Annotated in this window: 46 protein-coding genes and 1 tRNA gene; 36 read left to right on the top strand and 11 right to left on the bottom strand. The window is 70.3% G+C overall.

Annotated elements, in window-relative coordinates:
- A partial coding sequence (locus tag CCN35_RS07275) for a hypothetical protein (RefSeq protein WP_086791904.1) occupies window positions 1-1237 on the bottom strand: 1237 nt, incomplete at its 3' end.
- Between the two features lie 178 nt (window positions 1238-1415).
- Here CCN35_RS07275 and CCN35_RS07280 point away from each other — a divergent pair.
- A complete protein-coding gene (locus CCN35_RS07280; protein ID WP_086791906.1) occupies window positions 1416-2684 on the top strand; it encodes an NAD(P)/FAD-dependent oxidoreductase in 1269 nt (422 codons plus the stop codon).
- Between the two features lie 302 nt (window positions 2685-2986).
- Window positions 2987-3283, top strand: coding sequence for a GYD domain-containing protein (locus CCN35_RS07285; RefSeq protein WP_067391362.1), 297 nt, complete (start codon window positions 2987-2989; stop codon window positions 3281-3283).
- A 151-nt stretch (window positions 3284-3434) separates the two neighbouring features.
- Here the strand turns inward: CCN35_RS07285 and CCN35_RS07290 are convergent, their stop codons facing one another.
- The 4 genes from CCN35_RS07290 to CCN35_RS07305 form a co-directional block, all read right to left on the bottom strand.
- Complete coding sequence (locus CCN35_RS07290; protein WP_067391359.1) at window positions 3435-4580, bottom strand: amidinotransferase; 1146 nt, start codon at window positions 4578-4580, stop codon at window positions 3435-3437.
- Window positions 4581-5049: 469 nt separating this feature from the next.
- A complete protein-coding gene (locus CCN35_RS07295; protein WP_079129623.1) occupies window positions 5050-6159 on the bottom strand; it encodes a TerC family protein in 1110 nt (369 codons plus the stop codon).
- Window positions 6160-6534: 375 nt separating this feature from the next.
- Complete coding sequence (locus tag CCN35_RS07300; RefSeq protein WP_236560573.1) at window positions 6535-7005, bottom strand: GNAT family N-acetyltransferase; 471 nt, start codon at window positions 7003-7005, stop codon at window positions 6535-6537.
- A gap of 398 nt (window positions 7006-7403) precedes the next feature.
- Entirely contained in the window at window positions 7404-7829 is a 426-nt protein-coding gene (locus CCN35_RS07305; RefSeq protein ID WP_201450833.1) for a hypothetical protein, read from the bottom strand.
- 445 nt (window positions 7830-8274) lie between these two features.
- Here CCN35_RS07305 and CCN35_RS07310 point away from each other — a divergent pair, with 445 nt between their 5' ends.
- The 3 genes from CCN35_RS07310 (at window position 8275) to CCN35_RS07320 (ending at window position 12135) form a co-directional block, all read left to right on the top strand.
- Window positions 8275-9807: an endonuclease/exonuclease/phosphatase family protein gene (locus tag CCN35_RS07310; protein ID WP_158100380.1), complete on the top strand. Its 1533-nt coding sequence runs from the start codon at window positions 8275-8277 to the stop codon at window positions 9805-9807.
- Window positions 9808-10348: 541 nt separating this feature from the next.
- Window positions 10349-11383, top strand: a complete 1035-nt coding sequence (locus CCN35_RS07315; RefSeq protein WP_067391347.1) for a permease — start codon at window positions 10349-10351, stop codon at window positions 11381-11383.
- Window positions 11380-12135 (top strand): TIGR03943 family putative permease subunit, encoded by a 756-nt coding sequence (locus tag CCN35_RS07320; RefSeq protein WP_067391344.1) that lies wholly within the window; start codon window positions 11380-11382, stop codon window positions 12133-12135. Before CCN35_RS07315 ends, CCN35_RS07320 begins: the two co-directional genes overlap by 4 nt.
- Window positions 12136-12400: 265 nt before the next feature.
- On the opposite strand, the gene rpsN is transcribed toward CCN35_RS07320, so the two are convergent.
- Both rpsN and rpmB read right to left on the bottom strand, forming a co-directional pair.
- The gene (gene rpsN, locus CCN35_RS07325; protein ID WP_067391340.1) at window positions 12401-12706 is read right to left on the bottom strand and encodes a 30S ribosomal protein S14; all 306 of its coding nucleotides are present in this window, start codon (window positions 12704-12706) and stop codon (window positions 12401-12403) included.
- Window positions 12706-12942, bottom strand: a complete 237-nt coding sequence (gene rpmB / locus CCN35_RS07330; RefSeq protein WP_067391337.1) for a 50S ribosomal protein L28 — start codon at window positions 12940-12942, stop codon at window positions 12706-12708. Before rpmB ends, rpsN begins: the two co-directional genes overlap by 1 nt.
- A 143-nt stretch (window positions 12943-13085) precedes the next feature.
- Here rpmB and rpmG point away from each other — a divergent pair, with 143 nt between their 5' ends.
- The 5 genes from rpmG (at window position 13086) to CCN35_RS07355 (ending at window position 16046) form a co-directional block, all read left to right on the top strand.
- Window positions 13086-13250 carry a 50S ribosomal protein L33 gene (rpmG, locus tag CCN35_RS07335; RefSeq protein ID WP_026252351.1) on the top strand — a complete coding sequence of 55 codons (165 nt, stop codon included), beginning with the start codon at window positions 13086-13088 and terminating at the stop codon, window positions 13248-13250.
- A 5-nt stretch (window positions 13251-13255) separates the two neighbouring features.
- A complete protein-coding gene (locus CCN35_RS07340; RefSeq protein ID WP_067391334.1) occupies window positions 13256-13513 on the top strand; it encodes a type B 50S ribosomal protein L31 in 258 nt (85 codons plus the stop codon).
- Window positions 13510-14685 (top strand): CobW family GTP-binding protein, encoded by a 1176-nt coding sequence (locus tag CCN35_RS07345; RefSeq protein WP_086791910.1) that lies wholly within the window; start codon window positions 13510-13512, stop codon window positions 14683-14685. The genes CCN35_RS07340 and CCN35_RS07345 overlap by 4 nt, the downstream gene beginning before the upstream one ends.
- A gap of 192 nt (window positions 14686-14877) precedes the next feature.
- The gene (rpsR, locus tag CCN35_RS07350; RefSeq protein WP_067391329.1) at window positions 14878-15120 is read left to right on the top strand and encodes a 30S ribosomal protein S18; all 243 of its coding nucleotides are present in this window, start codon (window positions 14878-14880) and stop codon (window positions 15118-15120) included.
- 539 nt (window positions 15121-15659) lie between these two features.
- A complete protein-coding gene (locus CCN35_RS07355) occupies window positions 15660-16046 on the top strand; it encodes a hypothetical protein (RefSeq protein ID WP_086791913.1) in 387 nt (128 codons plus the stop codon).
- A 124-nt stretch (window positions 16047-16170) separates the two neighbouring features.
- Here CCN35_RS07355 and CCN35_RS07360 read toward each other — a convergent pair.
- A tRNA-Arg gene (locus CCN35_RS07360) sits at window positions 16171-16242 on the bottom strand.
- 124 nt (window positions 16243-16366) lie between these two features.
- Here CCN35_RS07360 and CCN35_RS07365 point away from each other — a divergent pair.
- The 25 genes from CCN35_RS07365 to CCN35_RS07485 all read left to right on the top strand — a co-directional run bounded on the left by CCN35_RS07365 (window position 16367) and on the right by CCN35_RS07485 (window position 43550).
- Window positions 16367-16855, top strand: a complete 489-nt coding sequence (locus CCN35_RS07365; RefSeq protein ID WP_079129608.1) for a response regulator — start codon at window positions 16367-16369, stop codon at window positions 16853-16855.
- Between the two features lie 259 nt (window positions 16856-17114).
- Window positions 17115-18185: an ArgS-related anticodon-binding protein NrtL gene (nrtL, locus tag CCN35_RS07370; RefSeq protein ID WP_086791915.1), complete on the top strand. Its 1071-nt coding sequence runs from the start codon at window positions 17115-17117 to the stop codon at window positions 18183-18185.
- Between the two features lie 35 nt (window positions 18186-18220).
- Window positions 18221-19612 carry a diaminopimelate decarboxylase gene (lysA, locus tag CCN35_RS07375; protein WP_067391316.1) on the top strand — a complete coding sequence of 464 codons (1392 nt, stop codon included), beginning with the start codon at window positions 18221-18223 and terminating at the stop codon, window positions 19610-19612.
- A 231-nt stretch (window positions 19613-19843) separates the two neighbouring features.
- Window positions 19844-21136: a homoserine dehydrogenase gene (locus tag CCN35_RS07380; protein ID WP_067391314.1), complete on the top strand. Its 1293-nt coding sequence runs from the start codon at window positions 19844-19846 to the stop codon at window positions 21134-21136.
- A 6-nt stretch (window positions 21137-21142) separates the two neighbouring features.
- Complete coding sequence (gene thrC, locus CCN35_RS07385) at window positions 21143-22201, top strand: threonine synthase (RefSeq protein WP_086791917.1); 1059 nt, start codon at window positions 21143-21145, stop codon at window positions 22199-22201.
- Between the two features lie 623 nt (window positions 22202-22824).
- A complete protein-coding gene (gene thrB / locus CCN35_RS07390; protein WP_067391308.1) occupies window positions 22825-23754 on the top strand; it encodes a homoserine kinase in 930 nt (309 codons plus the stop codon).
- A gap of 417 nt (window positions 23755-24171) precedes the next feature.
- Window positions 24172-26205 carry a transcription termination factor Rho gene (gene rho / locus CCN35_RS07395; protein WP_086791919.1) on the top strand — a complete coding sequence of 678 codons (2034 nt, stop codon included), beginning with the start codon at window positions 24172-24174 and terminating at the stop codon, window positions 26203-26205.
- A gap of 371 nt (window positions 26206-26576) precedes the next feature.
- Window positions 26577-27713, top strand: coding sequence for an LCP family protein (locus tag CCN35_RS07400; protein WP_067391301.1), 1137 nt, complete (start codon window positions 26577-26579; stop codon window positions 27711-27713).
- 363 nt (window positions 27714-28076) lie between these two features.
- Window positions 28077-28307 carry a 50S ribosomal protein L31 gene (gene rpmE, locus CCN35_RS07405; RefSeq protein ID WP_067391298.1) on the top strand — a complete coding sequence of 77 codons (231 nt, stop codon included), beginning with the start codon at window positions 28077-28079 and terminating at the stop codon, window positions 28305-28307.
- 126 nt (window positions 28308-28433) lie between these two features.
- The gene (gene prfA / locus CCN35_RS07410) at window positions 28434-29501 is read left to right on the top strand and encodes a peptide chain release factor 1 (protein ID WP_067391295.1); all 1068 of its coding nucleotides are present in this window, start codon (window positions 28434-28436) and stop codon (window positions 29499-29501) included.
- A 155-nt stretch (window positions 29502-29656) separates the two neighbouring features.
- Window positions 29657-30496 carry a peptide chain release factor N(5)-glutamine methyltransferase gene (prmC, locus tag CCN35_RS07415; RefSeq protein ID WP_067391292.1) on the top strand — a complete coding sequence of 280 codons (840 nt, stop codon included), beginning with the start codon at window positions 29657-29659 and terminating at the stop codon, window positions 30494-30496.
- Window positions 30497-30586: 90 nt separating this feature from the next.
- Window positions 30587-31234: an L-threonylcarbamoyladenylate synthase gene (locus tag CCN35_RS07420; protein WP_086791921.1), complete on the top strand. Its 648-nt coding sequence runs from the start codon at window positions 30587-30589 to the stop codon at window positions 31232-31234.
- Between the two features lie 70 nt (window positions 31235-31304).
- On the top strand, window positions 31305-31919 hold the full coding sequence (locus tag CCN35_RS07425) for an arsenate reductase/protein-tyrosine-phosphatase family protein (protein WP_067391286.1): 615 nt from the start codon (window positions 31305-31307) through the stop codon (window positions 31917-31919).
- A gap of 165 nt (window positions 31920-32084) precedes the next feature.
- Window positions 32085-33341, top strand: coding sequence for a serine hydroxymethyltransferase (locus CCN35_RS07430; RefSeq protein ID WP_067391283.1), 1257 nt, complete (start codon window positions 32085-32087; stop codon window positions 33339-33341).
- A gap of 148 nt (window positions 33342-33489) precedes the next feature.
- The gene (locus CCN35_RS07435) at window positions 33490-34881 is read left to right on the top strand and encodes an MraY family glycosyltransferase (protein ID WP_067391280.1); all 1392 of its coding nucleotides are present in this window, start codon (window positions 33490-33492) and stop codon (window positions 34879-34881) included.
- Between the two features lie 309 nt (window positions 34882-35190).
- A complete protein-coding gene (locus CCN35_RS07440; protein ID WP_067391277.1) occupies window positions 35191-35628 on the top strand; it encodes a Cg1360 family ATP-synthase-associated protein in 438 nt (145 codons plus the stop codon).
- A gap of 225 nt (window positions 35629-35853) precedes the next feature.
- Entirely contained in the window at window positions 35854-36675 is an 822-nt protein-coding gene (gene atpB, locus CCN35_RS07445; protein ID WP_067391274.1) for a F0F1 ATP synthase subunit A, read from the top strand.
- A gap of 71 nt (window positions 36676-36746) precedes the next feature.
- Window positions 36747-36977 carry an ATP synthase F0 subunit C gene (atpE, locus tag CCN35_RS07450; protein WP_067391271.1) on the top strand — a complete coding sequence of 77 codons (231 nt, stop codon included), beginning with the start codon at window positions 36747-36749 and terminating at the stop codon, window positions 36975-36977.
- 44 nt (window positions 36978-37021) lie between these two features.
- Window positions 37022-37567, top strand: a complete 546-nt coding sequence (locus tag CCN35_RS07455) for a F0F1 ATP synthase subunit B (RefSeq protein ID WP_067391268.1) — start codon at window positions 37022-37024, stop codon at window positions 37565-37567.
- 2 nt (window positions 37568-37569) lie between these two features.
- A complete protein-coding gene (locus CCN35_RS07460; RefSeq protein ID WP_067391266.1) occupies window positions 37570-38385 on the top strand; it encodes a F0F1 ATP synthase subunit delta in 816 nt (271 codons plus the stop codon).
- Between the two features lie 138 nt (window positions 38386-38523).
- Window positions 38524-40113 (top strand): F0F1 ATP synthase subunit alpha, encoded by a 1590-nt coding sequence (atpA, locus tag CCN35_RS07465; protein WP_067391263.1) that lies wholly within the window; start codon window positions 38524-38526, stop codon window positions 40111-40113.
- 21 nt (window positions 40114-40134) lie between these two features.
- Window positions 40135-41049 carry a F0F1 ATP synthase subunit gamma gene (locus tag CCN35_RS07470; RefSeq protein WP_067391260.1) on the top strand — a complete coding sequence of 305 codons (915 nt, stop codon included), beginning with the start codon at window positions 40135-40137 and terminating at the stop codon, window positions 41047-41049.
- Between the two features lie 3 nt (window positions 41050-41052).
- On the top strand, window positions 41053-42489 hold the full coding sequence (gene atpD, locus CCN35_RS07475) for a F0F1 ATP synthase subunit beta (RefSeq protein ID WP_067391257.1): 1437 nt from the start codon (window positions 41053-41055) through the stop codon (window positions 42487-42489).
- Window positions 42490-42598: 109 nt separating this feature from the next.
- On the top strand, window positions 42599-42973 hold the full coding sequence (locus CCN35_RS07480) for a F0F1 ATP synthase subunit epsilon (RefSeq protein ID WP_067391254.1): 375 nt from the start codon (window positions 42599-42601) through the stop codon (window positions 42971-42973).
- A gap of 130 nt (window positions 42974-43103) precedes the next feature.
- Complete coding sequence (locus tag CCN35_RS07485) at window positions 43104-43550, top strand: DUF2550 domain-containing protein (protein WP_067391252.1); 447 nt, start codon at window positions 43104-43106, stop codon at window positions 43548-43550.
- Window positions 43551-43741: 191 nt separating this feature from the next.
- Here the strand turns inward: CCN35_RS07485 and CCN35_RS07490 are convergent, their stop codons facing one another.
- The 3 genes from CCN35_RS07490 to CCN35_RS07500 all read right to left on the bottom strand — a co-directional run bounded on the left by CCN35_RS07490 (window position 43742) and on the right by CCN35_RS07500 (window position 47624).
- Window positions 43742-45565, bottom strand: a complete 1824-nt coding sequence (locus CCN35_RS07490) for a glycoside hydrolase family 18 chitinase (protein WP_086791923.1) — start codon at window positions 45563-45565, stop codon at window positions 43742-43744.
- 200 nt (window positions 45566-45765) lie between these two features.
- On the bottom strand, window positions 45766-46422 hold the full coding sequence (locus tag CCN35_RS07495; protein WP_067397866.1) for a response regulator: 657 nt from the start codon (window positions 46420-46422) through the stop codon (window positions 45766-45768).
- On the bottom strand, window positions 46419-47624 hold the full coding sequence (locus CCN35_RS07500; RefSeq protein ID WP_245863060.1) for a sensor histidine kinase: 1206 nt from the start codon (window positions 47622-47624) through the stop codon (window positions 46419-46421). The genes CCN35_RS07495 and CCN35_RS07500 overlap by 4 nt, the downstream gene beginning before the upstream one ends.
- Before the next feature lie 152 nt (window positions 47625-47776).
- Here CCN35_RS07500 and CCN35_RS07505 point away from each other — a divergent pair, with 152 nt between their 5' ends.
- On the top strand, window positions 47777-48397 hold the full coding sequence (locus CCN35_RS07505) for a hypothetical protein (protein ID WP_067397864.1): 621 nt from the start codon (window positions 47777-47779) through the stop codon (window positions 48395-48397).
- The last annotated feature ends 166 nt before the right edge of the window (window positions 48398-48563 follow it).

Consider the following 48563-nt stretch of genomic DNA (forward strand, 5'->3'; position numbering starts at 1 on the left):
CCACCGCGGCGTACAGGCCGGGATCGTGCGACCGTATGTCGGCGAGCACCCGCCGGAGCCAGCCGAGGGTGCCCGCACCGGCGTCGGCCGGGATACCGGGCGTGGTCCGCTGCGAGCCCGGGGACCGCTCGGTGACCAGGGCGAACAGCAGCCCGTCGAGGTCGGCGAGCAGAGGCTGGTGCCAGCCGAACCGGCGTGCGACCGACTCCCACAGGTCCAGCTGCCGGCGTACGTCCTCGGCCGCACCGGCCCCGTCGATCCCGTCGGCCGCACCGGTCCCACCGGCCGCACCGGCCCCACGGACCGATCCGAGGGCCACCACCCGCCAGGGCCCGGCAGGCAGTGCGGCAGCCGCTCCCGGCCCCCGGACCGGGACCGTGCCCTCGCGCAGCGCCGTCCGCAGCTGTCCGGCCGACACCCGCCGTGCGATGTCGGCCTCGGCGCGCAGCCGCAGCAGATGCAGGGCCAGGACGGAGGCCACCTCGCCGAGCTCACGGACGCGTTCCGGGGGGACCGGCGACTTGACCACGGCCCAGATCGAGCCGAGCCACTCGCCCCCGGCCCGTATGGGAACGATCAGCCGGGGCAGGATGCCGCCGGGCCCGGCAGGGGTCCAGACGGGGTCGCTGGAGCGCGCGAGCCGGCGGAAGACGCCGCTGGCCCGGAAGTGCGTCAGGGTCTCCGGAGGAACGCGCCGGCCCACGATGGTGGAGACCCGCGCCGGATCGGTGGTGTCCTGCCGTGCGGAGTAGGCGAGGACACGGGACTGCGCGTCCTCGATCGTCACGGGGGCGTCGATGATCTCGGCCGCCTTGTCGGCCAGGGCGAACAGGTCGCTGTGCGGACCGGGTGTGCCGAGGATGCCGGTGTCGGGCGCGAAGGCCCGGTCGATGACGCCGCGCAGCAGCCAGACGACATGTGCCCACGAGGTGTGCGGCTGCAGCTCGACCAGCGCGGGGCCCTCCAGCCCCTGGACGGCACGGACCACCTGCGGGTCGTGCGCGACGTCTCCTTTGAGCACGACACCCGCGGCCGCCTCCCGGGCGGCCTGCTCCAGCAGGGCGAGGGCCGCCGTCCGGTCCGTCACGCCCACCCCGAGGACGAGTTCCCCCGGCTGGCTCCCGGTGTCGCCGGGTTCGGCCAGGGCGACGTCGTGCACCGCGCGGTCGCCGGCCGGAACGACCGTGCGGAGAAAACCGGTCCCCAGGGACTCCACCAGGTCGGTGACGGTGATCATGACCGGCGTCCTGCGCCGCGATACGGAGAGCTGCTCATGCCCACGCGTCCCATTGTGGCCCCGGGCATGGTGCTCCGCGCATCATCGGCCCCCGCTCTCTTGTCCTTCCGGCACAAAGACAACGGAGGCGACCGGCCTCACCATCGGAGGCATCACCGCCCTGAAGGAGAGGTTTCGCATGACCCGCCCTTCCTCACCCGCACACCCCGGCCCCAGCCGTGTCGCCGTCGTCGGCGCGGGCATGGTCGGACTGTCCACCGCCTGGTTCCTGCAGGAGCGGGACGTCGAGGTCACCGTGTACGACCGCGAGGGGGTTGCCGCGGGTTCGTCGTGGGGCAACGCCGGATGGCTGACCCCCGGCCTGGCGACGCCGCTGCCCGAGCCCGCCGTCCTCGCCTACGGGGTGCGGGCCGTGCTCAGCCCGTCCTCTCCCGTCTACGTCCCGCCGAGCGCGAACCCGAACCTGCTCAGGTTCCTGGCCGGGTTCACCCGCAACAGCACCGCGTCCCGGTGGCTGCGGGCGATGCGTGCGCTCGTCCCCATCAACAGCCTGGCGCTGCCGAGCTTCGACCTTTTGGCCCAGGGCGGTGTCGAGGCACGGACACTCGAGGCCAAGTCCTTCATCGCGGCCTACCGCACCGCCGAGGAGCGCCGGGTCCTGCTGGAGGAGCTCGAGCAGATCCACGCCGCCGGCCAGACCATGGAGTTCGACGTCCTCGACGGCGACGAGGCCAGGGGGATCGAGCCGTCCCTGTCGGACGAGGTCGGCGCGGCGCTCCGGCTGCACGGCCAGCGCTACATCGACCCGGGGCACTTCGTGCACGCCCTGGCCGACGCGGTCCGTGCCCGGGGCGGGGTGGTCCGGGAAGGCGTGGAGGTCGCCGGCGTACGGGAGGCGGGGACCGGTGTCGCCGTCCTCACCGGCGGCGGTGAGAGCGACCGCTTCGACGCGGTGGTCCTGGCCACCGGGGCCTGGCTCGGCCGCCACGCCAGGAAGTTCGGCGTGCGCTCCGTCGTCCAGGCCGGCCGCGGGTACAGCTTCAGCGTCCCCGTGGAGCACGTACCGTCCGGTCCGGTCTACTTCCCCGCGCAGCGCGTCGCCTGCACTCCTCTCGGCGGGCGTCTGCGCGTCGCCGGGATGATGGAGTTCCGCAGGCCGGAGGCACCCCTGGACGCCCGCAGGATCCGCGCCATCGCCGAGGCCGCACGCCCGCTGCTGCGCGGCGCCGACCTGGAGGCCCGCCAGGACGAGTGGGTGGGCTCCCGCCCGTGCACGCCCGACGGCCTGCCCCTGATCGGGGCCACACGCTCCCCCCGGGTCTTCGTCGCGGGCGGGCACGGCATGTGGGGCATCACCCTCGGCCCGGCCACCGGACGGCTTCTCGCCGAGACGATCGTCACCGGTGAGCGGCCCGCGCAGCTGGCGCCGTTCGACCCGCTGCGCTGACCGGGCCGGAGCTTCTTCCCCGGCCCGCCGCACCACCCGCACCGTCCGGGCCGGCCGGCGCCGATCGCCGGCCCGGACCGGAGCGGCCCGGAGCCGTGTCGGCGTTGTCGTGACGGCGTCGTGCCGGCGTCGTGTCGGCGCGCGGCCGGTCACCGAGCGGTGCCGGGCGCGTCTCACCGGTCCCCGCCGCGAGCACTCCCGTGGGCGCTCCCGTCACCCGTCCGGGTGCGGCACTCCGGGCGTGTTCCGACCGCTGCGTCCACAGTTGGTCTTGGATGTGTCCCCTCACGAAGGCGAAGGCCATGCCGACGTACGTCGCGCTGCTGAACTGGACCGACCAAGGGATCCGGAACTACAAGGACACCACGGAGCGTGCCGAGGCCTTTGCCGCGGCAGCACAGCGGCTCGGGGCGAACCTCCTGAACCTCTACTGGACCGTCGGCCCGTACGACCTCGTGGCCGTTGTCGAGGCGCCCGACGAGGAGACCGCCACCGCGGTGCTCCTGCAGCTCGGCGGGGTGGGCAACGTCCGTACCACGACCCTGCGGGCCTTCGGCCGGGAGGAGATGAACCGCATCGTCGCCAAGGCCGCCGGCTGAGGGCGTGCCGGGCCCCGACGGGCCTGTTCCCTCTTCTCGTTCTCGCGACCGCGGCGGGGCGGCGCGGGTCCCCCTCACCGGCGGCCCCGCTCGCGGCCGGCCGAAGGATCGATCAAAGGGGCGGTCGAAGGATCGGCCGGGACAGGACTCCTCAGTCGAAGTAGGACTCCAGCGTGCCGCGACGACGGACGTCGAGCGTCGCGCAGTGGAACGAGCCGCCGAACGGCGCGTAGTGCAGCAGGTCGCAGGGGATCGGCTCGAAGCCCCACTTCTCGAGCGCGCGCAAGGTGTCGGTGTGGTGCCGCTCCGCGATGACCCGCTTGCCGTCGATCACGAGGACATTCATGTTGAGCCACTTGCCGCACATGGAAGTGATCTTGAGCAGGCGGTCGTTGATGGGGTTGGGCTCGGGGGCGATCAGGATGTCCCACGACTTCAGGACGTCGGGCAGACGGTCGACGTCGATGTATTCGGGGTTGACCAGCACCTTGCCGGGACAGAGCGGAATGAACGTCGTGTCGATGTGCATGGGCGTGCGGCAGCGGCTCTCGATCTCGTGGATGCGATAGCCGGGACCGAGATGGCGGCGCAGCCACTCGATGCCCATCCGGTTGGTGACATTGCTTCGTGTGACGAACAAGTCGCGGCCCGCCCGTACGAAATCCGCCGCATCGAACACCGGCTCGAATTCGGTGAGGATGTAGCGCATGGGCTCGCCCGGTTCGGGGATACGGAAATCATCCTCGAACAGTTCGTCGGTGAGCTGAGGTTTCGGTGCCGACGTCCAGCGCGCCCCGCGACGGAAGTAATCCTTGAGAACCGTGCGATAGGAGTGAGTCTCGAAGTACCGGCACGGCCATGCCATCGGTGTCTCGATGATCTCGTCACCGATCACCAGCATGCTGTCCCGCGGACAGGTGTTGCAGAAACCGCGCGACGACCAGTCGGGGGTTTTGAAGCGCTTCCTGTGGTCCACCGCGTCCGGGCGCCTGACCGTGACCCCGAGGGCCTGCAGAAGGGTGACGAACTGATCGAGCTCCTGCTGCGCCTGCTCGACCAGCAGGCGCGGATACCTGAAGCCGGCCGCAAGCCCCTGCAGCCGCGCCGCCCACGGGGGAATGTTGCAGGCCACGACCGGATGGTCGGAGGGAACCGTCGCACCGTCGAGACGCCCGACGATGATCTCCTCCAGCGGATCCCACTCGTTGTGGGAATTGACCGGTGAAACAAGAGGTTCCGCAGCGTCGGCAGCCGTGACCGATGGCGCCGGAATTTCTGGTTCCTGTACTACCGCCATCACACCCGCTTTCGGTCCGTGGAAGTCAACGACTCACCATATCTGATGCGGAGTCAGGCAGGAAGGCACGAAGAAGCGGCGCGTGGTGGCGAGGTCGGCACCCTTTACCCGTCCGGGGCCCGGTCCACGCGATGCCGGGCCGGTGTCGGTTCAGTGTTTCCGGGAGTCGGTGTGCTCCGAGTGCTCCGGCTCCTTCAGATATTCGGAGCAGTCGGGGTTGTGACAGGGACCGGGATCCCACACGGGTACGAAGATCCCGAAAGTCTTGTGCCGTTTCTTGGCGACCGTGTCCACGGGGTGTTTGCAGACCGGGCACACAAGCCTCCCCTGCGGGCCGGTCTCATGCGCGGTTTTGCTCATTCTTCGACGATAGGCCGTTGGTGCGAAAAAGGGGACAGCATGTTTGCGCGGCCGCCGTCGCGGTCCCAAGCGGTGCGGTCGCCCTGCGGTGGGTCGTCCCGTGGTGCGATCACCCGGTGGTGCGGTCGTCGCACTCGCCGGGAGGATCGTCCCCCTGGTCCGCCTCCGTGTGCGTGTCGCCGGCGGACCCCGGATTCCCGGCCATCGCACCCGGACGCGGTGCCTCCCCCTGGGCGGTGCGGGGCGGCTCCTCCTGGGCGGTGCGAGGCGGCGAGGACGGGGTAGACGGGGCGGGCTGCCGCAGGCTGAGAACGACGGATGCCGCCAGGACGACGACGATGACCGCGAGGCTGACCGGTGAGGGGATCTCCGGGATGCTGGGGCTGATCATCTCGTGGGACGCCTGAAGGATGAGCTTGACGCCGATGAAGGCGAGGATGACCGAAAGACCCTTGTCCAGGCGGTGGAAGCGGTCCAGCAGACCGGCGAGCAGGAAGTACAGGGCGCGCAGGCCCAGGATGGCGAACGCGTTGCTGGTGTAGACGACGAAGGCGTCGTCGCTGACGGCGAGGACGGCGGGGACGCTGTCGACGGCGAAGGCCAGGTCGGCGGTCTCGATCGCGGCCACCACCGCGAGAAGCGGGGTGGCCACATGCTTGCCGGCCTCCTTGACGAAGAACTTCGCCCCGGCGTACTCGTCCCGCACCGGGACGATCCTGCGGAGCAGCCGCAGCGCGACGCTCCTGCCGGGGTCGAAGGGCTCCTCCTCGCCCTTGAGGAGCTTGTGGGCGCTGTAGAAGAGGACGGCGGCGAAGGCGAACAGCACCGCGGTGAAGCGGTTGACGACGGCGACACCGAGGGAGAGGAAGATCCCGCGGAAGACCAGGGCGCCGAACACGCCGAAGAACAGGACCCGGTGCTGGTAGGCACGGGGCACTCTGAAGTAGGCGAAGATCACGGCGAAGACGAAGAGGTTGTCCACCGACAGGCTCTTCTCCAGCAGCCACGCGGTGATGTACTCGGTGCCGGCCGTCGTGCCGAGCACGAGGAAGACGACGCAGCCGAAGACCAGGGCGAGCCCCACCCACACGCCGCTCCAGGCACCGGCCTCCTTGAAACCGATGACATGCACTCTGCGGTGGGCCAGAAGATCGACGGTCAGCGCCACCGCCACCGTCACGGCAAACGCTCCCCACAACCAGAGCGGGACCTGGAGCACGCCGGTCACCCTCTCCGGGCCCGCGCCGACCGGCGGACCCTCACGCACGAGTCTTGGGCACTCCGCCGCACCGGGCAAATAGGACGTCCGGCCCCTGGGACACCGCACGCACCGCGGGCGAGGCCGCCGGACGCGGCCCGCTCCCAGAGGACGAAGGCGTCAGATCCTGCCGACAGCAGTCCATGTTCCGCAGAGGGCGATCAGCCCTTCCGGATCCGAGAGGGGGAAGCCTTCCGGACCGAGGGGACGAGCACGACGCCGGACCCGGAAACGGCGAGGAGGACGACGACACGGCGGACGACCGGCTCCGCGACCGGCCCGGCCCGACTGCTCACCGACAGTTCACCGAAGTTCACCGACGGCTCCGGTACGAGTTCACCGCGCGGGGAGGGCGAGGCGCAGGACGATCTCGCCGTCGTCGATCTCCCCGGTGGGCTCGAACCCGAGCTTCTGGTAGAAGGGCCACGGTTCGCCGTCGCCGGGGCTGTAGCTGGTCAGCAGCTCGGTGGCGCCGTCCGCGCGCACCAGCTCGATGACCTGCGCGAGCGCCTCCCGGCCGATCCCTCGCTTCTGGTACCGCTTGTCGATGAGGAGACGCCAGAGGAAGTGCCGCCCCTTGAAAGGGCCGGTCGGCGGTTTCCACGACAGCATCACGAAGCCGACCGGCTCGTCGCCGCGGTACACGGCGCGATACCAGGGGTTGGCCTCCGGTGTCTTCGCCGCCTCCTTGAGCGACTTGGACACGGACGCCACGAACTGCTTCTGGTCCTGTCGGACGCGGAGGGCACGAACGGCATCCCGGTTGTCGTCGGTGATCTCCCGCAGGTGCACTCCTGGAGACCTCATGCCACACCTCTTCCTGCATCCGGCGGCTGTGCCGTCCGGGCCGACGCGAGGACCGCCCTCGGGCGGCATTCCCTTGCCGCGCGTACGCACGGCCAAGGACGCCGGCTCGGGCGCCCGCGCAGCGTATGCGACACAGACGATCCACAGCGGCACCGGCACGCCGGTTCCCGGCACGGTTCCAACGAGGTGGTGCGTGAGGGCGGGCGGGGTGTCCGCGTCGGTGGGGGCACGCTCTGTCTCGGCGCCCATGGCCAATGAGGCGCGGTTCTCGTGCACCGGTTGTTCACGAGGCCCCTCGGCACCGTCTCCGAGCTGCCTGGACGAGGCACCGGTCCGGCTGTGCTGCGCGCACGCGGGGGATCGTGCGCACCCGGACCGCGACCAGGGCGCCTTCGGCCTCAGGCGACCGCGGGACCAGCTCCGTGGCGTGCCTGGATCCGCTTCACCTGCTCGATCCAGAACTCGAACTTCTCGCGCGCGGATGCGCTCATGGACAGGAGGCCGAGCTCCTTGGCCAACTGATAGAAGCCGGTGCCGGCGTCGTTGGAGTCCAAGTAGACCACCAGTGCCGAGAGCATCACAGGGGGATCCGAGGGAGCGATCTCCTGGTCTCGTTCCACGATCAGCCCGAGCAGATGCCCCATCGCGGCTCGCTCGTCGGCACGCTGGAAGTCGAAGGGCCGGCAGCCGGTGCGCCTGACCAGCGTTGCGTTGAGCTCTGTGTACGAGGTGAGCTTGCCCAGCCGTGCTCGCTCGATGAGGAAGTTGCGTCCGGCCTCTGCCAGCTCGTCCCATTCGCTGTTCGCGCGCCCGTACACGGACATTCCGCCCCCTTGCGCTGCATCACTCCGTGAGCGAGAACGTACAGTGCCGACGCGGCCGTCCACAGTCGCTCAATAGGTGGATCATCGCGGTTCTGAGGCGGGGAGAGGAATACCCCCGCATCCCTGACGCGCCATCACTCTTGGGTGGAAACCCGCGTGATGGTGAGGTCCTGGCCCATCTTCACTGGCAGTTGCGGTGGCGCGTCTGTCGCTGCCGGTCGTCGCCGGCCCGCGCAAACCCGGCTTCGCGGCCGGAGAGCTCGAAGGGCCCCGATCACGGCCATCCGCCGGCAGAAGCCGAAGAAGCTGAAAGCGCCGGAGAAACCGATCCCCCGGGGCTGCCCAGCTCTTGCGGTGAAACCGGCATTTCAGGTGAAGGTGGCAGGATTTTCCCGCATGTCGGGGGAAAACTGATCCGTCCGGCCGGAGAAGGATGCCGCCCGATGTGTACAATCCGCTGATCATTCGAAGTTCTCAATCCGTTCATGCATGGAGTGCGGAAATCTTGAGACGAACACTGGGGCTGGGGGCTCTTTTCAATCTCCTGCTGACGCTCATCACGCTTTCGGGCGCACCGTCGGCGCTGGCGGGCGACATCCTGACCGAGAAATCGGCTGGAAGGAAGTACAAGATCGAATCGAAGGCGGCGAGTGCCGAGGCTGGAAAGCCGATATGTGTCAGCGCCGAGATCCATGACTCCGGAAACCAGTACGGAAAACTGCGGGCCCGGACCGACTGCAACGACATCGGGTCATGGGAAACCTTTGCGCTGCACACCAATGACAAGGGGGAGACGGCCACTCTCCGGTCCGAAGCCAACGGCCTCTACGTCTCCGCCGAGTTCCATGACTCCGGTTCCCACTTCGGAATGCTCCGGGCGCGAAAGGGCGACGGCATCGGGAACTGGGAAAAATTCGAAATAGTGCCCCAGGGGGGCGGCTGGTTCGCGCTGCGCTACACCTTCTCGGAGGGCGGTACGACCACCAAGTACTACGTTTCTGCCGAGATCAACAGCACTGGGAGCGACGAGGGGCTGCTGCGGGCCCGTAAGACCGGAACACCGGGCTCATGGGAACTGTTCAAACTTCACCGGATAGATTCCGAAGGAGTCCCGCCCGCTGCCTCGTCGACGCCCTCCAGGAACATCCGCGCCCTGTCGTGGAATGTGTGCAGCAACAACGGATCCTGCCCGATGTACGGCAAGACCACCGAAGAGTTCGTGGACGAGGTCGTGACTCAGGCGGAGAAGGCCCGAGCCGACATCATCTTTTTGCAGGAATTCTGCGAGAAGCTTGCCAAGCCGTTGGAACAGGGGCTCGAGAAGAAGTTCGACAACGGTGCGGACACCTGGGATGTGAGATTCGCTCCGATTCAGCATGAGATCGACGGTACGGGAGCAGAAGATGGTGGCAATGGGCTGTACGCCCAGAAGGCCTGCGCAAAGAACCGCGGGGCTTATGGAGTCGCCATCGCCGTCCCCGCGGAGAACACCTGGTACAGGGCCATCGAGCTGGAGTCCCCCAGGCGTAAGGATGAGAATGAAAGCCGCAAGGAGCGGCGGACGGCGCTGTGCGCCGCGATACAGTCGTGGGCGGTCATGGGCTGCACCGCGCATTTCAGCACTGGTGGTCCCGGCTATGAGGACCGGGACCGGAAGTTTCAGGCCCAGCAGGCCCAGTTCCTGGTGAACAAGGGTGTGGAGTACGGCAACAAGGGCTATCGGTCCCTCTTCGGCGGCGATCTGAACGCCACCCCCACCCACACCCCGACGGGCAGCGAGGTCCCCGTGCTCCAGCCTCTGTACGACAACTACACCGAGTGCGACCAGCCCCGTAACCGGGCCACCAAGGGATCGCTGAAGCTGGACTACATCTTCGCGCCGACCAGTGCCACCTGGAGCGGCTGCACGATCGGGACGGACACCAGCACGTCCGACCACTGGCCCATCCGGGGCACGGTCACCCTCCCGGCCAGGTAGCCCGTCGACCCGCACACGTTCTCCGACCGGACAGGGGGGAGGGAAGCAGCCCTCCCTCTTCCCGTCATGGTCATGCGGCGACTGAGCTCCGGTGCGGTGGCGAGGAGTTGAGGCAGGCCCTTTTCCCGGGGTTTCCCAGGTTCCCAGGAGGAGGTGAAGGGGACCGGCGCGCCCGCTTTGCCACCGCACCCAGCGGTTCTGCCGGCCGCGTCTGAACTCCGCCACGGTCCCGCGAAATCGCTGTACACGGCCATGTGCTCGGCCCGGAGCTGCTGCCGAGGGGAGAAGAGCTGGTCGTGGACGGCCGCCCGGTGCTGGAACAGATGCGTCATGGCAACGCCGATCAGGGTCCCCAGGACCGCGATCAGAGCTGGGAGAACACCGGCCATGAGGAGGGGGGACAGCACAGGAGCGTCCGTGTGCCTGCGGGCTGCGGTTCCGTTTGGCGCGACGGCCGGTGCCGGTGTCTCCGGGACGTGCTCGCAGGTGTGTTCGCCTGCTCCCGTTATGTTGATCGGAACATCCGACAGGCGGAGCTGGCATGCAGAGAACAGACCAACGGGCCGAGGAGACCGAGGTCGCCGACGCGGGTGGAGCGGCGGACGGCGAGGGCGCTCCCGGCTGGCCCCGGTTCTGGCCGCTCCTGTTGCTGGGGGCGGCCGTCGTTCCCGGCACGGTGCTCTACTTCGGGGGCCGGTGGATGGAGACACCGGCGATGCAGGCGTGGCGGACCGTCTGTCTTGCCGTGACCGTGCAGGCGCTGCCCTTTCTTCTGCTGGGCACGGCCCTTTCCGCTGCCATCAACGCGTTCGTGCCGGCCCGGGTGTTCAACCGGGTGCTGCCGCGCCGGCCGGTGCTCGCCGTGCCGGTGGCCGGTGCGGCGGGAGTCGTGCTGCCGGGCTGCGAGTGTGCGTCGGTGCCGGTGGCGAAACGTCTGATCGGGCGGGGCGTCGCGCCCGCGGCCGCGTTCACGTTCCTGCTGTCGGCGCCCGCGATCAACCCGGTGGTGCTCACGGCCACCGCGGTGGCCTTCCCGGGGAACCCGGCCATGGTCGTCGCCCGGCTGCTGGCCTCGCTGGGCACGGCGTGGGTGATGGGCTGGCTGTGGCTGTGGCGGGGACGGACCGAGTGGCTGCGGCCGGCCGCACGGTACCGGGGACACCAGGAGGGCGGCAGCCGGTGGCGGGAGTTCCTGGCCGGCTTCCAGCACGACTTCCTGCACGCGGGCGGTTTCCTGGTGGTGGGCGCGATGGCGACGGCCACCTTCAATGTGATGGTGCCCCCTTCCGTGGTGGACGCGTTCGCCGGATCGCCCTGGCTGTCGGTGCTGTTCCTGGCCGGGCTGGCGATCGTGCTGGCGGTGTGTTCGGAGGCGGACGCGTTCGTGGCGGCCTCGCTGAGCGGGTTCTCGCCGGTCGCGCGGCTGGTGTTCATGGTCGTCGGTCCGATGGTCGACCTGAAGCTGATCGCCCTGCAGGCGGGTACCTTCGGCCGGGCCTTCGCGATCCGGTTCTCCGCCGCCACGGTGGTCGTGGCGGTCCTGGCCGGCGTGCTGATCGGAGGAGCACTGCTGTGAGACGCCCGCTCCAGATGGTCCTGCTCGTCCTCAGCGGCGTCGGCCTGCTGCGCGTGTCCCTGTTCACCGATCTGTACCTGCGGTACGTCAAGGAGGGGATGCGCCCGCTGCTGATCGCCTCCGGAGTCCTGCTGATCCTGCTCGGCGCGGCGGACGCGGTGGCGTACGCGTGCCGGCGCGAGGACGGCGGACACGCGGGCCACGGCGACGACGGTCACGGACACCACCACTCCGGCGCACCTCGTGCCGCGTGGCTGCTGTTCCTCCCGGCGCTGAGCCTGCTGTTCTACGCTCCGCCCGCCCTCGGCGCGTACACCGCCTCCCGCCAGCCGTCCAAGACCGTCACGTACGAGGACGAGAACGACTTCGACCCGCTGCCCGCGACCTCGCCGCTTCCGATGACGCTTTCGGACTTCACCCGCCGTGTGCAGCAGGACCGCACACAGGCCATCAAGGGGCGCACGGTCCGGTTGACCGGTTTCGTCACGTCCGCCGGGCAGGACGACAGCTGGTTCCTGACCCGGATCATGATCTCCTGCTGTGCGGCGGACGCCCAGTCCGTGAAGGTACGGATCCACGGCACCCCGGCCCCGCCGGCCAACACCTGGGTGGCCGTCACCGGCACCTGGCACCCCGACGGGACGCTGGGCACGCGCTCCGCATCCGCCGCGCTCGACGCCCGGTCCGTGGAGAAGATCGACAAGCCGGTGAACGCCTACACCGACGCCCTGCCGCTCACCCCCACGGGATGACCCATGAGATGGCCTCATGAGACGACCCCACGGGGTGGGCCCGCAGGGTGATCCCATGGGAAGAACCGGCGCCCGGTGCCCCTCCCTCCGCTCGGCCGGGAGGAAGGGGCACCGGGCGCCTTTCGGGGCGGGGACGGGGCTTTCAGGGAGATGGAGATCCTTCGCCACGAGTACGGAAAGGGCGGCCCCGTATGCGCGTGCCTCGGCGGGAAGGAGCCGCCGCGGTCGGGGTGCGGCCATGAAGGGTGAGCGGACCGGGCGCGGGTCACCAGCTGCTCTTGGTCACCCCGGGAAGTTCGCCCGCGTGGGCCATCTCGCGCACGCGGATCCGGGACAGACCGAAGGCGCGCAGATGGCCGCGGGGGCGGCCGTCCACGGAGTCGCGGTTGCGCAGGCGGGTGGCACTGGCGTCGCGGGGCTGCCGGCGCAGTTCCCGCTGGGCGGCGGCGCGTTCGTCGTCGGACGCCCAGGGGGACGAGATGATCCTCTTCAGCTCGGCGCGGCGCGCGGCATGGCGGGCCACGATGCGACGGCGCTGCTCGTTCCTCACGATCTTGCTCTTCTTCGCCATCAGACCTTCCCTCCCCGGGCGCGGATGCGGGCCACCGCGGCCTCGATGCCGATCGCGTCGACCGTCCTGATGCCCTTGGCGGAGAGGGTGAGCCGGACATGGCGCCCTTCGCTCGGCAGCCAGTAGCGCTTGCGCTGGACGTTTGGATCGAAGCGGCGCTTGCCGCGCCGGTGGGAGTGGGAGATGCGGTGGCCGAAGCCGGGCTGTCGGCCGGTGAGCTGGCAGTGGGCGGACATGGTTCTCCCTATGTGGGCTGTGTGTGCGGGCCGTGCGCCCGCGTGCGTTCGTGCGGGGGGCGGCGGCGGTTGTGGCGCGGTGTACGGCAGCCACAGTAGCACCTTGATGAAAATGAAAACCAATTCAATGTATGGTGTCGTCCATGGCCCGTAACGAACTGCGTCCGATCATCAAGCTGAGGTCCACCGCCGGCACCGGCTACACCTACGTGACCCGCAAGAACCGCCGTAACGACCCCGACCGGCTGACACTGCGCAAGTACGACCCGGTCGTGGGCCGTCACGTCGACTTCCGTGAGGAGCGCTGAGAGCCGTGAAGCCCGGAATCCACCCCGCCTACCGCCCGGTCGTCTTCCGCGACCGGGCCGCCGGCTTCGCCTTCCTGACCCGGTCGACGGCCACCAGCGACAAGACCGTCGAGTGGGAGGACGGCAACACCTACCCGGTCATCGACGTCGAGATCTCCTCGGCGAGCCACCCCTTCTACACCGGCACCCAGCGGGTCCTGGACACCGCGGGCCGGGTCGAGCGCTTCGAGCGGCGTTACGGACGCGGACGGAGCGAACGATGAGCGCGGACCGGGCACGGTTGCCGGTCGCGATCGTCGCCGGGCTGCACGCGGACGCCCGCCGGACCGCCGTCGAGCAGATCCTGCGCACGGTCCCCGGCTCGGTCGCGCTGCACCACGACCTGACGTGCGCCGCCGACCGCACGGTGCACCGCACCGTACGCGACGCCGGCGGTTTGCTGAGCAGCGGCGACGCACCCCTGGTGAACGACTGCGCGTGCTGCGCACTGCGGGAGGACCTCGTCCCCGAGCTGCTGCGGCTCGCCCAGGAGGGCGGATGCCGGCTGGCCGTCGTGGAACTGTGGGACTCCGTCGAACCCCAGGGCATGGCCCCGGTCGTCGCCGGTGCGGGCGCGCCGCTGGCGCTGACCGGAGTCGCCACCGTTGTCGACCCGGCGCTCGTCCTGCCCTGTCTGGCCAACGGCGACGACCTGGCCGACACCGGCCTCGCCGCCGCCCCGACCGACCAGCGCACCGTCGCCGACACCTTCGCCCGGCAACTGGAGTACCCCACGCTGATCGCCCTGGCCGAGGGCGGTGCCTGCGGGGAGGGTGCCGGGGCCGCCGACGAGGCCGACCACGCGCTGCTCGCCCAGCTCACACCGGGCGCGCGCAAGGTGCGCGTGGAGGACGGCGGCCTGGGGACCGCGCTGCTGGCGGGCTTCGGCACGGCAGCGGCGGCGGCCCGTGTGCACCCCGCGTGCGCACTGCTGCCGCAGGAGTGCGACGAGCACGGGGTGAGCACCTTCGTCTGGCGCAGTGAGCGGCCCTTCCACCCGCAGCGCCTCCACGCGGCGCTGGAGGACCTCGCCTGCGCCGCCGTCCGCAGCCGTGGACGGTTCTGGCTGGCCGACCGCCCCGACACCCTGCTGTCCTGGGACGCCGCGGGCGGTGCGCTGTGCGTGGAGGCGGCCGGCCCCTGGCTGGCGGCCCTGCCCGATGCCGCCTGGGAGATGGTGCCCGCCGAACGCCGCCTCGCCGCCTCCCTGGACTGGCACCCCGAACACGGTGACCGCTGCCAGCACCTCGCCTTCACCTCGCCCGGCCTGGACCGCGACGGCCTGCGGGCCCTGCTCGACTCGTGCCTGCTCACCGACGACGAGTACGCGGCGGGCAGGGACCGCTGGCAGCAACTTCCCCACGCCTTCGACGACTTGCTCGACCCGGTGACCTGAACCGCGGCGTGCCCCGGTGGCGAGGCGGCCTGAAAAGACCGTCTCGAAAAGGGGGTTCACTCGTCAAAGGCCGGGGTTCACCTGCCCTGCCCGGCGCTTGCCGTACCGCCTGCACGGACCACCGCGTCCCTTTCCCGCCTTCTTCTTGCTTTTTCTGAGCATCCCCTTCTCGAAGAGAGGACCGATCCCGCCATGCCCCGACCCCCCAGTACCGGGCGGCAGACCGCCAAGCGCCGGCGCGTCAACCCGCTGGACGCCGCCGGCATCACGTACATCGACTACAAGAACACCGACCTGCTGCGGAAGTTCATCTCCGACCGCGGGAAGATCCGCAGCCGCCGGGTGACCCAGGTGACGCGCCGGCAGCAGCGGCAGATGGCGCGGGCCATCAAGAACGCACGCGAGATGGCCCTCCTGCCCTACAGCTCCCGATAGCCGCACGGGCGACCGGACCCCGGGCTCCCGGGCCCTGCACCGCCGGTCGCCTCGATGCGAGCGGCTCGAAGCGAGCCGTGCCGCGCTTTGCGCGGACGCGACCGCCTGCCGCCCTTGCCGGCGAACGCCACGCGCATGACCAACCTCCTCGGCCGGAAACGGACGTCATGGGCATGGGATGGTGATGGGGCGGCAGGCGGTCACGTCGCATTCCGTCACATGACGGTGCCGGGACGCGAGGTGCCTCACCTGGTCGGGCCGAACGGGGCCGCCACTCGGCGCGGCCACCCGACCCCGGCACCACTGTGGGCCCCTGTGCCTTCCGGCCCGGGGCATCAGGGGCCTCGCGCGCCGCGGCGACACCGTGCAGGAACGAGGCGCGCGAGTCGCGCATTTCACGTTGTCGCCGGGCATCCGGTCCTTGCGCACAGCTGGGCCTGCGGCCGGAGTCTGCCCTGCAGCAGATGAGTAGGAGCACCGGCGCCGGATGAGTACCGGGACCAATGCGCCGGGCCGGTCGACGCGGCTTCACTGGGCCCATGACCACAGCGCAGACCTCGCACCCCGCGTACCGACCCGTCCGTCTGCCCGGTCCCGATCGGGACCGCTTCGCATGGATCGCGCCCACGATCGCGACGGTGCTGCTGCTCGTCCTTGCCCCGCTCGCGCTGCTGTTCGGCGGACTGTCCGTGATGGCGACCGACAGCTGCGGCCCCGACAACTGCTCGCAGGAGCTGGAGACCTCGCTCCTGATGATCTGGGGGACGCTGCACTTCGGCGGCTTCGTCACCCATGCCGCGGTGATCACGTCGTGGGCGCTGCCGTGGAAGCGCCGCTACTCGACGCCGCGGGCCTGGATGGCCATGCTCTCTCTGCTGCCGCCACTGCTGGTCCTCCTGCTGGTGTTCAACCTCCCGGAGGGATGACCTCCCGCAGGACCGGGGCCCTGGCCCACCCGGCTGCTTCCAGCGGCATCCGCCTGCACACGCAACAAGACCCCGCACTCAGCGTTCTCGCTGGTCACGGGGTCTTCAGGCACGTCGCACGGAGTGCCCCCGGCAGGATTCGAACCTGCGCACACGGCTCCGGAGGCCGTTGCTCTATCCCCTGAGCTACGGGGGCGGGTCGGGCGCTCTGTGCGCGGCGACGAGTAGAACACTACCAGCTCCGCGGGGGTGGTCATGAACGTTTTCCGGGGGGAGCTGTTGTCCACCGGGGGCCGGGGCGTCCCTCGGACGGGGTGGAAGTGGGGAAAACCCGGACGCGGTGGCCGGTCCGCACCTACTCTCGAGTTGTGCCAGCCGCTCCGGGCCGGGTGCTTGTTGTGGACGACAACAAGGTCATCCGGCAGTTGATCAGGGTCAATCTCGAGCTTGAGGGGCTCGAGGTCGTGACCGCGGCCGACGGTGCCGAGTGTCTGGAAGTCGTGCATCAGGTGCGGCCGGATGTCGTCACCCTCGATGTCGTCATGCCGCGGCTGAACGGGCTGCGGACCGCCGCCCGGCTCCGGGCCGATCCGCTCACCCGCGATCTTCCTCTGGCGATCGTCAGCGCCTGTTCGCCGTGCGAGGTCGAGGCCGGTCTCGACGCCGGTGTCGACGCCTTTCTGCCCAAGCCGTTCGAGCCGGCGGAACTGGTGCGGCTGGTGCGCCGGCTCCTCGAGCACGGAGCCCGGAGGATCGGGCGGACCGGGGAAGCCGGGTCGGCCGAGCAGGCCGGGTGGAAGAGCGGGTGACCTCGTGGCCGGGGCGGCACCTTCGATCTGGGCGGTGGTGGCATCCGCGCGATCTGGGGCGGTGGTGGCATCCGCGTCTCCGCCGCGCTGACTTCCGCGTTCCTGTCACGGTGGCTTTCGCGTCCCTGTCGCGCTGACTTCCGTGTTCGTGGCGCGGTGACTTCCGCGTTCATGCTGTGGTGACCTTCGCGTCCATATGGCGATACCCCGCTCGAACGGGTTCGCCTTCCCACCCCCCTCCTCCCCTACGCTTGTTTCCGTGACCCCCGTGGAGCTCTCCCGTACCGTGCTGCGCGCGGTGCGTCGTGCTGTCGACACGGGAGAACTGAAGGTGAGCGTGCCGGAGCGGGCCATGGTCACACGGCCCCGGCCCGGCGGGTGCGGCGACTACGCCACCAACATCGCCCTCCAGCTCGCGCGGCCGGCCGGGCAGCCCGCCCCCCGGGTCGCCCAGGTGCTCAAGACCCACCTCCTCGGCTTCGACGGCATCGACGACGTCTTCGTCACCGGGCCCGGGTTCCTCAACATCAGCCTCCGGGACGACGACGCCGAGGCCGCCCTCGTCCGGCTCGTCGACGACATCCTGAGCGCCGGGAGCGAGTACGGGCACGTCCCCCCAAGGTCCGGGGCCGTCGTCCGGATCCGGTGTCCCCGCGAGGTGCGTGCCCTTGTCGTCGCCGATGCCGTGGCCCGGCTTCTGCGCTCCCAGGGCAGCAGCGTCCATGTCGGCTGCGAGGAACCCCTGCCGGACGAGTGGGAGCGCGTCCTCGAGGTCCTCGGCGTCCGGGATGTCCGGGGCGGCGCCCCCGGCGACGGTGACGCGTCCTTCGGCGTCACCGTCCGTCCCGTTCCGGCCCCCGCCGATCCTCTTCCTCTCGGCCGTGACGCCGCCCGCTGGGCGCTGCTCCTTCCCGCCGTCCACGACCGTCCCCGGATCACCGGCGACCATCTCGTCCAGCGCGAGAGCAACCCCCTCTTCCGCGTCCGCTACGCCCACGCCCGCACCCGGGCGCTCCGCCGCAACGCCGCCGATCTGGGGTTCTGTGCCCAGCCGGGCCCCGTGGAGGCCCCCCGCGAGCTGGTCGCCCTGCTCGAGGACCACCCCCGTGTCCTCGAGCGCGCCGCCACGCGCCGTGCTCCCGACTGTCTCGCCCGGCATCTCGTCGGCGTCGCCGATGCCGTGCTGCCCTTCCTGCCCTCCGTGCTTCCGCGCGGGGAGGAGAAACCCTCGGCCGCCCACCGTGCCCGGCTCGCTCTTGCCGAAGCCGCCGGGGCGGTGCTGGCCGGCGGCCTGTCCCTGCTCGGCATCGACGCACCCGACCACCTCTGAGAGCCCCAGAGATCCCGAGAGCCTGAGAAACAGACATGAGCCGTTCCGCACACCCCGCCGGGCCCCGTCACGCCGACGTCCTGCCCGAGGGGCACTACCCCCCGCCGCCCGCCGACCTCAACGCCCTCGACCCGAAGGTGTGGGCGCGGACCGTCACCCGTGACAAGGACGGAGTCGTGACCGTCGGCGGCATCGCCGTCACCGAGCTCGCCGAGCGGTTCGGCACGCCCGCCTACATCCTCGACGAGGCCGACTTCCGTGCCCGCGCCCGCGCCTGGCGCACCGCCTTCGGGAACGACGCCGACGTGTTCTACGCCGGGAAGGCGTTCCTGTCCCGGGCCGTCGTCCGGTGGCTCCACGAGGAGGGGCTGAACCTCGACGTCTGCTCCGGCACCGAGCTCGCCACCGCCCTCTCCGCCGGGATGCCGGCCGAGAGGATCGCCTTCCACGGGAACAACAAGTCCATGGCGGAGATCCGCCGGGCCGTCGAGGCCGGTGTCGGCCGTGTCGTGCTCGACTCCTTCCAGGAGATCGTGCGGGTCGCCCATGTCGCGCAGGAGCTCGGCCGCCGTCAGCGGGTGCAGATCCGGGTCACCGTCGGGGTCGAGGCGCACACGCACGAGTTCATCGCGACCGCGCACGAGGACCAGAAGTTCGGGATTCCGCTGGCCGGGGGCCAGGCCGCCGAGGCCGTCCGGCGGGCGCTGCAGCTCGACGGGCTGGAGCTGGTCGGGATCCACTCCCACATCGGGTCGCAGATCTTCGACATGTCCGGCTTCGAGGTCGCCGCGCACCGCGTGGTCCGGCTGCTGAGGGAGATCCGGGACGAGCACGGGATCGAGCTGCCGGAGATCGACCTCGGCGGCGGGCTCGGGATCGCGTACACCAGCGACGACGACCCGCGGGAGCCGCACGAGATCGCCAAGGCGCTGCGCGAGATCGTCTCCGGCGAGTGCGAGGTCGCCCGGCTGCGCACGCCCCGCATCTCCGTCGAGCCGGGGCGGGCCATCGTCGGTCCCACCGCCTTCACCCTCTACGAGGTCGGCACCATCAAGCCGCTCGAGGGGCTGCGGACGTATGTGTCCGTCGACGGCGGTATGTCCGACAACATCCGTACCGCCCTCTACGATGCCGAGTACAGCATCGCTCTCGCGTCCCGTGTCTCCGACGCCGAGCCCATGCTCGTCCGCGTCGTCGGCAAGCACTGCGAGAGCGGGGACATCGTCGTGAGGGACGCGTTCCTCCCGGCCGACCTGGCACCCGGCGACCTCGTCGCGGTGCCGGCCACGGGCGCGTACTGCCGGTCCATGGCCAGCAACTACAACCACGCGCTGCGCCCGCCGGTGGTCGCCGTCGCCGACGGGGAGGCACGGGTCATCGTCCGGAGGGAGACGGAGGAGGATCTGCTGCGGCTCGACGTCGGGTGAGGCGGCCCCGGAAGCCGGGGACATCCAGGGGGCCTGTGGGGCCGGAAAGGAACCTGTGGGCCCGGGAAACAGGAAGGTCGAAGGCCGGGGCGCCGGTGCGGCCGGAAGATCTCCTGTTCTCCGGGCCGACGGAAATGAAACAGACGTCTCACGATCCGGACAAAAGGCGGAAACTCCGATCCGGTGGGTGAGACTGGTCCAACCGTAGTCGGTATGAGGAAACGAGGTCGGATGATGCGTACGCGTCCGCTGAAGGTGGCGCTGCTGGGCTGTGGGGTTGTCGGCTCAGAGGTGGCGCGCATCATGACGACGCACGCCGACGACCTCGCCGCCAGAATCGGGGCCCCGGTGGAGCTCGCCGGGATCGCGGTGCGGCGGCCCGACAAGGTACGGGAGGGGATCCCCGCCGAGCTGGTCACCACCGATGCCACCGCGCTCGTCAAACGCGGCGACATCGACGTCGTGGTCGAGGTCATCGGAGGGATCGAGCCCGCCCGCACGCTCATCACCACCGCCTTCGAGCACGGCGCCTCCGTCGTCTCCGCGAACAAGGCCCTGCTGGCCCAGGACGGGGCCGCCCTGCACGCCGCCGCGGAGGCCCACGGCAAGGACCTGTACTACGAGGCCGCCGTCGCCGGTGCCATCCCGCTGATCCGGCCGCTGCGCGAGTCCCTCGCCGGGGACAAGGTCAACCGCGTGCTCGGCATCGTCAACGGCACCACCAACTTCATCCTCGACAAGATGGACTCCACGGGGGCGGGCTACCAGGAGGCGCTGGACGAGGCGACCGCGCTCGGATACGCCGAGGCCGACCCGACCGCCGACGTCGAGGGGTTCGACGCCGCCGCCAAGGCCGCCATCCTCGCCGGGATCGCCTTCCACACCCGGGTGCGGCTCGACGACGTCTACCGCGAGGGGATGACCGAGGTCACCGCCGCGGACTTCGTCTCCGCCAAACAGATGGGCCACACCATCAAACTGCTCGCCATCTGCGAACGCACCGAGGACGGCACGTCGGTCACCGCACGCGTGCACCCGGCCATGATCCCGCTCACCCACCCCCTGGCCTCCGTGCGCGGCGCGTACAACGCCGTGTTCGTCGAGTCCGACGCGGCCGGGCAGCTGATGTTCTACGGCCCCGGCGCCGGCGGCGCGCCCACCGCCTCCGCCGTGCTCGGCGACCTGGTGGCCGTCTGCCGCAACCGGCTCAGCGGGACCACCGGTCCCGGCGAGTCGGCGTACGCGGCCCTGCCCGTGTCGCCCATGGGCGAGGTCGTCACGCGCTACCACATCAGCCTGGACGTCGCCGACAAGCCGGGTGTGCTCGCCCAGGTCGCCACCGTGTTCGCCGAGCACGGGGTTTCCATCGACACTGTTCGTCAGCAGGGCAAGGACGGCGAGGCCTCCCTCGTCGTCGTCACCCACCGTGCTTCCGACGCTGCCCTCGGCGGGACCGTGGAGGCGCTGCGCAAGCTCGACACCGTGCGGGGTGTCGCCGGCATCATGCGGGTTGAAGGAGAGTAACCAGCAATGACCCACCAGTGGCGCGGAATCATCGAGGAGTACCGGGACCGGCTGCCGGTGACCGACGACACGCCGGTCGTCACGCTCCGTGAGGGCGGTACGCCCCTCGTGCCCGCGCAGGTGCTCTCCGAGCGCACCAGCTGCGAGGTCCACCTCAAGGTCGAGGGCGCGAACCCGACCGGCTCCTTCAAGGACCGCGGGATGACCATGGCGATCAGCCGGGCCAAGGAGGAGGGCGCGAAGGCCGTCATCTGCGCCTCCACCGGGAACACCTCCGCCTCGGCCGCGGCGTACGCCGTACGGGCCGGGATGGTCTGCGCGGTGCTGGTGCCGCAGGGCAAGATCGCGCTCGGCAAGATGGGCCAGGCTCTCGTGCACGGCGCGAGGATCCTCCAGGTCGACGGCAACTTCGACGACTGCCTCACGCTCGCCCGCGAGCTCAGCGACAACTACCCCGTGGCACTGGTCAACTCGGTCAACCCGGTGCGCATCGAGGGCCAGAAGACGGCCGCCTTCGAGATCGTGGACATGCTGGGCGACGCCCCCGACATCCACGTCCTCCCGGTCGGCAACGCGGGCAACATCACCGCCTACTGGAAGGGCTACAAGGAGTACGCCGCCGACGGCGTCGCCACCCGGACGCCCCGCATGTGGGGCTATCAGGCCTCCGGCAGCGCCCCGATCGTGCGCGGCGAGGTCGTCAAGGACCCGACGACCGTCGCCACCGCGATCCGGATCGGCAACCCGGCCTCCTGGACGCACGCCCTGGCCGCGCGCGACGAATCCGGCGGCGCCATCGACGAGGTGACGGACCGTGAAATCCTGCGTGCCTACCGGCTGTTGGCCGCGCAGGAGGGCGTCTTCGTCGAGCCCGCCTCGGCCGCGTCCGTCGCCGGTCTGCTGAAGGCCGCCGAACAGGGCAGGGTCGACCCGGGGCAGCGGATCGTCTGCACGGTCACCGGCAACGGCCTGAAGGACCCCGACTGGGCCGTCGCCGGCGCCCCGCAGCCGGTCACGGTCCCCGTCGACGCGACGGCGGCGGCGGAGCGGCTGGGCCTGGCCTGACGGCCGCCGGGCCGGCGGGGTGCGCACCGGCCCGGGCCGATCGCGACGGACGCACCCGTGTGCGCCGTGCCGCCCCCGCGGTCCGTGCGGCCGAGGCCCGCGCGGCGGCGGGCGGCGGTGCGCCCGGCCGGGCCCGGGGAGGCGCGGAAGGCCGTTTCGTCCGGGCGGTCCGGGGCATCACCTGAGCGTGGGGACCGGTGCGGGACGCGCCCGGGTGCGACAGCCGGTCCGGGGAGTGCACCGATGCTCCAGGTGCTCTCACCCGAGCGGCGGTACCGTCCGGGCCGTGTTCCGCCGCGCACCGCGACCGCCCGGGTGATGGCCGGCCGCCCCCGCGCAACCGCCCCGCTTCCTGCCGACTCCCTCTTCCGGCGCCCCCTCCCGAGGGCTTCCGGAGGAGGTGGGGGTGCACAAGGGGCTTGCGACACGCATCGTGCGCCTCCCGTGCGCCCTATGTCGCCACTGAACCTTCCTTCGATAGGCTGTAGGGAACCCGCCCGTCGCATATGCCGTGCACAGGGCGCGGCGCCGCGTCGTCCCCGCGGCCCGAGGGTTCTCGTCCTCATCGAGGGTCGATCGAGTCTCATTCGACCATCACGCAGCTCAAGGAGAGTCAACGAGCGATGGCCGGTCCAGCGTTCCGCGCCGCCGCCGTCCGGGTGCGCGTCCCCGCCACCAGCGCCAACCTCGGACCGGGCTTCGACGCCCTCGGCCTCGCGCTGGGGCTCTACGACGACATCGTGGTCCGGGTGGCCGACTCCGGGCTGCACATCGACATCGCCGGCGAGGGCAGCGAGACGCTGCCGCGGAACGAGGACCACCTGCTCGTCCGCTCGCTGCGCGCCGCCTTCGACGCCCTCGGCGGACAGCCGCGCGGACTGGAGATCGTCTGCGCCAACCGCATCCCGCACGGCCGCGGCCTCGGTTCCTCCTCCGCCGCCATCTGCGCCGGCCTCGTCGCCGCCCGCGCCGTGACCATAGGCGCCGAGGCCAGGCTCGACGACACCGCGATGCTCGAGCTGGCCACCGAGCTCGAGGGCCACCCGGACAACGTGGCGGCCTGCCTGCTGGGCGGGTTCACCCTGTCCTGGATGGAGGACGGTGCCGCCCGCGCCATCAGGATGGAGCCGTCCGATTCCATCGTTCCGGTGGTTTTCGTGCCCACCAAACCGGTCCTCACCGAAACCGCCCGCAGCCTGCTCCCGCGCACCGTGCCGCACGTCGACGCCGCCGTCAACGCGGGCCGTGCCGCCCTGCTCGTCGAGGCCCTCACCCGCCGCCCCGAGCTGCTGTTCCCGGCCACCGAGGACCGTCTGCACCAGGAGTACCGCGCCCCGGCCATGCCGGAGAGCGCCGCTCTCGTGGAGCGGTTGCGGGCCGACGGCATCCCCGCGGTCATCTCCGGGGCGGGCCCCACCGTCATGGCACTGGCCGACGAGGGAACCGCCGACAAGGTGGAGCATTTGGCGGGCGCGGACTGGGCAGCAAACCGACTGAGCCTCGATCTGCAGGGAGCCTGCGTACTGCCGCTCGCCGTCGGTACGGAGAGCTGAAAGTCGGGGATTGCCGGATTTGGAGAGGGGGAATGTTTGTTGGATCCGGTAGTGTTAATCTCAAGTCAGCACCCGGCCCCACCATGGCGAGGTGCTTCGTGTCCCCGTCCGGGACAGAGATTCCTTCGGGAGCCCCCCAAACCGCACTGCGTGGTGTATGTCGCACCTGAACAGGACGCCGTACGCGCACACTGAGCGGTCCACCGGGCACGCTCCGGAATCGGCGCGACCACGCACGTGACACAGCGACATCCGGTGCCACGAACCGTCGAGGAAGCGCCAATCACCAGAAATTTCCTCCGCCGCTTTTGGCGGAACACCGCCCCGGCACGGTCCCCCCACAAGGACCAAAGCCGGACAGCACAACCGGTCGCCGAGCCGAGACAGGCCGACGTCCGCTCCAGGGAAGGACGCTTCGTGAGCGACACCACCGATCTGATGGGCGCACGTGTCGAGGAGACCGCTGCCGCGCCCGCCACGGACGCCTCCGCGCCTGCAACAGGTACCGGCTCCCGGCGTCGCCGCGGTACCGGCCTTGAGGGCATGGTGCTGGCCGAGCTGCAGCAGGTCGCCTCCAGCCTCGGCATCAGGGGCACCGCGCGCATGCGCAAGAGCCAGCTGATCGAGGTCATCAAGGAGGCGCAGGCGGCAGGGGGCGCTCCCGCCGCGAAGACCGCTCCTGCCGCGGGTGACGCCACCGGGAGCAAGCCGAAGCGCCGCGCCACCTCCCGGGCCCGTACGGGCGAGGGGACCGCACCCGCGGAGAAGGCGGAGACGAAGGCGGCCGAGGCTGCTGCCGACAAGGTCGAGAAGGCCGACAAGACCGACAGGGCCGAGAAGGCCGACAAGGCCGAGAAGGCCGTCGCCCAGCAGCAGATCGAGATCCCCGGCCAGCCGGCCAGCGAGGACGCTTCCGCCGAGCGCCGCCGCCGCGCCACCGCCGAGGCGGGCACCCCGGCGAGCAGCGCCGGGACGGCCGCCGCCGAGCCGAAGAGCGAGGCGAGGACGGAGACCTCCGCACAGCCGCAGCAGCAGGACCAGCAGCAGGCCCAGGGCCAGCAGCAGGGCGAGACGGCCAAGGGCGACGCGGGCGAGGGCGGCGAGGGCCGCCGCCGCGACCGCCGTGGCCGGGACCGCCGCGGCAAGGGCGACGACCAGCAGAGCCAGAACGGCCAGCAGCGCCAGCAGCAGAACCAGCAGCAGAACGACGACGAGTACGAGGGCGGCCGCCGGGGCCGCCGGGGCCGCTACCGCGACCGCCGGGGACGCCGGGGACGCGACGACCTCTCCGAGCCGCAGATCGCCGAGGACGACGTCCTGATCCCGGTCGCGGGCATCCTGGACATCCTCGACAACTACGCCTTCATCCGTACGTCCGGCTACCTGCCCGGGCCCAACGACGTGTACGTCTCCCTCGCCCAGGTCCGCAAGAACGGCCTGCGCAAGGGCGACCACATCACCGGTGCGGTCCGCCAGCCGAAGGAAGGCGAGCGGCGCGAGAAGTTCAACGCGCTGGTCCGCCTGGACTCCGTCAACGGCATGGCGCCCGAACACGGGCGCGGACGCCCCGAGTTCAACAAGCTGACGCCGCTGTACCCGCAGGAGCGGCTCCGTCTGGAGACCGACCCGGGCATCCTGACCACCCGCATCATCGACCTGGTCTCGCCGATCGGAAAGGGCCAGCGCGGTCTGATCGTGGCCCCGCCGAAGACCGGCAAGACCATGATCATGCAGGCGGTCGCCAACGCGATCACGCACAACAACCCCGAGTGCCACCTGATGGTCGTCCTCGTCGACGAGCGTCCGGAAGAGGTCACCGACATGCAGCGGTCGGTCAAGGGCGAGGTCATCTCCTCGACCTTCGACCGCCCGGCCGAGGACCACACCATGGTCGCCGAGCTCGCCATCGAGCGCGCCAAGCGCCTGGTGGAGCTGGGCCACGACGTGGTCGTCCTGCTGGACTCCATCACCCGTCTGGGCCGTGCCTACAACCTCGCCGCCCCGGCCTCCGGCCGCATCCTGTCCGGTGGTGTGGACTCCACGGCCCTGTACCCGCCGAAGCGCTTCTTCGGTGCGGCCCGCAACATCGAGGACGGCGGTTCGCTGACCATCCTCGCCACCGCCCTGGTGGACACCGGGTCCCGCATGGACGAGGTGATCTTCGAGGAGTTCAAGGGCACCGGCAACATGGAGCTCAAGCTCGACCGGAAGCTCGCCGACAAGCGCATCTTCCCGGCGGTCGACGTCGACGCGTCCGGTACGCGCAAGGAGGAGATCCTGCTCGGTGCGGAGGAGCTCAACATCGTCTGGAAGCTGCGGCGGGTGCTGCACGCGCTCGACCAGCAGCAGGCGATCGAGCTGCTCCTCGACAAGATGAAGCAGACCAAGTCGAACGTCGAGTTCCTGATGCAGATCCAGAAGACCACCCCGACGCCCGGGAACGGGGACTAGGCACCCCGCCGGGGAAGGCCGCAAAGCCACCGTGGCCCGCGGGCCGCGGGCGGTTCACCGCCGGTCGCACGGTCTTCGCGCCCCCGCGGCGCACCAAGGCCGCTCTCGTGCCGCTCACGCCGGCACCGGGAGCGGCCTTTGCCGTGCACGGGACCCTCGCCCGGCGTGCACGGAACCGCCTCACGGAGCGCTGTACGGCCTTTTTCCGGTTTTCACCCTCTGAGGGGAAGAGTGACGATGGTCGTGTACGGGCTCGTCGACCGGGCCCGGTCCCGAGAGCCCCGAGAACCCCAGAAGCCCCGAGAGCCCCGAGAACCCCGAGAAGACGGAGCGGTCGTCCGGATACGAGACTTCACCAGCCCGAGGAGCACATGTCCGCCGAGAGCACGCCGGACCCCGGCACCCCGGGGGAGACCGGCAGCACCCGTCCCCGCCGCCGTGCCAGGGGCCGCCGCACGCCCCCCGGCGGGCGGCGCAGGGCCCTGACGGTCATGGCCTGGACCGCGGCGGGGATCGTCATGCTCGGCGGCACCGGCGTCGGCTGTCTCTACCTCAAGCTCAACGGCAACCTGGAGTCGATCGACATCGACCGGGTCCTCGGCTCCGACCGGCCCACCAGGTCCGACAACGGCTCCCAGCGCATTCTCGTCCTCGGCTCCGACAGCCGCTCCGGCGGCAACGGGAAGCTGGGCGGCGGCACCGACGACGGCAGCGCCCGCTCCGACACGGCGATGATCGTGCACGTGTACGAGGGCCGCAGGAAGGCGAGCGTCGTCTCCATCCCGCGCGACACCCTCGTCGACCGCCCCGCGTGCACCGACGCCGGCGGCGGCACGCACCCCGCGGCCCGCGGTGTGATGTTCAACGAGGTGTACTCCACCGGCGGCGCCGCCTGCGCCGTGAAGACCGTCGAGTCGATGACCGGCGTCCGCATGGACCACTATCTGGAGGTCGACTTCGAGGGCTTCCGCAGACTCGTCGACGAGCTCGGCGGAGTCCCGGTCACCCTCACGAAGGACATCGACGACCCGAAGAGCCATCTGCACCTCAAGGCCGGCACGCACACACTCGACGGACGGCAGGCCCTCGGCCTGGTCCGCACCCGGCACGGCGTCGGCGACGGCTCCGACCTCGGCCGCATACAGCTCCAGCAGGCCTTCCTCGGGGCGCTGGTCGACCGGGCCGGGCAAATCGGCCTCCTCACCCATCCGAAGAAGCTCTACCGCCTCGCCGACACCGCCACCAAGTCCCTCACCACCGACTCCGGCCTGGGCTCGGTCGACGCTCTGATCTCCTTCGCCGCCGGCCTCAAGGACATCGACTCCTCCGACATGACCATGATCACCGTGCCGGTCCGGTACGACCGGACGGACCGGAACCGGGTCGTGATCGAGGAAGCCAAGGCCAGGCAGGTCTGGGAGGCCCTGAGGAACGACCGGCCGATCCCGCCGGAGGCCACCGAGGGAACGGCCACCGGCGAGGCGAGGGGAGTGGTGGGCACCCCTTGAGGATGCGGTGGGTCCCCTTGAGGGCGCGGGACCGCACCGGCACGCGGCTCGCCCCTCGCAGGAGAGCCGCAGGGGAGCCGCAAGGAGCGCCCACAAGAGGGCCGCGGGGGGACCCGCAGGAAAGGCCCCGCGCAGAGGTGCGCACATGGGCCCGCGCAGGGTCCCGCACAAGGGGCGCAGAGCCCCGCGGAGCCCCGTGGGGAAGACACGGAAACCCCAGGAGAGCGCGGGGGAACAAAACGACCCCACCCCCCGGTTTGGGGAGAGGGCCCCAGTCCTGGCAGACTGGACCGTCGGCTCCGGTTCACGCACCGCATCCCGCGGCTGCGACCCGGCGCCCTCCCGGAACCGTAGGAGACACCCTTGAAGCGCGACATTCACCCCGCGTACGTCGAGACGCAGGTCAGCTGCACCTGCGGCGCGTCGTTCACGACCCGCAGCACGATCGAGTCCGGCACCATCCGGGCCGAGGTCTGCTCCGAGTGCCACCCGTTCTACACGGGCAAGCAGAAGATCCTCGACACCGGTGGCCGTGTGGCCCGCTTCGAGGCCCGCTTCGGCAAGAAGGCCGCCGCCGGCTCCAAGAAGAAGTAGCGAGCCCCTTTTCGCCGGTCCATGGCAGTGCCCCGCCCGGGGCGCGCCGGGACCGGCGTTTTTGATCGCTTGCCTTCCCCTCCCCCGCAGCACCCGCAGCACAGCAGGCAACACAGGAGCCGAAAGATGTTCGAGGCCGTCGAGGAACTCGTCGCCGAGCACGCCGAGCTGGAGAAGAAGCTCGCCGACCCGTCGGTCCACGCCGACCAGGCGGGCGCGCGCAAGCTCAACAAGCGCTACGCCGAGCTCACCCCGATCATCACCACGTACCGCTCCTGGAAGCAGCTCGGTGACGACATCGACACCGCGCGCGAACTGGCCGCCGACGACCCGGACTTCGCAGCCGAGCTCAAGGACCTGGAACGGCAGCGCGAGGAGCTGACCGAGAAGCTGCGCCTTCTGCTCATCCCCCGTGACCCCAGCGACGACAAGGACGTCATCCTCGAGATCAAGGCCGGTGCCGGCGGCGACGAGTCGGCGCTCTTCGCCGGCGACCTGCTGCGCATGTATCTGCGCTACGCCGAGCGGGTCGGCTGGAAGACCGAGATCATCGACGCCACCGAGTCCGAGCTGGGCGGCTACAAGGACGTCCAGGTCGCGGTGAAGTCCCGCGGACCGGTCGAGCCCGGCCAGGGCGTGTGGGCCCGGCTGAAGTACGAGGGCGGGGTGCACCGCGTGCAGCGGGTGCCGGCCACCGAGTCCCAGGGCCGTATCCACACCTCCGCCGCCGGTGTGCTGGTCACCCCGGAGGCCGAGGAGGTCGACATCGAGATCAACCCGAACGATCTGCGCATCGACGTCTACCGGTCCTCGGGCCCGGGCGGGCAGTCCGTCAACACCACCGACTCCGCCGTGCGCATCACGCACATCCCGACCGGGGTCGTCGCCTCCTGCCAGAACGAGAAGAGCCAGCTGCAGAACAAGGAGCAGGCCATGCGCATCCTGCGCTCCAGGCTGCTGGCCATGGCGCAGGAGGAGGCGGAGAGGGAGGCCGCCGACGCCCGTCGCAGCCAGGTCCGCACCGTCGACCGCTCCGAGAAGATCCGCACCTACAACTTCCCGGAGAACCGCATCTCGGACCACCGCATCGGATTCAAGGCCTACAACCTGGACCAGGTCCTGGACGGCGACCTGGACGCGGTCATCCAGGCCTGCATCGACGCGGACACGGCCGCCAAGCTCGCGGCCGCGTAAGGCGGGCCCCGGGCGCCTCGCACGAACGGCGCGCACCGCGCCGGGCACAGCACACAGCCGACAGCACACAGCGCACAGGACACAGGACGACGCAGGAGCACCGGAGGACCAGCGTGCAGCAAGGAATCGGGGGGCGGCCCCCCAGCCCCCGCAGCGTGCTGCTCGCCGAGGTGGCCCAGGCCACGCAGCGGCTGGCCGACGCCGGCGTGGACTCGCCGCGCGCCGACGCGGAAGAGCTCGCCGCGTTCGTGCACGGTGTCAAACGGGGCGAGCTGCACTCCGTGAAGGACGCCGACTTCGACGCCCGGTACTGGGAGGTCATCGCCCGCCGTGAGCAGCGCGAGCCGCTGCAGCACATCACCGGGCGGGCCTACTTCCGCTACCTGGAGCTCCAGGTCGGTCCCGGGGTCTTCGTGCCCCGGCCCGAGACCGAGTCCGTGGTCGGCTGGGCCATAGACGCCGTCCGTGCCATGGACGTCGTCGAGCCGTGCATCGTGGACCTGTGCACCGGTTCGGGCGCCATCGCGCTCGCCCTCGCCCAGGAGGTGCCGCGCTCACGCGTGTACGCCGTGGAGCTGAGCGAGGACGCGATGAAGTGGGCCCGCAAGAACGTCGAGGGCACCAGGGTCGAGCTGCGCCAGGGCGACGCCCTGACCGCGTTCCCCGAACTGGACGGCCAGGTCGACCTCGTCATCTCCAATCCGCCGTACATCCCGCTCGCCGAGCGGGAGAACATCGCTCCCGAGGTCCGCGACTACGACCCGGAGATGGCGCTGTTCTCCGGGGAGGACGGCCTGGACCTGATCCGCGGGCTCGAACGCACCGCGTACCGGCTGCTGCGGCCCGGCGGGGTGGTCGTCGTCGAGCACGCCGACACCCAGGGCGGTCAGGTGCCGTGGATCTTCTCCGAGGAGCGGGGCTGGGCCGACGCGGCCGACCACCCCGACCTCAACAACCGGCCGCGGTTCGCCACCGCCCGCAAGGCACTGCCATGACGTCCGTGCGGCCGCATCCCAGCACTTCGATCCAGCAGTACGTGTACGTCCAGCAGTACGTGTACGACGTGTACAAGGAGGCCCGCTGACATGGCACGGCGATACGACACCAACGACGCCACCGATCGCGCGACGGGCCTGCGCGAAGCCGCGTCGGCCGTCCGCCGGGGCGAGCTGGTGGTCCTGCCCACGGACACCGTCTACGGCCTCGGCGCCGACGCCTTCTCCGCCGAGGCCGTGGCCGACCTCCTCGTGGCCAAGGGCCGGGGGCGCACCATGCCCACCCCCGTCCTCATCGGCTCCCCGAACACCCTGCACGGGCTGGTCACGGACTTCTCCGAGAAGGCCTGGGAACTCGTGGACGCCTTCTGGCCGGGCGCGCTGACGCTGGTCGCCCGGCACCAGCCGTCCCTGCAGTGGGACCTGGGGGACACCCGGGGCACGGTCGCCGTGCGGATGCCGCTGCACCCGGTCGCCCTCGAACTGCTCACCGAGGTCGGCCCCATGGCCGTCTCCTCGGCGAACCTGACCGGCCACCCCGCGCCGGAGAACTGCGACGCCGCGCAGGAGATGCTCGGCGACTCCGTCTCCGTCTACCTCGACGGCGGCCCGACCCCCGGCAATGTGCCGTCCTCCATCGTCGACGTCACCGGCCGGGTGCCGGTGCTGCTGCGCGAGGGGGCCCTGTCCCCGGAGGAGCTGAGGAAGGTCGTACCCGACCTCGAGGTGGCGAATTGACGGCGCTCGCATTCCCCGGGATCCCCGGGTCCTTCGCGCTCCCGGCCGTGTGCGAGCAGGGGGGACCCTCATGCCCGGCATAGGCGACACCTTCCGCATCCTCCACGTCAGCACCGGCAATGTGTGCCGCTCGCCCATCACCGAGCGGCTGACCCGGCACTTCCTGGCGGACCGGCTCGGGGACGCGGACAGCGGCGGGCTGATCGTGGAGAGCGCCGGCACCTGGGGCCACGAGGGCGCGCCGATGGAGGCCAACGCGGAGGCGGTGCTGGCCGACTTCGGCGCGGACGCCTCCGGCTTCGTGGGCCGGGAACTGCTGGACGAGCACGTGATCATGGCCGATCTCGTGCTGACCGCCACACGCGACCACCGCGCCCAGGTCATCTCCATGGGCCACTCGGCGGGCCTGCGCACCTTCACCCTGAAGGAGTTCACCCGTCTGGTGCGGGCGATAGACCCGGCCACGCTCCCTCCCCTGGAGGACGGCCTGGTCGAACGCGCCCGCGCCCTGGTCCGTGCCGCCGCCGCTCTACGCGGGTGGCTCCTGGCCCCCACAGCCGAGGCGGACGAGGTCCACGACCCCTACGGCGCCCCTCTGCCCTTCTTCCGCTCGATCGGCGACGAGATACACCAGGCCCTGGACCCGGTGGTGACGGCGCTGACGGGGGTGGCCGCGCGGACCTGACGGGACTGGGGCCACCGACGGTGCCGGGACGCAGCCCGAGGAGCGCCCCGGGCTCCTTGCGAGCCCGGGGCGCACGGCGTACCCGGGACGGCGCAAGGGCCGCGCGGGGCGGCGGGGGCGGGCCTACATTGGACGTACGTCACCGTCGACCGTCCGGAGCGCGTCATGTCGGTCATCCCCGTCCTCGAGGCCGATGTCCTGCGGCGACAGGACCCCGAACTGGCCGACATCCTGTCGGGGGAGCTGGAGAGGCAGTCGACGACCCTGCAGCTGAACGCCGCCGAGAACTTCACCTCACCGGCGGTGCTGGCCGCGCTCGGCTCGGCGCTGGCGAACAAGTACGCCGAGGGCTACCCGGGCGCCCGGCACCACGGCGGCTGCGAGATGGCCGACGTCGCCGAACGCCTCGCCGTGCGGCGGGCGAAGGACCTCTTCGGCGCCGAGCACGCCAATGTCCAGCCCCACTCGGGCTCCTCGGCGGTCCTCGCCGCCTACGCGGCGCTGCTGCGCCCCGGCGACACCGTGCTCGCCCTCGGCCTGCCGTACGGCGGCCACCTCACCCATGGCTCGCCCGCGAACTTCTCCGGCCGCTGGTTCGACTTCGTCGGCTACGGCGTCGACGCCGAGACCGGGCTCATCGACCACCTCCAGGTGCGCGCCCTCGCCCGTGCGCACCGGCCCAAGGCGATCGTGTGCGGGTCGATCGCCTATCCCCGCCACATCGACTACGCCTTCTTCCGCTCGGTCGCCGACGAGGTGGGCGCCTATCTGATCGCCGACGCCGCCCATCCCATGGGCCTGGTGGCCGGGGGAGCGGCGCCCAGCCCCGTGCCGTACGCCGACGTGGTGTGCGCCACCACCCACAAGGTGCTGCGCGGCCCGCGCGGCGGCATGATCCTGTGCGGCGGCGACCTCGCCCGGCGCGTCGACCGGGCCGTCTTCCCGTTCACCCAGGGCGGTGCGCAGATGCACACCATCGCCGCGAAGGCCGTCGCGTTCGCCGAGGCCGCGACCCCGGCCTTCGCCGCCTACGCCCACCAGGTGGTCGTCAATGCGCGGGTGCTCGCGGCCCGGCTGGCCGACGAGGGTCTGGACGTCGTCACCGGCGGCACCGACACCCACCTGATCACCGCCGATCCGGCGCCGCTCGGCGTCGAGGGGCGCACCGCGCGCGGGCGGCTGGCCGCCGCCGGGATCGTCCTGGACTGCTGCGCCCTGCCGCACGCCGGCGCCCGGGGACTGCGCCTGGGCACCGCCGCGGTGACCACCCAGGGCATGGGCCAGGGCGAGATGGAGCGGATCGCCGTGCTGCTCGGCAAGGTGCTGCGCGGCGAGCTCGACGGGGCGGAGGCGCGGGAGGAGGTGCGGGAGTTCACCGGGGGATTTCCGCCGTATCCCCGTGTCCCGGCCGCACCGGGGTAGGCGGGACGGCCGGATGACTGTGCAAAGCCCCGCACAGCCATGCACGGCCGTGCGTGCAACCATCGACGCTACCCGGAAGTCCCCATGCATATACCCGCGTCGCTAGGGTGTGGGGCTGAGATGGCCAGCGAGACCTGTGGGGAAGCCTGTGCGTGAATACCTGCTGACGCTCTGCATCACGGCCGCGGTGACGTACCTGCTGACAGGGCCGGTGCGCAAGTTCGCGATCGTGGCGGGGGCGGTGCCGGAGATCCGGGCGCGTGATGTGCACCGGGAGCCCACTCCCCGGCTCGGCGGGATCGCGATGTTCTTCGGCCTGTGCGCGGGACTGCTGGTCGCCGGCCACCTCACCAACCTCAGCGAGGTCTTCGACCGGTCGAACGAGCCGCGTGCGCTGCTCTCCGGGGCCGCCCTGATCTGGCTGATCGGTGTCCTCGACGACAAGTTCGAGATCGACGCCCTGATCAAACTGGGCGGTCAGATGATCGCCGCCGGTGTGATGGTGATGCAGGGTCTGACGATCCTGTGGCTGCCCGTCCCGGGTGTGGGCACGGTCGCGCTGACCCAGTGGCAGGGCACCCTGCTCACCGTGGCGCTGGTGGTCATCACGATCAACGCGGTCAACTTCGTCGACGGCCTGGACGGGCTGGCCGCCGGCATGGTGTGCATCGCGGCCGCCGCGTTCTTCATGTACGCGTACCGGATCTGGTACTCGTACGGCATCGAGGCCGCCGCCCCCGCCACGCTCTTCGCCGCCGTCCTGATGGGCATGTGCCTGGGCTTTCTGCCGCACAACATGCATCCCGCGCGGATCTTCATGGGGGACTCGGGGTCCATGCTGATCGGCCTGGTCCTGGCCGCGGGAGCGATCTCGGTGACCGGGCAGGTCGACCCGGACCTGATGAACCTGTTCACCGGCTCCGAGCGCAGCTCCGTCCACCAGATGGTGCCGGTCTACATCCCGCTGCTGATGCCGCTGACCATCATCGCGATCCCGACCGCCGACCTGGTCCTCGCCATCGTGCGGCGCACCTGGCGCGGACAGTCGCCGTTCGCCGCCGACCGCGGCCATCTGCACCACCGTCTGCTGGAGATCGGGCACTCGCACAGCCGGGCGGTGCTGATCATGTACTTCTGGTCGGCGCTGATCGCCTTCGGGACGCTGGCCTACTCGGTCAACTCCGCCTCCATGTGGATCGTGCTCGGCATCGCCCTGCTCAGCTTCGTCGGGCTGGTGCTGCTCCTGCTGCCGCGCTTCAGGCCGCGTGCGCCGCGCTGGATGGAGGCCTTCGTGCCGCCGCGCTACCGGCGCAGGCGCCCGGCCACGGCGCCGCACGCCTCGGCGCAGCGCGCCCCGGCCCCGGCGGCCCCCACGTCCGCGGCCGCGCGGCCGGCGGCCTCGAAGCCCCTTGTCACGGCCGATGCCGGGGGGACCTCGGGGGCCCGGGTCAAGGCCGGGGTGGCCGGCGCCAACGGAGCGACCGCCCTGGGGGCCCGCTCGCGCCTGCTGGAAGGACACAAAGCGGAAACATCGCGTTGACGGCTCCGGAAGGAATTCCGGCCGCGGTGTTGCTGCCGTGGGGTTGCGCCAGCTACAAAACCTTGACAAAGGTGGACACACTGCTCCGGTAATCTGCACGTGCGCGCAGCGCCGGCCTCACGTGTGAGGGTGAGCACACTCGGAGGTAAAGACCTCATCAAATAGTTTGTGATACCGTTCACGAGTACCCCGGACAGAGTCGAAGGACCCCAGTTCATTGGTCCTTTGGGGCCGAGGTCTCTTCCCTCTCGGCGCCGGGACTACGCTCGTCCATGACGCCCTGCCCCCAGTGATTCGCGGAGTCGCGCCATGCCCTCCAATGACGCCCGGACCTTGATCCAGGCTGCCGTGCCCGCCGCTGCCGTCGGTGCGGTCGCAGCCGTGATCGGCGGTGTCGTCGAAAGCGGCCAGGGCGCGATCGGAGCGGTCATCGCCACGGCGCTCGTGATCCTGCTCATGGGGACGGGTCTGTACGTCCTGCAATGGACCGCCAAATCACTGCCCCATCTGTTCCAGGCGATGGGGCTGATGATGTACATGGCGCAGATCCTGCTGATGTTCACCTTCATCGCGCTCTTCAAGGACACGACGCTGTTCCACCCGAAGGTCTTCGCCCTCACGCTGCTCGTGTGCACCCTGACCTGGGTCGCCGCACAGGCCCGGGCCCATATGAAGGCCAAGATCTTTTATGTGGATCCCGATTCGACGACGGGCGGGAAGAAGGAGATCCAGGGGCACTCCTCGTGAGGCGTAGGGCCGGGATAAAGGCGCATGAGAGATCCTGCTATCGTCCGGTGCCAACTGCGGCATCGCGGGCGCGGGCATCCGAGCTGACGCCTGCCATATCGCGAAGCGAGATGCCCCACTGCCGCCCCCACATCCGTAAGACCAGTCCCGTGCCGACCCGCGGCCCCGTGCCGCGCCGACACCACGAGGTTGCCGAATCCATGCGTCACGCCGAAGGAGCCCGCGGTGAGTGCTGACCCGACGCGGGTGCTTGCCTTCGAGACCGACTGCCACATCTTCGACGGCTGTGGCTTCCCGTCTCCCGGGCTGCACTCGTTCATCTTCGAGCCCCTTTGGGGCGACGGCGACAGCAACCTGTACTTCAACAAGACGATGCTGTTGGCGCTGCTCGGCTCGATCATCGTGATCGGCTTCTTCTGGGCGGCCTTCCGTCGGCCCCAGGTCGTTCCCGGCAAGCTGCAGATGATCGCCGAGGCCGGCTACGACTTCATTCGCCGGGGCGTCGTCTACGAGACGATGGGCAAGCGCGAGGGCGAGAAGTACGTCCCGTTCATCGTCGCGCTGTTCTTCTTCGTCTGGATGATGAACCTCTGGTCGATCATTCCGGTCGCCCAGTTCCCGGTGACGTCGATCGTCGCGTACCCGATGGTGCTCGCGCTGATCGTCTACATCGTGTGGGTCTCCCTGACCTTCAAGCGGCACGGCTTCGTCGGCGCCCTGAAGAACTTCACGGGCTACGACAAGTCGCTCGGCGCGGCCCTGCCGGTCGTCATGCTGATCGAGGCCTTCTCGAACCTGCTCGTCCGGCCCTTCACCCACGCGGTGCGACTCTTCGCGAACATGTTCGCGGGCCACATCCTGCTGGTGCTGTTCACCATCGCCAGCTGGTATCTGCTGAACGGCATCGGCATCGCCTACGCCGCCGTGTCGTTCCTGATGGTCCTCGTGATGACGCTCTTCGAGCTCTTCATCCAAGCCCTGCAGGCGTACGTCTTCGTCCTGCTGGCCTGTACCTACATCCAGGGCGCGCTCGCCGAGCAGCACTGAGCGTCCCGCACCTGCCCCCCATCGTCCGGTGGCCCACCCCCACCGGCTCGTGAAGAAAAGGAAGAACTGGCATGTCCCAGACCCTCGCCGCCGTCAGCGGCTCGATCGCTTCCATCGGCTACGGCATCGCCGCCTTCGGCCCCGGCATCGGCGTCGGCATCATCTTCGGCAAGGGCACCGAGGCTCTCGCCCGTCAGCCCGAGGCCGCCGGTCTGATCCGCGCCAACCAGATCCTCGGCTTCGCCTTCTGTGAGGCGCTGGCCCTCATCGGCCTGGTCATGCCGTTCGTCTACGGCACGTGATCATCTGATCCACGACCAGCCCATTCGACGAAAGGCACTCTGATATGAGCCCACTGCTCAATATCGCGGCCGAGGAGTTGCAGAATCCCCTCGTCCCGCCGATTCCCGAGCTCGTCATCGGCCTGATCGCCTTCGTCATCGTCTTCGGGGTTCTCGCCAAGAAGCTCCTCCCGAACATCAACAAGGTTCTGGAGGAGCGCCGCGAGGCGATCGAGGGCGGGATCGAGAAGGCCGAGGCCGCCCAGATCGAGGCCCAGAGCGTGCTCGAGCAGTACAAGGCTCAGCTCGCCGAGGCCCGGCACGAGGCCGCGCGTCTGCGCCAGGAGGCGCAGGAGCAGGGCGCCGCGCTCATCGCCGAGATGCGCGCGGAGGGCCAGCGGCAGCGTGAGGAGATCATCGCCGCCGGCCACGCGCAGATCGAGGCCGACCGCAAGGCCGCGGCGGCGGCGCTGCGTCAGGACATCGGCAGGCTTGCCACCGAACTGGCCGGCAAGCTCGTCGGTGAGTCCCTCGAGGACCACGCCCGGCAGAGCCGCGTGATCGACCGCTTCCTCGACGAGCTCGAAGAGAAGGCCGAGGCCGCTCGATGACCATGCACGGAGCGAGCCGTGAGGCTCTTGCCGCTGCACGTGAGCGCCTGGACGCGCTGACGGACTCCACGTCCGTGGACGCCGCACGGCTCGCCGACGAACTGGCGGCCGTCACCGCGCTGCTCCAGCGTGAGGTCGCCCTGCGTCGGGTCCTGACCGACCCGGCGCAGGCGGGCGAGGCCAAGGCCACGCTGGTGCAGCGCCTGCTCGGCGGCCAGATCAGCGGCACGACCGAGGATCTGGTGTCCGGCCTGGTGCGTTCCCGCTGGTCGCAGCCCCGCGACCTGGTGGATGCGCTGGAGGAGCTGGCGAACATCGCCGACTTCACCGCCGCGGAGCGGGCCGGTGCGCTCGACAACGTCGAGGACGAACTGTTCCGCTTCTCGCGGATCATCTCCTCGAACAACGAGCTGCGTGCGGCCCTGACCAACCAGGCCGCGAGCGCCTCGGCCAAGACGGAGCTGCTGAACCGGCTGCTCGGCGGCCGGGCCAACGCGACCACGGTGCGTCTGGTGACGCGCCTTGTGACCGCGCCGCGGGGACGTAGCCTTGAAGCGGGACTGGAAGCACTCGCCAAGCTCGCCGCCGAGCGACGCAACCGCATGGTCGCCGTCGTCACCTCGGCGGTCCCGCTGAGCGACCGGCAGAAGCAGCGTCTCGGCGCCGCCCTCGCCAAGCTCTACGGCCGTCAGATGCACCTCAACCTCGATGTGGATCCCTCGGTCATCGGAGGCATCCGGGTCCAGGTCGGTGACGAGGTCATCAACGGCTCCCTGGCGGACCGGCTCGAAGAGGCCGCCCGTCGCCTGGCGAGCTAGCAGCAACTCCACACAAGACGTACACGACGGCCCTGGTTGGGCCGTGCAGAGGATTCACCTCTTATTGGGGGAGTCCCGACTCGTGGCATACCCCCCCAAGTGAAACTTCGGGCCCAACAAGGAGAGCAGGGAACCCAGATGGCGGAGCTCACGATCCGGCCGGAGGAGATCCGGGACGCACTGGAGAACTTCGTCCAGTCGTACAAGCCGGACGCGGCCTCGCGCGAGGAGGTCGGCACGGTCACCCTTGCCGGCGACGGTATCGCGAAGGTCGAGGGCCTGCCCTCGGCCATGGCCAACGAGCTGCTGAAGTTCGAGGACGGCACCCTCGGCCTCGCCCTCAACCTCGAGGAGCGCGAGATCGGTGCCATCGTCCTCGGTGAGTTCAGCGGCATCGAGGAGGGCCAGTCGGTCACCCGTACCGGCGAGGTCCTGTCCGTCGCCGTGGGCGAGGGCTACCTCGGCCGCGTGGTGGACCCCCTCGGCAACCCGATCGACGGCCTCGGCGAGATCGAGACCGAGGGTCGCCGTGCCCTCGAACTGCAGGCCCCCACGGTCATGCAGCGCAAGTCGGTGCACGAGCCGATGGAGACCGGCTACAAGGCCGTCGACGCCATGACCCCGATCGGCCGCGGTCAGCGCCAGCTGATCATCGGTGACCGCGGTACCGGCAAGACCGCCCTCGCCGTCGACACGATCATCAACCAGCGCGACAACTGGCGCTCCGGCGACCCGAAGAAGCAGGTCCGCTGCATCTACGTCGCCGTCGGCCAGAAGGGCTCCACCATCGCGGCGGTCCGCCGCGCGCTGGAGGAGAACGGCGCGCTGGAGTACACGACCATCGTCGCCGCCCCGGCGTCCGACCCGGCCGGCTTCAAGTACCTGGCGCCGTACACCGGCTCCGCCATCGGCCAGCACTGGATGTACCAGGGCAAGCACGTCCTGATCGTCTTCGACGACCTGTCCAAGCAGGCCGACGCCTACCGCGCCGTGTCGCTGCTGCTGCGCCGCCCGCCGGGGCGTGAGGCCTACCCGGGCGACGTCTTCTACCTGCACTCCCGGCTGCTGGAGCGCTGCGCCAAGCTGTCCGACGACATGGGTGCCGGTTCGATGACCGGTCTGCCGATCGTCGAGACCAAGGCCAACGACGTCTCGGCGTTCATTCCGACCAACGTCATCTCCATCACCGACGGCCAGTGCTTCCTGGAGTCGGACCTGTTCAACGCCGGTCAGCGTCCCGCGCTGAACGTCGGCATCTCCGTCTCCCGAGTCGGTGGTGCCGCCCAGCACAAGGCGATGAAGCAGGTCTCCGGCCGCCTTCGTGTGGACCTCGCCCAGTTCCGTGAGCTGGAGGCGTTCGCCGCCTTCGGTTCCGACCTGGACGCGGCCTCCAAGGCGCAGCTGGAGCGTGGTCAGCGCATGGTCGAGCTGCTGAAGCAGAACCAGTACGAGCCGATGGCCACGGAGGACCAGGTCGTCTCCATCTGGGCCGGCACCACCGGCAAGATGGACGACGTGCCGGTCGCCGACATCCGTCGCTTCGAGAAGGAGATGCTGGAGTACCTGCACCGCAAGGAGCAGGGCCTCATGACCTCCATTCGCGAGGGCGGCAAGATGTCCGACGACACGCTGCAGGCCGTGGCCGACGCGATCGCCGAGTTCAAGAAGCAGTTCGAGACGAGCGACGGCAAGCTCCTCGGCGAAGACGCCTCGGCCGCCGCCAAGTGACGTAAGGAAGGGACCTGACTCATGGGAGCTCAGCTCCGGGTCTACAAGCGTCGCATCCGATCCGTCACCGCGACCAAGAAGATCACCAAGGCGATGGAGATGATCGCCGCCTCGCGTGTCGTCAAGGCGATGCGCAAGGTGTCGGCCTCCACTCCGTACGCACAGGAACTGACCCGCGCGGTCACGGCGGTCGCCGGCGGGTCGGACGCCAAGCACCCGCTGACCACGGAGGCGGAGAACCCGACCCGTGCCGCGGTCCTGCTCCTCACGAGCGACCGCGGCCTGGCCGGGGCCTTCAACGCCAACGCCATCAAGGCGGCGGAGCAGCTGACCGCACGCCTCGAGAGCGAGGGCAAGCAGGTCGACACCTACATCGTCGGCCGGCGCGGTGTCTCCCACTACACCTTCCGTGAGCGCAAGATCGCGGACTCGTGGACCGGCTTCACCGACGAGCCCTCGTACGCGGACGCCAAGACGGTGGCGGCCCCTCTGATCGAGGCCATCCAGAAGGACACCGCGGCCGGCGGCGTGGACGAACTCCACATCGTCTACACCGAGTTCGTCTCGATGATGACGCAGACGGCGGTCGACTCCCGGCTGCTGCCCCTGCGTCTGGAGGAGATCGAGGGCCGGACGGGGAAGAAGGACGAGGTCCTTCCGCTGTACGAGTTCGAGCCCTCGGCGGAGGACGTGCTCGACGCGCTGCTGCCGCGTTATGTGGAGAGCCGCATCTACAACGCGCTGCTCCAGTCGGCCGCCTCCAAGCACGCCGCCACACGGCGTGCGATGAAGTCGGCCACCGACAACGCCAGCGAACTCATCGAGACCCTCACCCGGCTTGCCAACCAGGCCCGCCAGGCCGAAATCACCCAGGAAATCAGCGAGATCGTCGGTGGCGCCAGCGCCCTGGCCGACGCGACCGCGGGGAGTGACTGACACATGACCACCACTGTTGAGACGGCCACGGCGACGGGCCGCGTCGCGCGGGTCATCGGCCCGGTCGTCGACGTGGAATTCCCCGTCGACGCGATGCCGGACATTTACAACGCCCTCCACGTCGAGGTCCTGGACCCCGCCAAGAAGGGCGAGACGAGGACGCTGACCCTGGAGGTCGCCCAGCACCTGGGCGACGGCCTGGTCCGCGCGATCTCCATGCAGCCCACCGACGGCCTGGTCCGCCAGTCCCCGGTGACGGACACCGGTGCGCCGATCTCCGTCCCGGTCGGCGACTTCACCAAGGGCAAGGTGTTCAACACCCTCGGTGAGGTGCTGAACACCGACGCCGAGTACGACGGCGAGCGCTGGCCGATCCACCGCAAGGCGCCGAACTTCGACGAGCTCGAGTCGAAGACCGAGATGTTCGAGACCGGCATCAAGGTCATCGACCTGCTGACCCCGTACGTCAAGGGCGGCAAGATCGGTCTGTTCGGCGGCGCCGGCGTCGGCAAGACGGTGCTCATCCAGGAGATGATCTACCGTGTCGCCAACAACCACGACGGTGTGTCGGTGTTCGCCGGCGTCGGTGAGCGCACCCGTGAGGGCAACGACCTCATCCAGGAGATGACCGAGTCGGGCGTCATCGACAAGACCGCCCTGGTCTTCGGTCAGATGGACGAGCCCCCGGGCACCCGTCTGCGCGTCGCGCTGGCCGGCCTGACCATGGCCGAGTACTTCCGCGACGTCCAGAAGCAGGACGTGCTGTTCTTCATCGACAACATCTTCCGCTTCACCCAGGCCGGTTCCGAGGTCTCCACGCTGCTCGGCCGCATGCCCTCCGCGGTGGGCTACCAGCCGAACCTGGCCGACGAGATGGGTCTGCTCCAGGAGCGCATCACCTCGACCCGCGGTCACTCGATCACCTCGATGCAGGCAATCTACGTCCCCGCCGACGACCTGACCGACCCGGCTCCGGCCACCACCTTCGCCCACCTCGACGCGACGACGGTTCTGTCCCGTCCGATCTCCGAGAAGGGCATCTACCCGGCCGTGGACCCGCTGGAGTCCACCTCCCGGATCCTGGACCCGCGCTACATCTCGCAGGACCACTACGACTGCGCCATGCGCGTCAAGGGGATCCTGCAGAAGTACAAGGACCTCCAGGACATCATCGCGATCCTCGGTATCGACGAGCTCGGCGAGGAGGACAAGCTCGTCGTCCACCGGGCCCGCCGTGTGGAGCGCTTCCTGTCCCAGAACACCCACGTGGCCAAGCAGTTCACCGGTGTGGACGGCTCGGACGTGCCGCTGGACGAGTCGATCGCCGCGTTCAACGCGATCTGCGACGGCGAGTTCGACCACTTCCCCGAGCAGGCGTTCTTCATGTGCGGTGGTCTTGAGGACCTGAAGAAGAACGCGAAGGAGCTGGGCGTCTCCTGAGCCATGAGCTCATCCGAGGGGGCGGGTGCGTCCCGCCCCTTCTCTCACGCCCCTTAGAATTGACCCCAACACCCGGCAGTCCCGCCGGGTGGTGACCCGAGGAGCCACCTTGGCTGCTGAGCTGCACGTCGCGCTGGTCGCGGCCGACCGAGAGGTCTGGTCCGGCGAGGCCACCCTGGTCGTCGCGCGCACCACCTCCGGCGACATCGGCATCATGCCTGGTCACCAGCCGCTGCTCGGTGTGCTGGAGTCGGGCCCGGTGACCATTCGTACCAGCGAGGGCGGGACGGTCGTCGCCGCGGTGCACGGCGGTTTCATCTCGTTCGCGGACAACAAGCTGTCACTGCTGGCCGAGGTTGCCGAACTGGCGGACGAGATCGACGTCAAGCGCATCGAGCGGGAGCTGGAGCGCGCGAAGGCGGAGGGCGACGTGATCGCCCAGCGGCGCGCGGAGGTCCGACTGCGCGCGGCGCAAGCGAGCTGAAGCCTGCCAGTCGTGTGATGACGTCACTCAGCCGCGGTCGGTACCGGAGCAATCCGGTACCGGCCGCGGCTGAGGTGAATATGGGTGTTCTTTCCGTTCCACTGCCGAGGAGACGAGGAGGTCGGTGCCGATGGTCCTCGCTCTGACTGTGTGCGGACTGGTGGTCCTGCTCGTGGTGGTGGGACTGTTCGTCTTCGGTCTGCGGCGCAGGCTGATCCAGCGCTCCGGCGGCACCTTCGACTGCAGTCTGCGCTGGGACGTGCCGGAGAACCCCGACCCCGGCGGCAAGGGCTGGAGCTACGGCGTGGCCCGCTACAACGGCGACCGCGTCGAGTGGTTCCGTGTCTTCTCCTACGCCCCCCGTCCGCGCCGCACCCTGGAGCGGGCGTCCATCGAGGTGGCCGGCCGCCGTCTTCCCGAGGGCGAGGAGGAGCTCGCCCTGCTCTCCGACGCGGTCGTCCTCACCTGTCTGCACCGCGGTGTCCGCCTGGAGCTCGCCATGAGCGAGGACGCCCTGACCGGCTTTCTGGCCTGGCTGGAGGCAGCACCACCCGGCCAGCGGGTGAACGTCGCGTAGCGGCGTTCAGGGCCCCGCTGGGTGGGGGTCCCCCAGGCGGCGAAGCTGTTGGGGGAGGGGCAAGGTGGCATGGATGTGCCACGGGCGTGAGCTGATGAACACTGCGGGAGGCTCCCCCGGACGGGGTCCGGGGGAGCCTCCCGCGTTTCTCCGTGCTTTTCCCGGCCGTTCTCTCCGGGTGCGGGCCGCTGTTACGACAGGCCGCTGTTGATGGCGCTGACCAGCTCACCGTTGCTGGTGTCGCCGCTGAACTCCCAGAAGAAGGCACCGCCCAGGCCCTGGGACTTGACCCAGTTCATCTTGGTGCCGATGGTGGCCGGGGTGTCGTAGGACCACCAGTTGGTGCCGCAGTGGGCGTAGGCCGTGCCGGCGATGGTGCCGGTGGCCGGGCAGGAGTTCTTCAGGACCTTGTAGTCCTCGACGCCCGCCTCGTAGGTGCCGGGCGCCGGACCGGTGGCGGTGCCGCCCGGGGCGGACTGGGTCACGCCGGTCCAGCCGCGGCCGTAGAAGCCGATGCCGAGCAGCAGCTTGTGCGCCGGAACGCCCTTGGCCCTGAGCTTGGCGATGGCGGAGGCCGAGTCGAAGCCCTGCTTCGGGATGCCGTTGTAGGAGGTCAGCGGCGAGTGGGGAGCGGTGGGGCCGGTCCTGTCCCAGGCGCCGAAGTAGTCGTACGTCATCACGTTGTACCAGTCGAGGTACTGGGCGGCGCCGCCGTAGTCGGCCGCGTCGAGCTTGCCTCCGTCCGAGGCGTCCGCGGTGATCGCGGCGGTGACCAGGTAGTCCTCGCCGAACTCGGCGCGCAGGGCCTGCACGAGGTTCCTGAAGGCCGCCGGGCCGCTGGAGTCGCAGGTCAGACCGCAGGCGTTCGGGTACTCCCAGTCGATGTCGATGCCGTCGAAGACATCCGCCCAGCGCGGGTCCTCCACGACCTGCTTGCAGGACCTGGCGAACGCGGCCGGGTTCTGCGCGGCCTGGGCGAAGCCGCCGGAGTAGGTCCAGCCGCCGAAGGAGTACAGCACCTTGATGTGCGGGTACTTCGCCTTCAGCTGGCGCAGCTGGTTGAAGTTGCCGCGCAGCGGCTGGTCCCAGGTGTCGGCGGTGCCGCTGACGGACTGGTCGGCGGTGTAGGCCTTCTCGTAGGCGGCGAAGGTGTCGTCGACGGCGCACTGGCCGTTCTTGACGTTGCCGAACCCGTAGTTGATGTGGGTGATCTTGGCGGCCGAGCCGGAGGTCACCAGGTTCTTGACGTGGTAGTCGCGGCCGTAGACGCCCCACTCGGTGAAGTAACCGAGCTTGATCTTGTCGCCGGGGGGCTGCGGTTCCTCGCTGCCGCCGGTGGTGCGGACCCGGACCGAGCCGCTGACCGGTCCGGTCTGGTCGGCGGTGTCCCGGGCCTGGACGGCGTAGGAGTACTCGGTGCCCTTGGACAGGCCGGTGTCCGTGTACGAGGTGCCGGTCACGGTGGCGACCCGGACGCCGTCGCGCAGCACGTCGTAGTTCTTGATGCCCTTGTCGTCGGTCGCCGCGGTCCAGGACAGCCGCACCGAGGTGTCGGTGACGTTCGAGGCGGTCGGGGTGCCGGGCGCGGAGGGGGGCGTGTCGCCGGGGACGGAGGAGCCGTCGCAGCTACCGCCGTTGATCTTGCAGCCGGAGGGGGAGCCGGAGCCGGAGCCGTTGAAGCCGAAGGAGACCGACGCCCCTGGGGCGAGGGTGCCGTTCCAGGCGGTGTTCCTGGCGATCCAGTGGTCGCCGGAGTTGGTGACCGTGGCGTCCCAGGCGGAGGTGACCTTGGTGCCGGAGGGGAAGTCCCACTCGAGGGTCCAGGAGTCGATGGTCGTGGTGCCGGTGTTCTTCACCGTCCACTTGCCCTCGAAGCCGGACCCCCAGTCCTGGGTCTTGACATAGGTGGCGGTCACGGAGGTGGCGGCCTGGGCGGGGGTCGCGAGAGCGACGAGACCGGCCAGGGGGAGGGTCAGGGCCGCGAGCCCGGCCGCGACTCTGTGTGTGAAGCGCATGCAGCGCCTCCTTATGTGGGGATATGGGGTTGTGGGGATGAGAAACACAGGAGTGCCGGATTGCCGGAGTTCCGGAATGCCGGGAAGTGAAGAGTGTGCTGTGAATGTGCTGTGGGTTTGCTGTGAGCATGACCAGCCGACATGCTCGCAGTGCCGCGAGAATAAAAAGGTCTGGACCATAGGTCAATAGGTCTGGACCACTATCCCTCGAGCTTCTCGATCCCCAACTCCCGTGCCAGCACCGCCGCTTGTACCCGGCTGCGCAGCCCCAGCTTCCCCAGCAGACGGCTGACATGTGTCTTCACCGTGCCCTCCGCCATGCCGAGGCGGTCCGCGATGCCGGCGTTGGACAGCCCCTCGCCGAGACAGGACAGCACCTCGCGCTCGCGCCGGGTGAGGGAGTCCAGCACCGCCGGGTCGACCGTCGTCTCCCGGGCCGACTGCGCGGCGAACTCGGCGATCAGCCGCCGGGTGACGGCCGGGGCGACGATCCCCTCCCCGCGGGCCACCGTGCGCACGGCCTCGACGAGGTCCTTCGCCTCCGTGTTCTTCAGCAGGAACCCCGCGGCCCCCGCCCGGAGCGCCCCGAAGACGTACTCGTCCAGGTCGAAGGTGGTCAGCACCAGCACATCGGCGAGCCGTTCCCCGACCACCTGCCGGGTCGCCGACACCCCGTCCAGACGGGGCATCTGCACATCCATCAGCACCAGGTCGGGGCGCAGCTCCCGGGCGAGCGCCACCGCCTGCTCGCCGTCCGCCGCCTCGCCGACCACCTCGATGTCGGGTGCGCTGCGCAGAATGAGGACCAGCCCGGCGCGGACGGCGGACTGGTCCTCGGCCACCAGGACGCGGATCATCGGGTCTCTCCTTGTGCCACATCGGTGAGGGGGAGGCGGGCGCGGACGACCCAGAGCCTGCCGTCCGCGGGGTCCGGGGCGTCCTCGGGGCCCGCGTCGAAGGTGCCGTGCAGCAGGGCGGCCCGCTCCCGCATCCCGACCAGACCGGTCCCGGAACCCGGGGCACGCGGGGCGTCCCGGCCGCCGTAGGGGCTGGTCACACGGATCTCGAGGGCGTCGTCCCGCTCGCGCAGCCACACCGTGACCCTCCCCGGCGCGGCATGCTTCAGCGCGTTCGTCAGCGACTCCTGCACGATCCGGTAGGCGGCGAGCTCGACCGGTGCGGGCACGGAGCCGTGCACGGCGTCGAGGGTGACGTCCAGGCCGTTGGCGCGGGCGTTCTCCACCAGAACGCCGAGGCCGTCGAGGGTCGGGGTGGCCGCCGGCTCCCGGTCCTCGGCGCCGTCGCGCAGGATGCCGATCAGCCGGCGCATCTCGGACAGGCCCTGGACGCTGTTCTCCCGGATCACGGAGAGGGCCTCACGGGAGGTCCGGGCGTCCTCCAGGGAGAGCGCGGCCGTGGAGTGGATGGCGATGGCGGAGAGGTGATTGGCGACCAGGTCGTGCAACTCCCGCGCCATCCGGGCACGTTCCGCGGTCACCGCCTGGACGCGGTCCATCTCGGCGAGCAGCGCGGTCTGTTCGGCGCGCAGCAGCGCCGCGTCCGCCGCCTCGCGGTGGTTGCGGACGATGAGACCGGTGGACGCCGGGGCGAAGAGGACACCGGCCGCCAGGACACCGATGAGCAGCGCATCGGGCTCCCGCCACACGGCGTACGGCACCAGGACCCCGGCCAGGGACAGCAGCCCGGTCACCCAGGGCAGGCGGCGGGCGGTGGACGCCGGGCCGTACAGCACGGCGGCGTACAGCAGGTCGGTGAACATCACGACCGTGGCGATGCTGCTCCGGGTGAACAGATCGGCGACCAGCGCCAGGGTGCCGATGCCCAGACCGACGCGCGGGGCGCTGCGGCGCAGCAGCTCGCATCCGGCCGTCACGACCAGCGGGACGAGCACCGCCCAGTGGCTCTCGAACCGCACCAGCGGGTCGTGGCCCGGTCTGAGGGTCAGCCCGAAGCCCCACAGCACCAGTCCGCCCAGAAGGCCGGCGACCGCGATCCACACGTCGTCGCGGTGGGGACGGGGGAGTCGTACGGCGGCCATGACACCATCCAACACGCTGCCCGCACCCGGCGCCTGATGCCCCGGGACGGTCCTGGAGTGCATCTTTCGATGTACTGCGAGTTCATCGGCGACGACGACGCATCCGGGCGCGACGACCGGGAGCCTGGAAGGGTGACCGAGAGGAGCGAACCGTGATCGTCGCCCTGATCGCCGCCTGCGAGATCGGCTTCTGGGTGCTGCTGGCGCTGGGCCTGACCGCCCGCTATCTGCTGAAGTGGCGCCGCACCGGCCTGGCGCTGCTGCTGTGCGAGCCGCTGCTGGAGGTCGTGCTGCTGATCGTCACCGCGATCGATCTGAAGAACGGCGCCGAGCCCGACTGGACGCACGGCCTGGCCGCGCTCTACATCGGCTACACCGTCGGCCACGGCCACCGCACGGTGAAGTGGCTCGACGGCCACGCCGCCCATCGGCTGGGCGGCGCTCCGAGGCCCCAGGGCCCGCCGCGTCACGGCCTGGCCCGCGCCCGGCACGAGACCAGGGTGTGGCTGGGGACGCTGCTGGGCGCAGCCGTGGCGACCGTGCTGCTCCAGCTCGCCATCTGGTACGTCGGCGACGCGAGCCGCACCACCTCCCTGGAGGACTGGCGCCACATCGCCTGGCGTGCCGCGGTGATCCACGGGCTGGTGACCCTGACCTACTGGATCTGGCCGAAGAAGGCCCCGGCGGGGGAGCCGGAGGCCGGGCGCGAGGCCCGCGAGAAGGGCATGACGCGCGGGGAGCGCACGATGCGCGAGGAGCGTGCGGTCCGGTGACCGGGGCGCACAGGAATCTTCTCGCGGGGCCGTCACGCCGGCGATGCGCCCGGGGCCGCGGCGGTTCACCGGGGAACGGAGCTGCCGGTGGCCGATCTCCCCGGGGCGGGGGATCTCCCCAAGGCAGGGGATCTCCCCAAGGCGGGGGATCTCCCCAAGGCGGGGG

Source organism: Streptomyces thermovulgaris (assembly GCF_002155915.1).
GTDB classification, from domain to species: Bacteria; Actinomycetota; Actinomycetes; order Streptomycetales; family Streptomycetaceae; genus Streptomyces; species Streptomyces thermovulgaris.

Excerpts from the sequence above, each read along its gene's own strand:
- CCN35_RS07280 (WP_086791906.1), top strand. The coding sequence starts at position 1,416 with ATGACCCGCCCTTCCTCACCCGCACACCCCGGCCCCAGCCGTGTCGCC.
- CCN35_RS07285 (WP_067391362.1), top strand. The coding sequence starts at position 2,987 with ATGCCGACGTACGTCGCGCTGCTGAACTGGACCGACCAAGGGATCCGG.
- CCN35_RS07290 (WP_067391359.1), bottom strand. The coding sequence starts at position 4,580 with ATGGCGGTAGTACAGGAACCAGAAATTCCGGCGCCATCGGTCACGGCT.
- CCN35_RS07300 (WP_236560573.1), bottom strand. The coding sequence starts at position 7,005 with ATGAGGTCTCCAGGAGTGCACCTGCGGGAGATCACCGACGACAACCGG.
- CCN35_RS07305 (WP_201450833.1), bottom strand. The coding sequence starts at position 7,829 with ATGTCCGTGTACGGGCGCGCGAACAGCGAATGGGACGAGCTGGCAGAG.
- CCN35_RS07315 (WP_067391347.1), top strand. The coding sequence starts at position 10,349 with ATGCAGAGAACAGACCAACGGGCCGAGGAGACCGAGGTCGCCGACGCG.
- rpsN (WP_067391340.1), bottom strand. The coding sequence starts at position 12,706 with ATGGCGAAGAAGAGCAAGATCGTGAGGAACGAGCAGCGCCGTCGCATC.
- rpmB (WP_067391337.1), bottom strand. The coding sequence starts at position 12,942 with ATGTCCGCCCACTGCCAGCTCACCGGCCGACAGCCCGGCTTCGGCCAC.
- rpmG (WP_026252351.1), top strand. The coding sequence starts at position 13,086 with ATGGCCCGTAACGAACTGCGTCCGATCATCAAGCTGAGGTCCACCGCC.
- CCN35_RS07345 (WP_086791910.1), top strand. The coding sequence starts at position 13,510 with ATGAGCGCGGACCGGGCACGGTTGCCGGTCGCGATCGTCGCCGGGCTG.
- rpsR (WP_067391329.1), top strand. The coding sequence starts at position 14,878 with ATGCCCCGACCCCCCAGTACCGGGCGGCAGACCGCCAAGCGCCGGCGC.
- CCN35_RS07355 (WP_086791913.1), top strand. The coding sequence starts at position 15,660 with ATGACCACAGCGCAGACCTCGCACCCCGCGTACCGACCCGTCCGTCTG.
- lysA (WP_067391316.1), top strand. The coding sequence starts at position 18,221 with ATGAGCCGTTCCGCACACCCCGCCGGGCCCCGTCACGCCGACGTCCTG.
- CCN35_RS07380 (WP_067391314.1), top strand. The coding sequence starts at position 19,844 with ATGATGCGTACGCGTCCGCTGAAGGTGGCGCTGCTGGGCTGTGGGGTT.
- thrC (WP_086791917.1), top strand. The coding sequence starts at position 21,143 with ATGACCCACCAGTGGCGCGGAATCATCGAGGAGTACCGGGACCGGCTG.
- thrB (WP_067391308.1), top strand. The coding sequence starts at position 22,825 with ATGGCCGGTCCAGCGTTCCGCGCCGCCGCCGTCCGGGTGCGCGTCCCC.
- CCN35_RS07400 (WP_067391301.1), top strand. The coding sequence starts at position 26,577 with ATGTCCGCCGAGAGCACGCCGGACCCCGGCACCCCGGGGGAGACCGGC.
- prfA (WP_067391295.1), top strand. The coding sequence starts at position 28,434 with ATGTTCGAGGCCGTCGAGGAACTCGTCGCCGAGCACGCCGAGCTGGAG.
- CCN35_RS07420 (WP_086791921.1), top strand. The coding sequence starts at position 30,587 with ATGGCACGGCGATACGACACCAACGACGCCACCGATCGCGCGACGGGC.
- CCN35_RS07425 (WP_067391286.1), top strand. The coding sequence starts at position 31,305 with ATGCCCGGCATAGGCGACACCTTCCGCATCCTCCACGTCAGCACCGGC.
- CCN35_RS07430 (WP_067391283.1), top strand. The coding sequence starts at position 32,085 with ATGTCGGTCATCCCCGTCCTCGAGGCCGATGTCCTGCGGCGACAGGAC.
- CCN35_RS07440 (WP_067391277.1), top strand. The coding sequence starts at position 35,191 with ATGCCCTCCAATGACGCCCGGACCTTGATCCAGGCTGCCGTGCCCGCC.
- atpE (WP_067391271.1), top strand. The coding sequence starts at position 36,747 with ATGTCCCAGACCCTCGCCGCCGTCAGCGGCTCGATCGCTTCCATCGGC.
- CCN35_RS07455 (WP_067391268.1), top strand. The coding sequence starts at position 37,022 with ATGAGCCCACTGCTCAATATCGCGGCCGAGGAGTTGCAGAATCCCCTC.
- CCN35_RS07460 (WP_067391266.1), top strand. The coding sequence starts at position 37,570 with ATGCACGGAGCGAGCCGTGAGGCTCTTGCCGCTGCACGTGAGCGCCTG.
- atpA (WP_067391263.1), top strand. The coding sequence starts at position 38,524 with ATGGCGGAGCTCACGATCCGGCCGGAGGAGATCCGGGACGCACTGGAG.
- CCN35_RS07470 (WP_067391260.1), top strand. The coding sequence starts at position 40,135 with ATGGGAGCTCAGCTCCGGGTCTACAAGCGTCGCATCCGATCCGTCACC.
- atpD (WP_067391257.1), top strand. The coding sequence starts at position 41,053 with ATGACCACCACTGTTGAGACGGCCACGGCGACGGGCCGCGTCGCGCGG.
- CCN35_RS07485 (WP_067391252.1), top strand. The coding sequence starts at position 43,104 with ATGGTCCTCGCTCTGACTGTGTGCGGACTGGTGGTCCTGCTCGTGGTG.
- CCN35_RS07490 (WP_086791923.1), bottom strand. The coding sequence starts at position 45,565 with ATGCGCTTCACACACAGAGTCGCGGCCGGGCTCGCGGCCCTGACCCTC.
- CCN35_RS07495 (WP_067397866.1), bottom strand. The coding sequence starts at position 46,422 with ATGATCCGCGTCCTGGTGGCCGAGGACCAGTCCGCCGTCCGCGCCGGG.
- CCN35_RS07500 (WP_245863060.1), bottom strand. The coding sequence starts at position 47,624 with ATGGCCGCCGTACGACTCCCCCGTCCCCACCGCGACGACGTGTGGATC.